Genomic DNA, 57,671 nt, shown 5'->3' with positions numbered 1-57,671 from the left:
CGATTTAATAACGCCTATGTATTTATACCAATTTTGTATCCCACCATATAACAAATAAAATTTATTTTTAGAATCATCTATCCACGTATTTACACCATCAAGGCTATGCTTTTCACCTACGCAGTTAGTATCTTTACTCCATGTAATCGCACAAGTGATAAACTTTTTATTAAAATAGATTCTAAGTTTTTTGATTTCATCACTGCTAGTGTATAGAAAGTCGAAGTTGTTTGTGTTTACGTCATAGTGTGGGATATAAGTCCCATCTACTGAATAAATAATATGCTTAATATTTTTGTGTGTGAGAGCATATTTTAGCACAATACTTCTTTCGGCAAAAAGCGAAGCACCCATCGATAAATTCACCCATTTCCCACCTAAAATATCATTTGCTTGTGAGTTTAGTGTATTTTTTAACATCGAGCTACCAAGTAGTATAGAATCAAAATCATAATGCTTAATAATCCCAGCATCCTGCACTCTCATATCAGTAGAAAAAGTAGTATCACGCAAAATAGGCTTATGAAAAATCTGCAACGCATCATACATAAAAAGCAAAATTGATAAAGCCAAAATCACAAATAACGGCAAAAAAGCCAACACACAAAACAATCTAAACACTTTCACATTAGAATCTAACACATTTCTAAACATAATCTCACAAAACCTTAAAATTTTTATAAAATTATAGAATCTAAATTACAAGAATGTTAAGTATTTTAAATTTTATATTTCTAGAAAGAAATGTTGGATTTTGTCTTTGTCGTTTGTTTTGGTTAGGAGTAGGGTTAGTAAGATTCTAGATTTTGTAGGGTTTAGGTTATTTGTGCTTATGAATTTTGTAGGTTTTTTTAGCCCTAAATTATGATTTATAGAATCTAAATTATCCGTCATGTTGAGCGAATGCGAAACATCTACCTTTTTTGTGTTAGATTCTATAGAATCTACTTTATTTAAAAAAGGGTGGTGGGTGGGCGATAGGTTTATAGAATCTACTTTGGAATCTTTTTGATTTTTAGATTCTGTGAATTTTGCATTATAATCTATTTTAGAATCTTGTAAGTTAGATTCTAAATATTTTAGTGGTTCTTTTGGGATAATTCCATTTAAGACGCGGCTACTTAGGGCTACTATAAATGGTTTTTGTTTTTTATTTATAGATTCTATAGAATCTTCTTTGTGGTTTTTCTTAATAGATTCTATAGAATCTTTGCGTAATTTTTTGCGTGAAAAATTATGATTTTTAGAATCTGCTTTTTTAGAATCTTGCGGATTTTTAGAATCTTTTAGACACAAAAAATCTTTTAAATTAGTAGAATCTTGCATAATCTTAGAATCTTGGCTAATATTAGAATCTAAATCCATTAAAGATTCTAAAATTTCTTTATTTTTAGCACTTATATTTCCAGCCCCACACGCCGCAATCACCACACCAGCCGCGCCTTTTTGCTTTAAAAATGTAGCCAAATCGCCCACATTATCATCAGCATAAGCATACAAAATATGCACCTTTGGCAAACTAGATTCTATAAATTCCAACTTAGATTCTAAAAAAGACAACTTAGAATCTAAAAAATTAGCTAATTCGTTAGTTTCTATTTTCAAAAACTCTAAAAATCCTAACTTAAATTCACTCTCAAATTCACTTAGAATCTTAGCTTTCTTTACAAAATTTTCGCTAAAAAATTTCACACCTCCACTCTCTAAAACGCCCATAACACCGCCATTTACGCTACCAAACGCATTCACATCATTCATATTAATTTTTACCACATTTTTAGGGCTAAAAATCTTGTCATTAAACACGACCAAAACGCCCTTAGAATCTTTGCTAATAGCAACTTTAAACGCCACAGATAAATTGCTTAAAACATCGCTACACACGTCTCCTAGCGTCCTCATAGAGCCTGTGAAAATCACGCTTACACCACACTTACACAGCATAGATTCTAAAAGCAAGTAAATAAAAAAGCTACTTTCTTCTAAAGTATCCGTCCCATGTGTAATTATGATAGAATCTATATTATGAAATTTAGAATTTTTAGTATCTAAACTTTTAGATTCTATAACCTGCAAAATTTCAAAATACAGCCTAAACCACACCTTAAAATTCATCTCAACGCTATCAATATTGCAAATTTGTTTGCTAAAAATATTCACATTTTGCGTGATTTCACGTGGCAAAAGTGAAGTTATAGAATCTATAGCTTTTATACCTGCTTTATAATAAGATTCATAACTTTCCCCTGCGATTGTCCCGCCTGTGGCAAGGATTAAAATATTTTTTTTCATTAGCAAAAATCCACATTTTTTTGCAATAATTCTAGCCAAAAAAGGAGAAAAAATGGCATACACAATCATCGAAGTGGCGCAAAAAACGGGCATTAGTCCGCACACGTTGCGGTTTTGGGCGAAAAAGGGCGTGCTGCCATTTGTGGAACGCGACAAAAACGGCGTGAAATACTTTAGCAACAGCGACATTGAGTGGGTGCGCTGGATTAACTGGTTTCGCAAGACGAATATGAGCGTGGAGGACATTCGCAAGTATGTGAATTTGGCGCTGCGTGGGGATGGGACGGCGCGCGAGCGGATGGCGATGCTAGAGCGGCAGCAAAGGGCGTTGTTAGCAGAGATTGAGGAGCTAAAGGAGGTCGCGAGTAAGCTTGATTACAAGCTTGATTATTACGCAAAAATGATTGAAAATGGGCAAGATGCGATGAACCCAAATAGCAAGGAATATGTAAAGTGCGATAAAGCCTGCGAGGAGACAAACAAGGCAGTAAAAAAGGTTTTAAAGTTATCAAATAGACGAAATATAAATTATGAAAATAATATCAATATTAGTGGGGTGAAATAATTTTTATTGATTTTTTTATAGAACTAGATTCTGTAATATTTCATTTGCATCTTTTGGCAGGGTATTTTCTAGCATTGATGTGCCTAAAATTACGCTATTAAAGTCATAGTTTTCTATTATTCCGCGATTTTGTGAGCGTAAATCATGGAGAAAAGTTTCATCACGCAAAAATGGCTTATGAAAAAGCTGCAATGGGTCGTAAAGATAAAGCCAAGCAAAAAATAAATACATTAAAACAAATGGCAAAAGCCCTAAAAACACAAAATTTTTATAAGTTTTTTGCATACCTTACCTTTAAGATTCTAAGAAATTAAGATTTTAAGTAATTGCAGAATCTAAAATATTTATACCAAAAAATATCTAGATTCTATAACTTTATTTTTTCTTAGGGGCAGTGACTTTTGCCTTGTATTCTGCGTAGGCTTCGCAGTATTCTTTGGCACTCTCATCTTGTTTTAGCACACCTGTGGGGAATTTATCCTTTTTTTCCTCTTCACTTAACGCCTCGTATTTGTGCTTTGGCACTACGCGTGAGCCAAGCCATTTTAGCATATCAGTTGCCTCAATCATCTTATTTTTACGCCCAAGATTCACATGGCAGTTTGAATTTATATCAAACAAACTAAAGCCCTTGTGTTTAAAGCCCTCAATTAGCACTTTTTCAATGCGTTTAGGCTCTAGCACGCTCTCTCGGGCTACAAAACTAGCCCCCGCCGCCATTGCAAGCTCGCAAATATCAAACTGATTATCAAAATTCCCACCGGGTGCAGTAACAGTCCAAAAGCCCTTTGGCGTGGTCGGCGAAGTCTGCGAATTAGTCAAACCATAAATAAAATTATTCACAATAATGTGATTTATATCGATATTGCGACGGCAAGCGTGGATGGTGTGATTGCCCCCGATAGCCGTGCTATCGCCATCGCCACTTACCACAATCACGTGTTTATCAGGGTTTGCGAGTTTTATCCCTGTCGCATAGGCAAGGGTGCGTCCATGAGTAGTATGCACGGTGTTGCAATTCACATACGAACTCATACGCCCACTGCAGCCGATACCGCTAACAAGGCACACATCGTCCATATTCCAGCCAACCGCATCAATCGCGCGAATGATACTTTTCAAAATCACGCCATCACCGCAGCCCCAGCACCATAGCGTAGGCATTTTTTCCACACGCAAATATTCATCATAATTAAAAGCCATTTTTTATCCTTTCTTTCTTCCTTAAGATTCCATGTTATTGAATCTTGCATAAAGTGGCTTAAAAAGCCTTATTATTTTTGGGTTAATTTTAGACTTTTTAAACAAATAAAATTCTACACAAAAAAATCCAAAAACCATATAAGTTTTTAGAATCTAAACTAAAAAATTTCAAAATGATGTAATAATGAAACAGAATAATATTCATCAAGTAATTTATTTTTATAAAAATAGGTCAAAATAGCATTTTTAATATAAAATATCTAGAATCTTATAAAACAAAATTCTAGCAATCTATTTTTAAGGAGCAAGCAATGAAACTAGGCGTAAATATCGACCACATCGCGGTTTTAAGGGAGGCTAGAAAGATAAATGACCCTGACCCACTTGACGCGCTAAGCATTGCAAAACGCGCCGGGGCTGCACAAATCACAATCCATTTACGCGAAGATAGACGCCATATCCATGATAGCGACGTAACGCGAATCATAGAATCTAGCGCTCTGCCTGTCAATATCGAGTGTGCGAACTCCCTAGAAATCCTTGATTTTTTGCTCCCTTTAAAGCCAAGTCGCCTTACACTTGTGCCTGAAAAACGCGAGGAAGTAACCACTGAGGGCGGCTTAAATGTGAGTGAAAAACTGCTCCCTACGCTTGAAAAAATCCTGCAAAACGACATTGATGTGTCGCTATTTATCGATAGCAATAGCGTGGAAAATGCGCTATTTTTGCGTGATAAATTAGGGCTAACTAGCAAGGATTCTAGCTTTGGAATCGAGCTTCACACAGGCAAATTTGCAAATATTTTTTTGATGTTAGAATCTAATTTGGGACGCACACAGCACGCGATAAAAGAGCTAGAGCTGCCGCGAAATAAACTGCGTAAAATGCTTATAGATGAGTTGAATTTGATAGAATCTAGCGCGAATTTGGCGTGCCAAAATGGCTTAGGTGTGTATGCTGGGCATGGGCTAAATTATCAAAATGTAGGGCTTATCGCGAATATAGATTCTATAAGTGAGCTAAATATCGGGCAGAGCATTATTGCGCGCGCGGTATTTGTGGGGTTAGAATCTGCGATAAAAGAAATGGCAAGGTTGATAGTTTAAGCTTAAATTGTTTTTTATAATAGTAATATTCCATTATTTTATAAATGATAAATCGAGTAATTAGTTATTAGGATAACAGAATCTATACCCGCGGCGGCGCACGGTCTCAATCGTGCTAATGCCTAGTGGCTTATCCATTTTTTGACGAATTTGATTTATAGCGACCTCAATCACATTTGGCGTCACAAGCTCTGGCTCCTCCCATATCGCATTTAGTAGCTGGTCTTTTGAGACAATCTGCCCCTTTTGGCGCGCCAAATGCGTTAATACCTCAAAAGGCTTGCCCTTCACATCAAGCATCTCGCCCTTATACACGACCTTTTCCTCATCTGGCAAAATCAGCATATCCTCAATCTCAATCACGCTAGAATCTGAAAGCTTCAACCTCGCCTGAATGCGCGCCAGCAGCACCTGCGGATTGATAGGATAGCTCACATAATCATCCGCACCACTTTGAAACGCGGCAATCTCATGCTCAGCCTCCCTATCACCAAGCACAATCACAGGTACCTTTGGATACTTTTCCTTAAGTATAGTAAGAACATCTATTGCCCCACCATCATCAAGCTCATAGCCCACAAGCACCAAATCATAGCTCCGCACATTTATGTGATAATCGCCATCCTTCATATTGTGCGCAGTATCAATCGTGTAGCTGTTGTTTTTCTCAAGCTCTTTTATCCAGCGCTCTGTGGATTCTTGTTTTTTTTCAATAATCAAAATTCGCATAAAATACTCCGCAAAAAAATCTTTTGTGATTATAGCATATTTAAGCTAAGTTTAAAAGTTAATTAATGTTAGATTAAGGTTAAGAAATACATTAAATATTAACAATAAATTGAATTGATGAATTTATAGAATTTAAACTTATCTAAACAAACTTTTCCCCTCGTAAGTTAGCAGTTTATTTAGGTGGCGAAGTTCTAGCAAGCGGTTGTATTTCGCATTTCGCTCACCGCGCGCTGGCGCACCTGTTTTAATCTCACCTGCATTCACCGCTACGCTTAAATCGGCAATAAAGCTATCCTCGCTCTCCCCGCTCCTGTGGCTAATTATCGTCTTATAATTATTGCGTTGCGCAAGGCGAATCGCCTCTAAGGTCTGGCTAACCGTGCCTATTTGATTTGGCTTAATAAGTATAGCATTTGCAATTTTTTTATCAATGCCATTTTGCAAAATCTTAGCATTTGTGACAAACAAATCATCGCCGACTAACTGAATCTTAGAACCCAAACGTTGCGTTAAAATCGCCCATCCATCCCAGTCATCCTCACTCAAGCCATCCTCGATTGAAACGATAGGATATTTGCTAACTAGATTCTCATAATACTCAACCAAGCCTTTAGAATCTAGCTTTTTACCCTCACCTTTCAAGTTATAAAATCCATTCTCATAAAACTCGCTACTTGCGATGTCAAGGGCTATTGAAATCTCCTCACCGGGCTTATATCCAGCCTTTTCAATCGCCTTTAAAATGTAGGTAATGGGCTCTTCATTATTTTTCAAATTCGGCGCAAAGCCGCCCTCATCGCCCACACCTGTGCTTAAATGATTTTCATTTAGCAGTTTTTTTAGCTCGTGATAGACCTCCACACTCGCACGTAACGCACGTTTAAAGCACTCAAAGCCAAGCGGCATAATCATATATTCTTGAAAATCCACATTGTTATCCGCATGAGAGCCACCATTTATAATGTTTAGCATGGGTGCTGGGAGCGTGGCGGCATTAATTCCGCCAAGATAGCGAAATAGCGGGATATTTAGCGAGTTAGCCGCCGCACGCGCCACCGCCATTGAGACGCCCAAAGTAGCGTTAGCGCCGAGCTTTTCAAAGTTTTCAGTATTATCAATGGTTTTTAGCATATAATCGATGCCAGCCTGCCGATACGCATCCATACCGATAAGCTCGCGCGAAATGACCTCTGTAACATTCGCACACGCCTTTAGCACGCCCTTCCCGCTAAATCTGCTATCATCTTTATCACGCAGCTCTAGTGCCTCCCTTTTGCCTGTGCTAGCCCCACTAGGCACAATCGCACTACCCAACGCACCATTATTCAAACTCACTTTCACGCAAATGCTAGGATTCCCCCTGCTATCAAGCACCTCAAACGCGTCTAATTCTCTAATCGTAGCCATAATTTTCCCTTTTTTGATGTTATAGATTCTATAATTTTAAATGTAAAAAGTGCATTTTAGCTTAAAATTATTAATGTTTTGTTTATGGAAATTGTAACAATATTTTATGTTACAAATATGAACTCATAAAATTTATTTTTAGCAACAAATAAGATTTATAAAATCTAAAATATCACCCTACTCAATCTTGTTTACACGCACACACAATTACAATGCTCAAGTATGATAATAGATTCTATAAAACATGCAATTCGTAGATGTAGTCTTTTGTGTCCATGTTGTAGCGGAGTTCTCGTAGCATTATGTTGCGTTTTCTTGCTTTAAAAAAGCTTTCTAGTTTCTTTAAATCTTTTTCTTGATTATCTTTGCTAAGATAAAAAAAAGCTCCGTTTTTACCGCCTTTATCAACGATTTCTCCCATTTTTGCCAATGAAATGCTTTCACTTTTAGAATCTTTTAGCGATTCTTTTGCTAGTTTTATTTCCTTATTTTCCATTTTTTCTCCTTTATAATCTCTAAAATTAAAATTTTCCTAATTTTTTGTTAAGATTTAGCTTTTTTGGCTTTCAATTTCCTTAATTGCCTGTAGCATCCCTTTGAAAATTAATGTGTTATCAAAAATGCTATTTTCAAAAAATTTCGCGAAAAATTTGCCATCACCGCCGGTAAAATACAGCTTTTTTGTGTTGCTTGTTTGCTTTATCATCAAAAGTATGCTTTTTAAAATGCCAAAGCTAATCGCATCACGCGTATTTTGCGGCGGGCTATACAAATTCACACTAAAATCAGGCGTAACATCAAGGGCGCTACTTATGCTCTTATAAAAGCCTTGAAATGACGCAATGCCGGGCATTATATAGCCGCCAAGGTGCGCGCCAGATTCCATAATATCAATGGTTATCGCACTCCCAGCATCGATAATTATGCCATCATTTAACGCCTTGCACGCGGCGCGTCTATCCACGCCAAGCCCGACATAAGAAGTGTTTAGATTGATATAAGGCTCTAAATTTATGCACTTTTTGTGAGAATCTAGCAGCTTTTTTTCAAAATTTGAATTGACGCTGATGTAGTAAATAGGGATATGTTCTTTTTTTTGTGTAATATCATTTGGATTTTCGCGCCAGATTCGCCCTTGATAATAAAAGTGCAAACACGAATTGCCAATATCGCACAAAATCGCCCCGCCCATCGCTATACCCTTACTTTTTCTTTTTTTCTTCTAATTTCACATCATATTTTTTATTCAAATCTAGCACTTTTTTATTAATATAGATTCTATCATCGACATAAAAAATGCTTGATTTTTTGCTAAAGATTCTTAACATACTCTCCATTCCAAATCTCATTTTGTAACTATTATAAGAAAAGCTATCCAAATCAAGCTCAATCAAGTATCCACCGCTATTTTCATAAGTGTAAAGTTTGTTATTTTTTAAAATCAAGCCATTCAAATTCGCATAAGGCAGCTTCACACTTCGCACTTCGCCAAGCGTCTTATCAAGCTTGTAAATATAGCCATTTAGGCTTAAAACATATACAAATTTCCCATCAAAAAGTAGGTCGCGTAGCTCAATATCTTTGTTGTAGCTCTCACCTTTAATAAGGCTGTAGATTTTCTTTTGCGTTGCCGCGACTAGCTCGTCATTACTAACCTTTAAATAAATAATGTTATTTAGGAATTTATCGGTATTTACGATGATATTTCGCACACTTTTTAACGTATTTAAATCAATGGTGTTAAGGCGTCCATCAAGGGTTGGGAAAATCACTAAAGTGTCCATAAATACAGGGTTTGCGATATTTGAGCTAATGGCATAAACGCCCTCGCCTTTATCGCGGAAAATCTCAGTTTTTGTGCTAATATCATACAAAAAGGCGGTGTTATCCCCTAGCATTCCAGCTAATAGATTGTTTTTAATGCTAGCAGCGACAACGCAGCCATTTGTTGGGATTTCTAGCGTTTTATCTCTTTGTAGCGTTATTTTGTGATTGTTGTTAGAATCTATTGTTTTAGAATCTTTGCTATTATCGGCATTTCTTAGACTAGATTCTATATTTTCAAAATGCGGATTATTAATGGGAATGATTTTCACACCCTTGCACCCATCAGTTAGTATCCACTGCTTAGAATCCGCATAAAGCAGATTCTCATTTTCACTCAAAAGCACTTGCTCTACACTTTCATGTGTAATTATGTAACCATTTTTAAGTTTAGCAGCGATTCGATTTGTGGCAATGATATTTTTATCAATTTTATCATTAAAACTCGCCTTACCATTTAGAATCTGCGGTTTAAAACTTTTTTGTGAATCACAGCCTGTGTTAAACACATTAACTATCAAAAATAATAATAAAAATGTAAAAATATTTAGTATTTTCATAACTTATCCTAGATTAGATTCTATATTTTGCTTTAAAATTTGCTTTGAAAATCGCGGATTTTTAGAATCTATTTTAGATTTTAAAAAATAGCTAGATTCTATAATTTCTTTAGAATCTAAATTATAAATATTGAAACTAGATTCTATATTTTCTTCCGAATTTTGTAACTCTTTAGAATCTTTAGAATCTTGCGTTGAATTTTTAGAATCTTTTATAGAATTTTGCAAATTAGATTCTATAGAATCTAAACCATAATGCTTTAAAAGCGTGGCTAATTCATAAATTTGCTCATTATCATCTCGCTTTGTAATGCTATTTAAAAGTGCGTGGGCTAGGGCAATCTCGCCTTTTTGCAAATGCAAATATGCCGCAAAAAATCGCGCCCTATCTTTTAAAAGTGGCGAAGTAGCAAAGGAGTGAGATTCTAAAATATCCAAACTCTCAGTAAAAACGCCATACTGATAACTCGCAAAATCCGCAATGAGCGGGTCTTTTGATTGCATTAGCGACTTTAAAATCTCTAAATTTTTAGAATCTTTAATCTCCAAAGGCGATAACTTTTGCAAATTTTCAAACATATAAAAATCATAAAGTATAGAATCTTGCTTTTGCAACTCGCCTAAAAGCTGCTCCTTGCGGGATTCTTCAACATCTTTTGCATTAATTTCATTCATTATCTCTACCATTTTTTCTTTATGATGGGAAGCAACAAACGCCGAAATTGAGAAATATGCGATAACGCCGATAATCACAGCCACCGCAACAAATATCCAAATCTTATATTTTTTATAAAAACTCTCCAACGCAAACGCGTTAAATAGCATATTTTGGTCACTTGCAAGTTTGTCCTTTACCTCTTGCAAATTCCGCTCTAGATTATTTTCCACTCTCTGCTCTCTAGCCATTTTTCACCTTATTTTAACCTTAAATTCCACTAATAAAACCTTGCATTTTAGCAAAGAAATATCAATATTTAGATTTATATTGAATGTATAATGTATTTTTTAAAACAAATCTTATATAATTAGTGAGAATATAAATTTTAAGGAAGTAAAATTGAATATTATAGAATCTATTTTAATTGCAGTATGCGTATGTTTAGTTTTTTTAATATTTATAATTCGTAATAAATTTAAACTAAAATTACAAAAATTAGAATTTGAAAATGCTAACAGAATTCAAGAGTTAAATTTACAAAAAGAAAACTTAAACAAAGAGTTAGATTATAAAAAAGAAGAGTTAGAAAAACTAGAACTTAAACTTCTAGAAAGTAATGAAATTAAAAGGAAAGAAAACATGGAAATTCAGGCTAATTTTGATAAAAAACTACAAGAAATTTTAGAACAAAAAGATTATTTAATAAAAGAAATTACAGAATCTAAGGATGCTAAAATAGATTCTATAATCACAGAAAAAGAAAAAAAAGTCACTGAGATTATGCAATATTATAATGAAAAAATTTCACTTTTAGTTAAAGAAAATGAAAATAAGCTCCAAAATGCTCTAAAAGAGCAAGAAATTAAACTAGATTCTATAAATAATCAAAAACAAAGCGAATTAAAAGAATTACTACATACTGAGCGAGAGCGACAAATCGCTTTACTAACACAAAAATTTACTGAATTAAGTAGTAAGATTTTAGATGAAAAATCTAAAAAATTTAACGAAAACCAAGAATATTCACTAAAACCGCTGAAAGAAGAAATTTCACTTTTTAAACAAGAAATCGAAAAAAATACAAAAGATTCTATTGATAAACACGCACGTTTAGAAGAAAACATTAAAAAATTATTAAGTGAAAGCGAAAAAGTTTCTAAAGAAGCTAATAATTTAACAAATGCTTTAAAGGGCGACAATAAAATGCAAGGCGGTTGGGGGGAAATTCTATTAGAAAGACTTTTAGAGCTTAGCGGACTTAAAAAAGGCATTGAATATGAGACGCAAGTAACTATCAAAAATGAGAATACAAATCTACGTCCTGACGTAATTATTACGCTACCTAGTGAGCGAAAGGTAGTTGTAGATTCTAAGGTAAGTTTAAGTGCATACGAGCGGTATGTAAATGGTGGAAACAAAACTGATTTGCACGCACATATAGAAAGTGTAAAGAAGCATATTAAAGGACTTCAAGGTAAGGAATATCAAAAAGTTGTGGGAGAAAATGCTGGGAATAAATTAGATTTTGTGATTATGTTTATGCCTATTGAAGGTGCGTTTAGTGCGATTGTGGGCGATGGGCTTTTTGAGGAGGGTTTTAAAAAAGGGGTGATTTTGGCTACCCCTAGCACTTTACTTGTGATTTTGCGACTTATCGAAAATATTTGGACAAACGAAGCAAAGGATAAAAATATTCTTAAGATTTTAGGTGAATGTGAAAAATTAATAGGGAGTTATGAAAAATTTAAGGGCAATATGAAAAAGATTGACAAGGCTTTGGATAATGCAAAAGATGAATTTAGCAAGGCTCAAAAGGAGCTATTTGGTGGTAATAAATCCATGGGTAATATTTTAGGGAACATTCAAAACTATATGAGTAAATCATCAAATGATGCGATTGATGTAACAAATATAGCAGATGTAAAAACATCTTTATTGATAAAATCTAATGTTGATAATTAATTCTTAAAGTTATTTATAAAGCGGGGGTAATGTATAAAGGGCTGCAAGGCTCGTTAAATGCGTTCTTTTGCAGACTTAAAGGTAGCTTTAAAGATTCTATATGTTGGCTACTTTTTGCGATAAAAATTTGCTTTTCAAGGTTAGAATCTAAATTAGATTCTATAGAATCTTTTAAAAAAAACGACATCGCGCCAAAGGCTTTTATCTCATTATTTGGGCTAAAATAAAAACTATTTGTCGCATGCAACTTTATATCGCGCGTTAGATGGAGCGTTTGCAAAAAAATGTGCGTTAGCTTGATACTACTAAGCGAACCCACGCCACGTGCGTAATAAATGTCCTTAAAATCGCTAAATTGAGCTAGCATTGTAAAATTAGATTCTATAAAATCACTACTTTTAGAATCTAAAAAGCTAGATTCTAAAATATTAGAATTTTTAGAACTAAAATCTTTATAAATTCCGCATTCTATAATTTTTACCTTGCTAGATTCTACAGAATCTGTAAAAATATTTGCAAAAACAAAGGGTAAAATATCGCTAGTTTTCCCATCAATAATAATAAAAAAAACTAATTTGCAGTTATCATAAACGCCAAGCATTACAGGCGAATTTACACTAACTAAAACAATATCGTATTTTTTCATTTTTTTAGAATCTAGATTCTAACCTAAGCGGGATTTGATTACACCAACGATTTTATGGGCGTCGTTCATACTTATGGCAATTGAGCCGCCGTTTTTGTATAGCAAGTCGCCGACTACAAATAGATTTTTTACTTCGCTTTCTCTATTTTCATCCGCTTTTGCAGCGCCGTTAGAATCTATTTCTACGCCGCATTTTCTTAAGAAATCAACAGGGGTTACGCCGCCGATAGCATACACGATTCTATCAAAGCTCTCACTACTTCCGTCACTAAAAGTAACGCAAAGCTTAGAATCTACATCGCTAACAGATTCTATATCAATGCCAAATTTGCCTTTTAAGCCCTTGCTTAAAGCAGATTCTAACTCACGTGCATTTTCCTCATTTATGCGGCTAAACTCCTTGCGGCGATAATTCAGTGTCGTAGGCGTAATCGTGGTAAGATAGACCGCGTATTCCACCGCCGAGTTGCCCCCGCCAACGACTAAGATTTTCTCCCCAGCCACGCAGTCATTCACATTGAAATTCACCTTTTTACGCAGTGAAATCGGGAGCGGATAGCTAGGCTTATTTGGTTTGCCCATTTTACCGATGCCGATAATGGCAAATTTGCATTCAAAAACCTCGTTATTTACGCACCGCACAGAAAAAATCTCGCCCTTTTTGACAATCCTATCAACCTCGTGATTATATAGAATCTCCACGCTATTTTCAGCCAAAAGCCTCTCAAATAACGCCAAAGTATCCTCTTTATTACTATCACCAAATGGGATATTGCCAGCAAGCTCTACCACCTGCCCCTTATAGTCCTTATCCACGCGTTTTCCAGCCTTGTAATACTCTCTAATCATCGCTGAAATCTTATCAGTTTTCTCTAATACCAAAATGTTAGAAATCCCAGCCTTTTTACACTCAATAGCCGCCGCAATGCCACCAGGTCCTGCGCCCACGATAATCACATCATACATTTTTTTCTCCTTTTATAGAATCTTTTTTGGCGTCATTTTTTGCCATCGCATTTAAGTCATCCACGCTATCAAAAAGCACGCCACGCATAAATTTTTCCTTATCATCAAACTGCCCATTTTTTAGCCCCCACAAAAACGCGACAAGTCCCAACGCACCGATACTTAGCGAAGTCCCTAGCATAAGAAACATAACCCAACTGCTCATTTAAATTGTCCTAAATTTATGTTTTAAAATGAGATTTTTAGTCATAATTTTAATATAAATAATTGTGATTTTGTGTAAAGTTTTGAAAAATGTAATTTTTTTGTGCGTTTTTCTTAGAATATGTGAAAATTTTTCACTTTGTTGTAAAAGTATTTTTTTTTGTAGTATAGAATCTTTTGCGTTTAAACTATTTTTAAGGAAGAAAAATGTTGCGTTTTGCTAATAATTTTGGTCGTTTGGATAGTGAGTTTTTAGAATCTAGTTTGCAAGATTCAAAAGATTCTAAGGGGGAAGATTCTAAAAATCATAACTTAGATTCTAAAGAAATTACAGAATCTATAAGTAAAGATTCTAAAGCCTTGTCGCACGACCACAATGAAGATTCTAAAACCCTATCGCCCACCCACCACCCTATTAGTGGAAAAGATTCTAAAAATTTATCGCCTAGCCACGATAAAGATTCTAAGATTAAAGATTCTAAAAAAGATTCTATAGAATCTAAAGAGCAAAATCAAAAGTTAATAGAGCAAAGAAATGCCCTATTTAACGCTATTTTACAAGAAAAAAACACAGGCAAAAGTGGCTATTATGAGCTTCCCTTCACGCAGAGAGCCTTGCAAGATTCTATCAACTATAAAAACGCAAATAAAAAGCTACTAAAAAGTCTCACACATATCGTAATTATCGGTATCGGCGGGAGTTCGCTTGGCACTCGCGCCATTGATACGCTGCTAAATTCGCTAAAAAATCGCAATGAAATCAAGCTAAAATTTTTAGAGCATACAGATTCTATCGCAACCAAAAAAATACTAAAAAATATCAAGCTAAAAAGCACACTTTTTATCGTTATTTCAAAGTCGGGAAGCACGATAGAGACGACATCTTTGCTAAAATTTTGTATCAATAAATTCGCCCTTTTAGACGCAAAAAAACACCTTTTAGTTATCACAGATTCTAACTCGCCCTTGCAAAAATGGGCAAAGGAAAATGGCGTGCAAAATATCGCTATAGAATCTAGTGTAGGCGGGCGTTTCAGCGTCTTAAGCAGCGTTGGAATCTTGCCACTTTCTTTACTAGGATACAAGGTTGAGAAAATCTTGCAAGGGGCGAAAGAATTTTTTGAATCTTTTTTACGTAGAGAGCAGGAGCATATCTTAAGTAAAGCCCTATTTTACGCTAAACATCGTGATAAATATCCTATCAATGTGCTTTTTTCATATTCGAGCGTTTTTAGTGATTTTAATGCGTGGTATATCCAGCTTTGGGGCGAGAGTTTAGGCAAGATTAATGCGGATAATAAACGCGGTGGATTGACGCCCATTAGCCTACTTGGCAGCATTGACCAGCACTCATTTTTACAGCTAATTTTGGAAGGAAAAGCCGATAAAAGCGTAACATTTTTGCGACTAAGTTGTGGTAGCGTTGAATCTTTGAAAATCCCAAATGTGAAATTAAGCGGCTTAGAATCTACAAATTTTGTCAATGGAGTAAGCTTCCTAAAGCTATTAAACTCGCAGTGCAAAGCCACAATGCAGGTCATGGACGAGCAAGACATCCCGCTAGATTCTATAATCTTAGAGCGACTTAACGAACGCACAATCGGCAGCCTTATAATGTATTACGAGCTTCTCACATCAAGTGTGGGAATCCTGCTAAACATCAACACCTACGACCAACCCGCAGTAGAAAAGGGCAAGAAATTGCTAAGTAAAATTCTAGCTTAATTTTTTTTGCCTTACGGCTGTATCACAAAATCCGAGAAGGTTAGTCCGTTTATTGCGCCCTCTGTCAAAATCGCATTTATGCTAGCAGTAGCCGTCATTGCGAGCTTGCAGCGTCCCTGTGAGCCTTGCAAATCATTTGCCAAGAAGCCTGAAATCGTGTCATTTATCACATGTCGCACGATGTCCATTTTTGCCTCTAGCTCCTTTGCCACGCCCTTGTCATTGTAAAGTATGGTCGCCCTAAATTTGCCATAGCCGCCACTTCGCGGGTTGTCAGGGTTTGCAGGTTTTAAGCTTACGATAAACTCTTTTTCAATCGGCAGTGCCTTTTCGCTTTGGGCAAATATCGCATAGCACGCGTTTCCGCCCTCATCAGCGGCTTTACTTAAGGCGTTAAACGCAACAAATAATAATAAATATACAAAAATCTTTCTCATTTTTTCCTCACTTTAGAATCTATTTTAGAATCTTTTTAAGAATTTAATAGCTAAACACTCAAAATCTTTTAGTCCATTACACTAAAGAATCTTAAGGCTGTAACACAAAATCAGGGAAAACAATCGCTGCCACATGCCCATCTGTAAGCACGGAATTTACGCTATTTGTCGCCGCAGATGCGAACTTTTGCCTACCTTGCGCACTTTGTAGCTCACTTGCCGTAAAACTACTCGCCACATCCGTAATCACATTGCGAATAATATCAAGCTTGGCATCCACCTCTTTAACCGTGTGCTTATCGGCAAGTAGCAGGGTCGCCTTAAACTTCACAAAGCCGCCCTCACGCATATTATCGGGGTTTGGCGACTTCAAATTGACGATAAAATCCTTTTCCAAAGGCTGAATTGCCGCTGGATTTTTAAACGCCTCATTTTGCAAAAGGGCTTGCTGTTCTGGGCTAAGATTTGCCACTTGTGGGGCAGCGCCACCGCCGGCATGACCACCACCGCCGCTACTTTCCTCATCGCCGCCCATAAACATAAACACGATGACGGCAATCAAAATGATAACGGCTACCACAACGCCGATGATGATGAAAAGCAACCCTTTGCCCTTTTTCTCTTCCTTATTTTCGCCTTCTTTTTTTTCTTCTTCAGCCATTTTAGCTCCTTTAGCTCTGCATATTTTTGTAATAAACTAGCGATGTTTTGCCAAATTTACTCACTTTATAACACTCAAAATTGCAAATTTTACTAGCAATATCAATTCCACTTTGCATTTCAATGACGATAATTTTAATAGAATCTTGCAAATTTTTACTAAAAGATTCTATAAATGTAATAATTTTGTCATAAATATCACAAAAGCCCTGCCGCACGATAAATGGTGGGTCTAAATAAAGTAGAATCTGGCTTTGTTTTTTAGCAATTTTGCTAGATTCTATAGAATCTGTTTTAGATTCAGTGTGAATTGTTCTCTCAAATTTTCCTTTTTGCGTTTGTTTTTGTAAAGTTTTTTGATTTAAAGTTGAAATTATATCATTTTTTATTTTAGATTCTATATTTTTTGTTTGATTTTTTGTAGTTTCGATATTTGTAATATTTTCACTCAAAGATTCTAAAATATGTAATGATTGAAAAAAATCTAGGTTGTAAGATTCTATAATATTTTCTTTAGAATCTAGTTTTATATTTTGTAAGTTTTTAGCATTTTTATTATGAAATTTGGTGTTTATAGAATCTAGATTCACTAAATTTGTAAGTTTTTTATCTTTGCACTCTTGCAAGTTTTTAATATGTAAAGATTCTATGTTTTGGAATCTTAAATTATTAGGATTTATAGAATCTTTCTTAGAATTTGGCGTATTTTTTTTAGAATCTTTTTTAGAATCTAGCGTATTTTTTTTAGAATCTAACTTAGAATCTAACTTAGAATTTCGCTTAGATTTTTCTTTAGATTTTAAAGATTCTAAATTAGATTCTAAAGGAGATTCTAAATTAGATTCCAAAGTTTCTTTAGATTCTAAAAGAGATTCTAAATTAGATTCCAAAGGCGTAATTTTAGATTCTATATCATTATAATATTTATAAGTTTTTTGATTAAAAATATTAATATTTGAAAGTAGATTTTTATACGCGTTAGAATCTTTTTCAAAAAATATCGCCCTTTTAGCCCCACAGCTTAACGCCTCAAAGCCCATTTGCCCACTCCCAGCAAAACACTCAATAAAAATCACTCCATTGATGCAATCTTGCAAACTATCAAAAAAGCTCTTTTTCACAATGCTTTTTGTCGGTCGCGTCACCCCATTAGATTCTAAATTTAGTCTTAAACCCTTAAACCTCCCCCGAGAAATATTAAAATGGGAAACATTAAAATATGAAGTGTTAAAAGTACATTTATCTCGTATTTTTATCTTACCCTTATTTTTAAATCCGTTACGATACATTTTTTACCTTTTTAATATTTTACTAATTTTAAACAATTATAAGATAGAATATACAATTCTTTAAAAATTTATAGGAATTTTTAGTATGCAAAAGAAGCAATTTATACAGGTTAATACGAAATCAAAGGCTTATAAAGTCTATATTGATTCGGTAAATAGTGAGTTATTGCAAAAATATACACAAAATAAGAAAGTTCTAATTATTAGTAATGAAAGCATATATAAGTTATATAAATCATATATAGAAAATTTAATAGATTCTAAAAATGCTAACTTTTGTATTTTGCCTGATGGCGAGAAATTTAAGAATATGAAAAGCATTGAAAAGATTTTGGATGCCGCATTTCAGGCTAAACTCAATCGAAATAGCCTTATGATTAGCTTTGGGGGTGGCGTAATTAGCGATATGACGGGCTTTGCAAGTGGGATTTATGAGCGCGGGATTGATTTTTTAAGCATTCCTACGAGCCTACTTGCTATGGTGGATGCGAGCGTGGGCGGAAAATGCGGGATAAATAATAAGTATGGGAAAAATTTAGTAGGGCTTTTTCATCAGCCAAGTGCGGTGTTTGTGGATATGTTTTTTTTAAAATCCTTGCCAAAACGTGAGATTTCAGCTGGACTTGCCGAGATTGTTAAGATATTTTCTTGCTTTAATTTTAGTGCGTTAAAAGTTATAGAATCTAAAACTTTGCAAGATTCTAATATTATGAAAAGTCTAATTTTTAATAGCATAAAGTTAAAGGCTTTTGTGGTGGAAAATGATGAAAAAGAAAAAAGCGGACTTCGCGCACTGCTTAATTACGGACATACTTTTGGGCATAGCATTGAGCTAGAGTGTAAATTTCGCACATTTTTGCACGGCGAGGCGGTGGCGATGGGCATTATTATGGCGAATGTTCTAAGTGTGAAACTTGGCATTTTGCACCCAAAAATTGCTGATTTTATAGAATCTAAATTGCGTTCCTGTGGGCTTCCTACGCGATACAAGATTAAAAATGTGGAGCAGTTTTATGAGAGTTTTTTCCTTGATAAAAAGAGCGTGGATTCTAAGCTGCATTTTGTGCTGTTAGAATCTAGTTTTTCGCTAGGTTTAAGTTTAGAATCTATGCTAGAAACCGCTAATTTAGATTCTAAAATTAAGGCAACTTTAAGAAATGATATTGATAAAAAGCTAATTTTTGAGGTTTTGAATGAATTTTGTTAAAACAAAATTAAAGAAAATATTTTATAATAACTTTTTACTAATAAAGTTATAAATTTTATAACTTTAAATTTTTAATAAAAGGAGAAAAAATGCGGAAATATTTTAGAATCTTAGGTGTGATTATTGCGTTGCAAGCGATGTTTTGCGGTGTTTTGTTTGCCTTTAGCAAAAATTTTTCTAATAAAGATTTTAGTTTTATTTTAGAATCTAGCAAGGATTTTACAAGTGGGCAAAATGAGTTTAGTTTTATCGTGCAAAAGGGCGGGAAAAGCGTGGCTGTTGAGAATTTGAAAGTCACATTTTTTATGCCTGAAATGCCTGGGATGCCAAAGATGAGCTCAGATTCTACTTTGAGTGCAAATGGCGATAGTTATAAAGGTAGCGTAAATCTCGCTCACGGCGGCACTTGGCAGGTTAAGGTTAGCTTTAGTTTTGAGGGTAAAAAATATCAGGCAAAAACTAGCATTGATTTTTAACTTTTATAGAATCTAGATTCTAAAAAGCCTAATTTTTAAGCTAAAAAATATCATATTTTATAAGGATAAAGATGGGAAAATCACGCATTATCGCATTAGTGATATTTGTAGTTTGCTTTTTGCTGCTTGCATATAAAAATTTTGAAAATGGCAAAGAATTAGAGGATAGAAGTCACCCTATAAACCGCGCCGCGTGCGAATTTAATGGGAAATGTTAGAATCTAGATTTTATAAAAAGTTATTATTTTTGTAATATAGTTTTGCCAAAAAGTTTTATAATTAGTTGTTTTTTGCTAATATGTATTCTAAAATTGCTATGTCGCCATTCTTTAAAACTCTGCGTTTTTTTCAAATATTCTTGCATATTTTTAGAATCTAAAATGGCTTTCAGCGATGGATTTTTTTTCAATGCTTTAGAATCTAGTTTCAGTGAAGAAACAAAATTTTGCAAATCATTGAAATAATTAGGATATTTATGCAAGTAATTCTCATTCACACGCAAAATATGCGTAGGAATGCTGTATGTGTAAAGCAGATTTTCCCGCGTTAAAAAATCATAAATAAACTTAATCACATTAAACATTTCTTGCGGTCGGTGCGACATTTCACGCGTCAAACTACCCTCACGCAAACGATAAAAATACCGCGCACTTTTTGTAAGAGCAATGCGTTTAGCCAAGATATTCACACACACGCCAAAGCCCACATCCTCGGCAAATCGCACAGGTGGAAAACGCACACTTTTTAGTAAACTTACACTAAATACGCTACGCCACGGGTCAATCTTGCTTGTAAGATTAGAATTTCTCACTTTCCGCACAATTCCTTTCTCTTTATTACGTGTATATGATAATATACTAGAATCATAACTATTATCCTTAAAAACACAAATATTCCTAGTTTTTGCCACTTGAGTATTATGATATTCCAAACTATAAATAAGATTTTCATAATAATCACTCGCAATCACATCATCAGAATCTACAAGCCCAATATACTGCGTATCTTGCGGATTTTCAGCCGAAAAAATAAAATTTAGCCCCGCATTTCTGGCTTCTCCTAAGCCCTTATTACTTTGATTTATAAGCAAAAATCGCTTGTCCCTAGCAGCATATTCACTAGCAATAGCCCTGCTCCTATCGCTACTGCCATCATTTATCATAATTGCCTGAAAATTGCTATAGCTTTGCTTTTGTATAGAATCTAGGCACTCACGCAGATATTTCTCAACATTATAAATGGGGATAATGATACTTAGAGGTTTCATAGTGTTTCTTTGCGTTTTAAAGTAATTTAGATTCCATAAAGATTCTAAAATTATAGAATCTAAAACGCAAATTATAGCAAAATTACAAAATTACACATATTTAAAAAGATTAAAAATCAAATCTTGCTTGAACGAATGCCATAAGTCCATTTCCGCTATCCTGCGTTCTAGTAGCACCCGTTCCATAGTATGATACTTGTGGAGTTAGAGTAAATTTACCAAATTTCATAGGTAGCTGTGCCATTACGCTAAAACTATTAAAAGTTCGATTTAAATCCGAAACACTAGCAAACTGATAACCCACAGCACCTATCAGTGTCCCCAAGCTTCCTAATTTATATCCTGCTTCAGCTAATGCCCCAACGATAACTACGTTGCTACCACTAATAGAAATTTGAGAATTTGCAAAATTATACCCCCCTGTATTTCTATTAATCCTTTGCTCACCATAAGTATTACCATTTACACCCCCATGCACTTGTGCTGAAATATATAATTTTTTATCCATTAAGTGCATTTTATATCCACCCATTAAATGCCCTCCAAATGCCCAGTTTCTAAAACCATTTTCCCCACCTTGTATAATCTTAATAGACCCAGCCACCTTATACTCACTACCACCAATTTTACCACCATAAGAAGCTGCAATACGAGGAATCAACCCATACTTAGCACCACTAACATCATAGCTTAGAGAGTCTTTTATTAGCCCTACTGCTAGATTCCCTAATGTATATTCGATTTGAAATTGTCTATTGCTAGTTCGCATTGAGCCAAAGCCTGTCGCACCATTATCATTATCGAAAATATCGCTACTAAAGCCTTTTGCTAAGCTTTGTGTATCTTTCTTACCTATTAGAATCTTTCCTGCTTTACCAAAGTTATATTGGCCCCAAAGCTGTCTTAAACCCGGAACAGTATTGCCTGAAGCAAAAGTAGGCTCACCAGCCCCAAATTCAACTGCAGCCGATATATTTCCTATTTTAGCTGTTACACCAAGTCTTGAGCTCGTTTGCAATCCCATAATAAAATGTGAATCAAAGCTACCAGCCACACCATTGCCTAAATTCGTCCCTTCTCCCACATACGCACGAATGCTACCATACACATCAATTGAAGTCTTTTTCTCCTCGTCCTTATAGACCTCAATACCTTGCAACTGCGATATTAATAACCCCACTGCCACACTACTTAAAACAACTTTTTTTACGCTTTTCATTACTTTACCTTTAAATTTGATTTGCTACTAAAAGCTTAAGAATTGTAAAAATTGTATGTAAGATTTAGAATCTAGTTTTGTAAATATTTGGTAAAAGATTCTTAGATTCTATAAAATTTTAATAAAATGTAAAAATTTGAAATATTGCCGTTTAAAAGATTCCAAAAATCCATATTTTAAGCTATCTTTAAGATAGGAATATATAGAATCTACACTTTAAATAACCCAAACTTTTAACAAGGATAGATAATGATACGAGCAAAAGAGCCAAAAAAGGATGTGCAGAAAAAGAGCTACCACACCGATAGATTCTATGCGCCGAGTTTGACGCCAAAAGTGCCTATTAGCGAGAGTGCGTATAAAGAAGTGGGCGAGATTTTAGAATCTAAAGTGAAAATCTTGCAATCTTTTGTGGAGATAAATCAGGCGGTTTTCTTTGTTGATGTGAGCGATTTACGCGTGGCGTTGCAGATTTTAAAAGAGCTAGATTATGATATTTTGAGCGAGATGAGTGCGATTGATAATGTGGCGATAAATGGCGAGTTTGAGCTATTTTATCAGCTTACGTCGCATGAGAGTTCGCATAAAAATCGGCGACGTTTGCGTGTGAAAACCCGCGTAAAAGAGGGCGAGGAAGTGCCTAGCGTGTGCGATATTTTAAAGGCGGCGAATTGGAGTGAGCGTGAGTGCTATGATATGTTTGGCATTAAGTTTAGTGGGCATCCGTTTTTAAAACGCATTTTGATGCCAACTGACTGGATAGGCTATCCGCTGTTGAAAAGCTATCCTTTGAAGGGCGATTCGTTTGCTAGCTGGTATGAAGTCGATAAGATTTTTGGGCGTGAGTATCGCGATGTGGTGGGCGCGGAGCAGCGAGATAGTGCGCGTGTGGATAGGGATGATAGCATTAACTTTGCGCGCATTGGCAAGGAAGTGGCAAAGGGCGAGACGCCAAAAGATTCTATAAGTAAAATCACATATCAAGAGGAAAATAAACCGCCTGTGGTTAAGAAATTCCCTACCACTGCGCCAAAAGAGATGGAGAAAAGGATTTAGGTTTCTATATTTTATTGTGTTTTTTTAAGTTTATGGCTAGTTTGATGGCGGAAGGGAAGTTGCCGTGGGCATTTAGTTTTTTTATGTTTTGCGGGAAAGTGTTAAAGGTTGTTGAGCCTAAAGAAATGGCGGTGTAGCTTTTATCCCAAGTGAAATATTTTGTAAAGATTCTATAAATTTTAGGTGAGCCAAAAATAAATATAGAATCTTTTTTGAAAATTTCTAATGTGGCTTTGGAATCTAACTTTTTGATTTCACTTGTGATGTTAGAATCTTTACAATCTAACTTTTTTATTTCACTTATAATGTTGGAATCTATGGAATCTATTCTGTTAATTTTATTTGCAATGTTAGAATCTTTAAAGTCTATAATTTCTTGCGTGGTTTTAGAATCTTGCATTATAGAATCTTTATAATCTAGATTCTGTAATTTTTTAGAATCTAAGTTATTAATTTCATAAGTTTTTATAGAATCTAGATTGCGTAAAATATTGTTTTGTTGTGAGTTATTTTTAGAATCTATATTATTGCGTTGTTTAGATTCTATATTATTAATATTATAATTTTTTATACAATTTTCTTTCAAAAAATCTATCTTTTTAGATTCTATAATTTCTTTAATTAATTGAGTGTTTTCTACGCTTTTATACACGATTAATTCGCTTATTTTACAATATGGTTTTAGAATCTTGCTTATATCACTAATAGATTCTAAAGCTTTAATATATAGAATATTTTTATCTTTAATATTACAAATATTAGAATTTATAGAATCTAATAAAGCGTAAGCTAAATCATTCCCACTAGCTCCTTTAATATTTGGGCAAAAAGCGACTTTGCCACCGCTTTCACGCCAAAGATTAGCACTAGATTCTCCTACCAAAATCGCCTTTTTTTCTAATAAAAATTTAGCATATTTAGATTCTAATATCACTTTTATCGCACTTTTAGAAGTTAGAATTATAAAGTCAATAGATTCTAAAAAATCTAACTTTATATCAAACTCTACTTGTGAAATTAATAATAAATCAAGCAATAAAATTCCATTAGAATCTAAACAAACTTCGCTGCCACTTGACTTTAAAACATAAATCATAACTTAACCTTTGCAAATAAAATTATAACAACTTTAAGATAGAATCTACTTGCAAATTTAGATTCTAACGCTAGATTTATAGAATCTAAAAACGCCCAGCCACCCCTTAAATGCGAAAAAAGGAGACAAAATGAAAGAAAAAATCCTAACAAAACTAAAAGAAATAATCTACCCAAATTTTGAAAAAGACATCGTTAGCTTTGGCTTTGTAAGCAGTATCGAACTATTAGAAAATTCAAAAGATTCTAACCAAAAAGCTATAATAAAGCTAACTATTCCAACAAATGACGACGCAACAACGCAACAAATAAAAGAGCAAATCTACACCAAACTAAACGATATAAATATAGAATCTATCGTGCAAATCACTACACCTGAAAGCCGCAAAGAGCAAAGCACGCAAAAGCCAAATAATTTATTGCCTACAACAAAGCATTTTGTGATGGTGAGTAGCGGTAAGGGTGGCGTTGGCAAGACTACGACAAGTGTGAATCTGGCGATTTCTTTGGCTAAAAGTGGCTTGAAAGTTGGGCTACTTGACTGCGATATTTATGGTCCAAATATCCCGCGAATGCTTGGCGTGGCTGATTTGCAGCCAAAGGTTACCCCTGATGGGAAAAAGCTAGTGCCGCTTGAGATTTTTGGTGTGAAAATGATAAGTATGGGCGTTTTGTATGAGCGTGAAGCAAGTCTAGTGTGGCGTGGTCCTGTGGTTATGCGTGCGATTATGCAGCTTTTGCAGGATGTGTTTTGGGGGGCGCTTGATGTGATGGTGATTGATATGCCGCCTGGCACGGGTGATGCACAGCTAACGATTGCGCAAAGTGTGCCTGTGGGCGCTGGGATAAATGTGACGACACCGCAAAATGTCGCCCTTGATGATGGGATGCGAGCCCTTGATATGTTTGAGAAATGCGCTATCCCAATTTTTGGCATTATTGAGAATATGAGTGGCTTTCGATGTCCTAAATGTAGCGAAACCTACGATATTTTCGGTGCTTCAAGTGGGGGCGCTACGCAAAATTTGGCAGAGCATTTTAAGACGCAGGTTGTGGCAAAAATCCCGCTTGAGCCAGAGATAATTTTGGCAAGTGACAGCGGCAAGCCCATTAGCTACTTTCACCCAGATAATAACGCAAGTAAGATTTATATGGACATCGCACGCCGCCTTATCACTTTTTTAGAATCTAATAAGGCGGATAATAGCTCAATCCAGCCGATAAGATAAAATATCAAAAAAAGTTATTTCTTGGCTTTTTCATCTATCAAATCCCCTATCATAATGTCGTAATATTGATAGTATTGGCGGCTTTTTTTGCTAGCAAAAAGGTAGGTTAGAGAGCCGCCGCCCTCAAATTTTGCACGAGTGTAAAAGGGTGCTTGAAAGCTCTCGCTATTTAGCGGCGTAAATGGATATTTTTTAAGCATAGCCATATTTCCGCAGCTAAAAATCGCTAAGTTTTTGCTACCTACAATAAAAACAAGCCCTGCGGCATACTCACTACACGCCGCAATCAATCGTTTATCCGTTGGGTCGTGCTTGCCCTGCGAGTTTAAAAAGCCCATAAGCAAATCAGGGTTTATAAAATCAATGATTTTGCCGTATTTATCGATTATGTGGCGATAAGTCGCTTCATTTGGAGCAATGACAAACGCCTTATTATTGAAATTTCTAAAGCTAACTTTATCGCCCACTTCAGCCTTTAGACGCGGTGTTGGCAGGTAGGGCTGGCTAAGTTGCGTTAGTTTTGAGAATTTACCCACCGCCTTAGTGCCATCTACTTCCACAATTTCCATATTGCCAACTAGGGCTTGATAGACTTCCAAATCACGCATAACAATGCCACTTTCGCCCTTCACAAGACTAAGATTTGAAAAAGTCGCTAAAATCTCGCCCTTTTCATCGCTAATAGATTCTATTTGCGTGCTTTCAGGCTGGCTTAAGGTGCGGATAAACTCGATGCTATCATCAAATTTTTCATCATTTGCACTTAAAAACACGCACACACACACAAAAATCAATATTTTTTTAAGCATATTTTTCCTTATTTTTATCTAAACTTGAAATTATAACTTATTCTATTAAATATAAGTTAATTGCAAAAAAGTGCTACTTTATGCAAAAAATATATAAAAATTGCAAAAATATGAATTTTTAAACGATTTAGATTCTATAAAAATGATATTATTTATAGAAAATTTATGGAGTTTTTTATGGATTTTTTTAGGAATATAGAATCTAGATTCTATAAGGTTGTTTTTTTATTTTTTATACTTTTATGCACGATTATTTATGCTGATAATAAAGCTAATGTGAGTAAAAACTACACAAATGAGCAGAAGTTAGAGCGGTTGAATGTGCAGATTCGTAACACTGATTCTATATGGTTGAAGCGATATGACAATTTTAGGAATTATCACTTGATTACAAATGAGATTAGTGAGCTTGAAAAAAAGAGCTTAGAATCTACTTTAAGTCCGCAAGATAGCCATCGCCTTGAGACATTAAAAAAACAACAAACCCTGCTAGAGCAGTATCGCAACAAGCCTTTTGGCGAGCTGCTTGAAAAGCCGACTTTAGAATCTCCGCCCACTATTACAAATCCTTTTGGCATTTTTTCGGCGTTTTCGTATATGAAGCATATCTCGGCGGTGCGAGATTCTATGCAGCATAATAAACGCGATTTAGAACAGCTTATCGCTATGTTTGAGAAAAAATATGAGTTATTAAATGAGATAATTGATGAGGTTGAAAGGGGCGTTGATTCTGGGGATTTAGATTCTAAAATCACTGAATCTGCGTTACAAAATGTAACACGAGATTCCATAAACACAGCCAAAAATATAGAATCCACCACGAAAGATTCTATAAATCAAAACAAAAACATAGAATCTAAACCCAAACAAGATTCCAAACCCACCGAACCACAAAATAAAAAAGAAAAACTCCGCATTTATAATGAAAATCTTGATATTACCCGCGACATTTGGCTTGAGTTAGAATCTGCTAGAAATATCTATGATACGACCATTGATATGTTTGACAAGGACGCTGATGAGATACGTGCTAACCTTGAGCTTGGCATTAAAAATCAGCTGCTGAAACTCGGCTACATCGGCATTGGCATTCTTATTAGCATCGTTATAGCATTCATTTTTAAAATGCTTGCCAAACGCTACATCGCAAACCACGACCGCGCCTACACCACTAGCAAGGTTATCAATTTTTTTAATATCACGGTGATTTTTCTTATCCTACTTTTCGCGTATATTGATAATGCGACTTATGCGGTGGCGATGGTGGGTTTTGCGTCTGCGGGGCTTGCGATTGCGATGAAGGATATGTTTATGAGCACTTTGGGCTGGCTTGTGATTGTGATAGGCGGCAGCATTCATGTCGGCGACCGCATTAGAATAAAAAAAGAAAATGAAGTATTTATCGGCGATGTGCTTGATATTTCAATGCTTAGAATCACGATTTATGATGATATAACACAGACTAGTTATCGCGAAAATCATCGCGCAGGCAGGCTAATTTTTATCCCAAATAATTATGTTTTTACTAACCTTATTTCGAACTATACTTATGGAGATTTGAGTAATATATGGGATAGTGTTGAGATTTGTATAACTTTTGATTCTAACATTACTAAGGCAAAAAATATCGCTCTGCAAGTCGCGCAAATCCACGCCAAAAAATACACCGATGGCACAAAGGAGCAAATGCAAAAAATGCGCGATAGATTCCAACTCGTGCAAAGTGCGCTAAATGTCGAGCCGCGCGTGTTTAATTTTGTAAAACAAAATGGTATGGAAATATCGGTGTGGTTTCAAAACTACGCGTATGCGACTTTGAGCCTGAAAAGTAAAATCGCGCAAGAAATCGTGGAAAAATACCTAGTAGAAAGCGATATAAAAATCGCATATCCTATCACGCGAATCGTGTATCAGGGCAAGGATGGCTTGGGGGAAATAAATATGAACGTTTTAAATAATGTAGATTTTAAAAAAATATAGTGTTTGTTATATAAAATAATAATAATTTAACTTTTATAAAAAATACTTCCATGTTTGTGTTTAAAGGTTTTAAAGCTAGATTTTGAGGCGTTTTCTAGTATAACTTTTGCTTTTGCATAAGTCGTAATTATAGAATTTTTAGCCATAATTTTATACAATTTTTGAAAGTAAGATAGATTCCAAAGTTCGCCATTATATTCTTTTGAAAAGGCATCTTGAAACACAATATTAAAGAAATTAGGCTCAAAAGATACTATAAAATCTAGGGCATTTCCATGCAAAAAATATAGAATCTTCTCATTTTCTTTATAAATTCTATTTTTTATAAGTTCATTAATTACTATATTAGAATTTTTGATATTTTTATAGTTAAAATCTAGCAAATTTGGTAATATCATATCAATTTCAGGTGAGTAAATTTCCACATTTTTAAAATGCTGCAAGGCAAGCAAGGCATTAAATCCCAAGCCAAAACAAATATCTAAGATTCTAATTTTTGAATTATTAAATTCAGTATATTTTTTAGCTAAAGTTTCAATTTTCATAATATTAGATTCTATATCATCACTTTTATTAGAATCTAAAAAAGTATTAATATTGGTAATCTCATCTATAAAGACATTATAATTTATAGAATCTAAACTATCAAAATATTTCAAAAATACTAATGCTGGTAAAATATGCTTTATCATACTCTCACTATAAGCCCCAAGACTTTTGCAATGATAGCTTTGCTTATATTTCTCATTATACGCGCTAAGGCTTAAATCCGCTCCTTGCACAATATGCAACTTTTTATTGATACTATCATTTAGCAAACTTTCATTCATATTTAAATTACCTTTTAGAATCTAGCCTAGGATGTCGCGTTTGCCCTTGCTGTTTGGAGCGGAGAGAAAGCCCTCTTTTTCAAGTTGCTCGATGATATTTGCGGCTTTATTAAAGCCTATGCCAAGTTGGCGTTGAATGTAGCTAATGGATGTTTTTTGGTCGCGCATAATCACTTGCTTTGCCTGTGCTATCAAGTCGCCACCGCTACCTCCGCTGCTAGATTCTATATCGACTGCCACGCTATCCTCCTCGATAAATCGGCTGTCATAATTTGGCTCACGTTGCTGCTTAATAAAATTCACAATATCCTCAATCTCGCCCTCGCTAACCCACGGCGAATGCACTCGCGAAATGCCCTGCGGCGAGACAAAAAGCCCATCGCCATTGCCCAAAAGCCGCTCTGCCCCACTTGTGTCAATCACGACCTTAGAATCCACCATATTTCCCACGCGATAGCTAAGGCGCGCGGGCAGGTTCGCCTTTAGCGTGCCTGTGACGACATTCGTGCTGCTGCGTTGCGTAGCGATGATTAGGTGCATCCCAGCGGCGCGTCCCATTTGCGCGATTTGCGTTATCGCACCCTCCGCTTCCTTGCCACCTGTCGCCATTAGCTCGGCTAGTTCGTCAATTATTATCACAAAATAGGGCATTTTTTGGCTTGCGTCTATCATTTTTTCGTTATAAGTGAGAATAGTTTTTGTTTTCTGCTCTTTTAAAAGTTCATATCGTTTATACATTTCCTCAACTGCGACGTGCAGGGCTTTTATCGCAGCTGTGGGCGAATTTATAATAGGCGTGATAAGGTGCGGCAAGTCCTCATAAGGCGCAAACTCGACCTTTTTTGGGTCAATCATTATAAGCTGGAGATTTTCAGGGCTATTGCGATAAAGCAGCGACAAAATAAGCGTATTCACACCGACACTTTTCCCGCTGCCTGTGGTCCCGGCAACTAATAAATGTGGTAGCTTGGCTAGATTTTCAATCACAGGGCTACCCATAATATCCTTGCCAAGCACGATAGATAGGGCATTCTCGCTCTCTTTAAAGGCACTAGATTCTAAAATATCACGCAAGTAAATTGTTTGGGCTTCATTATTTGGAATCTCAATACCGATTACATCCTTGCCAGGAATTGGGGCTTGAATGCGGATATTACGCGCTTTTAGCGACATCGCTAAATCATCTTGTAAGCCTAGCACCTTATTGACCTTGACATCGGCTTCAGGGCGAAACTCAAAAGTGGTCACCACAGGACCTAAAAACACGCCGACAATGTCGCCGCGGATTTTGAAAACTCGCATTTTGGCAAGTAGATTTTCAATCTTAGAATCAATCTCGCTATCATCGATACTGCTTTGATTTTTAGGCTCTTGAAGTAGCGTAATGGGTGGCAAGATGTAAGGCTCATTTATTATGGAATCTGTAATTTTTTGGGGTTCTTTGGGTTTTATGTTTATTGTGTTTATTGTGGTTGTTTTGTTTAATGTTTCTAGTGGTTCTTGGGGTTTTATTGTTATTTGGCTTTCTTGCGGATTTATCGTTGTTGTGGTTTCTTGGGGTTTGATTCTAATTTGTGGTGTGTTTTCGTGGTTAGTATCTTTTATTTTTATAATGGTGGAATCTTGCGTTGTAGATTCTATATTTTGGGGTTGTGTGTTTTGATTTATAGAATCTTTTAGGCTTAAAGTTATAGAATCTGTAATATTTTCTTTATTAGATTCTATATTATTAGTGCTGTTTTGCGTTTTAACTTGCGTTGGTTGCGGTGTTTGCGTTTTGTTTATAGAATCTAGATTTGGAAAAGTTGGATAAGTTTTAAAAGTTATAGAATCTGTAATATTTTTAGATTCTAAGTTATTAAAAATAGGCATTGTTGGAATTTCATTTGGGAGATAAAAGCTAGGTTGTGTTGGTTGTGGATTTGTAGAATCTGTTTTTTTAGAATCTTGTATGATTTGAGTTTGCTTTGTTGATATGGAATCTTGCGTTGCGTGCGTGGTTTGAGTAGTTTGCGATGGTGTAGAATCTTGGTTTATTTGCGTGGATTGTGTGGGCTTTATTTGTATAGAATCTTGCGTGGTTTGCATAGTTTGTGAATCTTTAGAATCTAAATTTATAGAATCTGTTTTTATGGAATCTGTTTTTATGCAATCTTGCAAATTCGTTTCATTTTCTATCTTTTGCCAAATATTAATATCTTTAGAATCTTCTTTAGATTCTATATTTTCTAACTTTATATTGTTATTAAAACTAGATTCTATAACTTTTTGCTTAGAATCTAAATTATTAGAATCTTCGCTTAAAATATTAGGAATTTCAATAATTTCAATATTATTAGAATCTTTAAAAGTTTCAAAATTACTAACTTTTTTAGATTCTATATTGTCAATATTATTGAGTGGCATAATGATAATTTCTTGCTCAATCTCTTCAAATTGCGGCGTTATAGAATCTAGTTGCGGTTTTATAGAATCTAGTTGCGGCTTAGTAATCTCTTGTATCAAAACCTCGCTTGGCGCGGCATTTTCCACAATATTTATAGGACAAGAATTAGCTACATCGCTAGGGCTTTGCGTAAAATTTTCTTGCGACGCTTGCAAATTAGAATTAGATTCTATATTTTCTAACTTTTCTTGTAAAATACTATCATTATTTGGAGTTTCTTTTATAGAATCTACTTTATCATTTTCTCTAGTAAAATCCATATTCATAACTTTATAGCTTGATTCAAGTGGCATATTGCTTAATTTTATTTTTTTATTTTCAATAATTTTTGCTCTATTTTCACTAGATTCTATATTAGATTCTATATTATAAATATTAGAATTTTCTTTATTGTTTTGCTCTATATTTTCAAAGTTTTCACGTACCACAGGCTTTATAAATTCCGTGCTGTTTTCTCTTAATTCAGCAATAAAATCTTTTTTCTCACTCACCTTACTTCCATCTTTTGTTTTAAGAGTGATTTTTAAGCCATCATTGCTTTCTAAATTGTTAGTTAAAATAGAACTTTCTTCTTTTTTAATTAGATTTATTTGATTATTCACTTCTTTTTGTAGATTTTCCATATTATTAGATTCTAAAGTTTCATTTTTACTAACTTTTTTAATAGTAATATTACTACTATGCTCATTATTTGTCTTTGGAGTATCCTGCCTTAACCACTCCTCTTTTATCGCCAAGCTTTTAGGGCTAACAAAAGATTCTAACACATTATGATTTTTAGAATCTTTTAGCTTAATAGTTACATTTTCTTTAGTTTCGCTAAACGCAAAGTTATCATCACTACTTAGCTTTATATGTGTATTTGCCTTTTGAAATCTTTGTAAAACATCCTCATTTTCGCTCTCATTTTTGGGCGAAATATGCCTAAAATTATCATTTAAATAGCTAATTTTTGTAATATCAATATGTGAATTTTGGCTAGAACTTTTTACACTATTAGTTTTAAGTTTTATAAGGCTAGATTCTAAAGCATTATTAATTGTAGAATCTAAAGTAGCATTTTTATCCAAATTTTCTAACTTATTAGAATCTTGCAAATTAGATTCTAACTCGCTAGAATTTTTAGGCTCAAAAGTTTCATTATTTATAACTTTAGATTCTATATTTACATCCGCATTCAAATTAGAAGACAAATCAGTCTCAAACGCCGTATTTTCCGCCCCTTTTGGCATTTTAGCAAAGCTATCAAGTGGCGGCTCGACAAGTTCGCACTCAAAGGTATATTTGCTCTTTGGCATCGTTACAATCTCGCTATACTGCAGGTTTAGCATTTTTTTATTCGCGCGCTGCAAGTAGTCCATATTAAAATCCACATAAATATCTTTTAGCTTTTTACCAGCTTCTTTTAGAAAAGTGCCTAAAGAATTTTTAAACATTTTATTTGTGCCTCCTAAATATTGCAAAATATATAACATTTCCTTTTGAGAAATTAGAAAAAGTGAAACTATTACGCCCAAAAATGCCAAAGCAAAAACGCCATAAATTTTTATAAATGGCTCTAACAAATCGCATATAAAAGTTCCAAAAAAGCCAACTTTAAAAAGCAAAGCCTGAAAAATAAGTAATGAAATAAATAACAAAATATACCCAAAAGTTAGCCTAACTTTTCTAAAACTATAGCTTGTATCATCATAGAATCTATACACCACAATTAGCAAAAGCGGCAGGTAAATATACGCTAAATAGCCAAAAAGCCCTACATTGAAATTCGCAAATTCACTACCGAAACTGCCTATTTTAAAGAATCTATTGCTAAGATTTTCACCGCCAAGTGCCGCAGCATTCAGCCTTTCAGGACTTACATAGCCAAAAATCGTGGCAATCCACAAAAATAAAATCACCGCACTCAAAAATACAAAAAAATACGCCTTTTTTATGTGAAATCCTTTTCAAATCTTGTGTAAATATAGAATCTAAACGCCCGCAAATTTAAAAAAATCTTAAAAAATGTTTCTTTTTTGCTAAAATTATAACAAAAATTTACGATTATTAAATGTTTTTAGCTTTTTTTAAGTATCATTAGCTTTTTACTTTTGTTAAAATCTTGTTTAGAATCTTAAATCGCAAAAAGATTCTAAGTCGCAAAAAAGATTCTAAAACGCAAAAAAGTAAGGGAATTTAGGAGAAAATTATGCACGGAAAAATAACGCGATATACCGCTACGACAGGCTCTGGCGTCATTATGAACGCTTCAAAAAAGATTTTTGAGCTGAAAAAAGAGAGTTGGCATGATGGGCGAAATCGCCCCGCTGTTGGTATGTATGTCGAGTTTAGGACGAATGATAGCGGCGTTTTGGTGACTGATGCACACGCGTCAAAGTATCAGGATTTCCCGCCGGATGCGTTAATTCGCGAGATTGACTTTTGGAAAAGTAACACTGATGAGGAGCTTAAAAACAAAGAAATTGAGCTGCGGCAAAAGGAGATTCAAAAGGTTTTCGCCCAGACGAATTATTTGAAGTTGCAAAGCATTGAGATTACGCGTAGCGTGCAGGATTGTATTAAGGAGTATTTTGCCCTAGAATTGCGGAGCGTGGATTTCCTTAAGGAAGTCGATGTAGCCGCGATTTCGCCGCTTATAAATTATGGAATCTGTAAGCGATTTTTAAGCAAAGCCTTAGACCACCTTATTTTTAGCGATAGGAAATTGACGATTGATATGTTTGCGGAGTTTCAATCCCGACTTGGCGCGTTAGAGTATTCGCACAATTTTTTCTCCAAAAATGAGGTAAATCCAGAGCGCGTGTATGAGGAGATTTTCCTTGAGTATCAGTTTAATTACAAGGGGGCGGTGCGCGCGGCAAATGGGATAAAAGAGCGTGTTTTGCAGCTGCAAAATAAAATCCGCGTTAGCAGTCACGAGCTAAAAGTGCTAAGAACGCGACTTGATGCAAAAAGGGGCGATGAGGGGGAGCTGAAAGAGAAAATCGCGCGCATAAGGGCAAACACGGATAAGGCGCACGAAGAGGTGCAAACACTGCAAAAGGCGTTAGAAAATTTAGAGAATCTTTGCAAGACTTTCGCGGAAAAAAACTTGAAAATCTTTGAAGCCGTTTTCCGCAAAACGATGAATACACTGCGTGAAAAGACCGAAGAGGCGCTAAATGTGACCGCTACACAGCTTGATAATCAAATATGGGAAATGGGTATGAAGTCCGTGTCCATCCGCAATGTTTTTTTTAAACACAACATAAATGAGCCATATTGTATGATGACTTTTTTGGGGCAGACGGTTAAAAAGCTTGATAAAAATAAGATTTCTGCTAGCAATGAGCAAGCGATGTATAAATATTATATGAATCATCAAGTGAAATATGTCAAAAAATTCCTAATTTTAACTAATCAGCTAAAGGTTGAAATCACGGTCAAAATCGATATTATGAGTCGCAGTAAGAATAATAATGTGGTGATTGCAAAACGCGATTCGCAGTTTTTCGTGGCGGTTAATAAAGAAAAGTTTGAAGAGATTTACATCGACCCAACTAACCTAGATAGAAACGCCCTGCAACGCCTACTAAATGACACAAAAGAGTCAAAATACAACAAAGACCCAAAAATCATCATAATCCCAAAAGACCAAATCGCAAATATGAAAGAGTAGGATTTTGTCTTAAGGAATTTTATCTTATAAAAGGAGCGGAGATGAGACATCATAGAGTGTTAAGTGGCGAATCTTATGAAGCGCAAGAAATTCGTAAAAATCCAAAAAAAGATTATTTTCTGCGAGATACTAATGCGTGGGTTAGCGCTCACGTGGATGTCATCACAGGCAAGGTGCTGTATTCTTATGATGGTATGACTTTTAAGATATGCAGTTTTGATGATTTTTTCTACAAAATGAATGCGGTGCATGTGGAATAGATAGAAATATCGATTTTTTTAAATATTTTAGTGATATTAAGCGAAATGTGCGAATATCATTCTTAAATTCCACAAACACAAAAGGACAAAGATGAAAACATACAACATAGCCGTGCTAAAGGGCGATGGGATAGGCGTAGAGGTCACAGAGCAGAGTTTAAAAGTGCTAGATTCTATAAGCAAAAAATATGATTTGAAAATACAAACGCAGGAATTTTTAGTCGGCGGAATTGCCATTGACAAAGTGGGAAACTCCCTGCCAGATGAGACAATAAAAGGCTGCAAAAGTGCGGATGCCGTGCTATTTGGTGCTATCGGTGGTCCTAAGTGGGAGAATTTGGAAAATGATAGCCCTGAAAAAGGTTTGCTGCGATTGCGTGAGAGCTTGCAAGTGTATGCGAATGTCCGCCCTGCCTTTGTTTTTGACGCTTTGATTGATGCGAGTAGCCTTAAAAGTGAAGTGATAAAAGGCGTGGATTTGGTGGTCGTGCGGGAGCTAATTAGTGGGATTTATTTTGGTAAGCCGCGTGGCATTGAGGTGCGAAATGGCGAACGTGTGGGCTTTAACACGATGGTTTATACCGAGAGTGAAATCCGCCGCATAGCCCACTACGCCTTTAAACTCGCGCAAAATCGCCGCAAAAGTGTCTGCGTGGTCGATAAGGCAAATGTGCTAGAAGTTAGCCGTCTGTGGCGTGAGGTTGTTAGCGAGGTGGCGCGGCAATACGCCGATGTTTCGCTATCCTATCAGTATGTCGATAACGCCAGCATGCAGCTTATCCGCAATCCAAAGGGCTTTGATGTGATACTTACAAATAACCTGTTTGGCGATATTTTGAGCGATGAGGCTAGCCAGCTAACAGGCTCTATCGGGCTTTTGCCTAGTGCTAGTGTGGGCGAAAAGTTCGCGCTATATGAGCCAATTCATGGCAGTGCACCTGATATTGCAGGGCAGAATTTGGCGAATCCTATGGCAAGTATCTTAAGCGTGGCGATGATGTTTGAGATTAGTTTTAAGGAATTTGAGATTGCCCTTGATATTCGTAAATGTATAGAATCTATTTTGAATGAGGGCGTGAGAAGTCGCGATATAGCGAGTTTTGGTGCAAAAGAGATTCTAGGATGTAGGGAAATCGGCGACCTTGTGGCGGATAGAATCCTGAAAGGATAGATTCTAAAAGTTATGAAATATATAATAAAAGTATAAGGAAAATTATGGAATCTACAATATATCTAGCCGGCGGATGCTTTTGGGGCGTGCAGGGCTATTTTGACAATCTTAAGGGTGTTTTTCAAACTTGCGTGGGTTATGCAAATTCGATTGTGTCAAATCCTACTTATGAGCAGGTTTGCAGTGGAGAAACGCAGGCTAGTGAGTGTTTAGAAGTGATTTTTGATGATGAAATTATTCCGCTTTTTGTAGAATCTAAGGGTGAAATTAAAAGCTTTGCGGACATGCAAGATAGTATTTTGTTAAGATTTCTTAGCATTATTGACCCTTTTTCTATAAATCGGCAGGGCAATGACATCGGCACGCAATATCGCAGTGGCATTTATACAATAGATTCTAATTCTCTTAAACAAGCACAAAATTTTATAAAAACGATTAATAAATTATATGGAAAGCAAGTCGCCATCGAAGTTTCACCCTTGCAAAATTTCTACAAAGCCGAAAACTATCACCAAAAATACTTACAAAAAAATCCAAATGGATATTGTCACATCGACATTTCAAAAGCTAAAAAACCTTTATTGGATTTTTTTTAACATAAAAAACTTGCAAATTATCAGTTACTTAAAAATTATAGAGCCAAGGCGCAGGCAGTTGCTACCATTTTTAAGGGCGATTTCATAATCGCTACTCATTCCCATTGATAGCGTTAGAGTGTTAGAATCTATTTTATCTGTCATATTAAGCGTTTGTGAAATATCTATGCTTTTAGAATCTAAATTAGTTTCTGGCGTGTTGTTTTTAGAATCTTTAGATTCTATCTTGCTAATTTCATCAAAAAGCTGATTAGTAATATTGAAACTTTTATCGATTAAAGTTACATTATTTGTATTTGCACCCATACACATAAGTCCATTTAATAGAATATTTGGGCAAGTCTCTTTTATTTGTAAATAAGATTCTATAACTTTGCTAACTTCAAAGCCTTGCTTAGAATCTTCATTTGCGGAATTAACTTGTAGTAGGGCTTTTATTTTTTTATTTTGCTTTATAAGCCGCTTTTGCAAAGCATTTGCAAGATTAATTGAATGCAAAGAATGCAAAAGCTCGATGTTAAGATTCAGTAAAGAATTGATTTTATTTTCTTGCAAATGCCCGATAAAATGCCACTTTATTTTTTTTAATTTCTCTTTAGATTCTATAAAATCTTTAGAATCTTTGTCATGTTGAGCCTTTGGCGAAACATCTACATTATTAGAATCTAAACTTAAACTATCCTTAAAATTTTTTTTATTTTCAAATTTATCCCCTAACTTTTCCCCACTAAAAGTTTCATATTTCCTAACTAAATCTTGCACTTTATTCTCGCCAAACTCAAATTGTCCCGCTAAAAAAGCGTCAAAAATTTCACTAACATTACTATATTTACTAACCGCGACTAACCTTATATTTTGCTTAAGATTATATTTTTCTTTGCAAATAGTTATAGATTCTAGAACTTTTCTAAGATTATCTTTTATCATAAAAATCCTTAAAATTTTTGTATTATAATATTAAAAAAGTTTTAAAATATGGAATCTAATATGAAAAAAATTACAAAATCTAAGGGCAAAAAAAACGTGGAATCTAAAAAAGATTCTAACAAAAACGCTAAAATAAAAAAAATAAACCCCGTATTTATCATAGCCGAGCTAAGTGGCAATCACAACAATGACTTAAATATCGCTTTGAAAAGTGTGGAAGCGGTCGCAAAAAGTGGCGCTGATGCGATAAAATTTCAAACCTACACGCCAGAATGCCTTACGCTAAATTGCAAAAATGAGTATTTTAGAATTAAGGATGGGCTGTGGAAAAATGCGTATTTATGGGACTTGTATGATGGCGCTCAAATGCCTTGGGAGTGGCATGAGAGGCTTTTTTTGCTTGCAAAATCTTTGAATCTAGTTGCGTTTAGTAGCCCTTTTAGCGTGCGTGGAGTCGAGTTTTTGGAGAAATTTGACTGCCCTATTTATAAAATCGCAAGCTTTGAAGTTATGCACACACCGCTACTTCGCGCCATTGCGGCGACTAGGAAGCCTGTGATTATTTCACTTGGCGTGGCTACTTTGGACGAAATAGATTTTGCATTAGAAATATTGCGTGATAGCCCGAGTATTACGCTACTTTACTGCATTTCGCAATATCCAGCCAAAATTAAAGATGCCCATCTTTCAAATATAATTAAAATCAAAAAAAGTTATCAAAAATATAACATTAAAGTTGGCATTAGCGACCACACACTAGGGCTTTCAGTGCCGATATTTGCGAGTATTTGCGGGGCTAGTGTGATTGAGAAGCACTTTATTTTGGATAAAAATTTGGGTGGTGTAGATTCTGCATTTAGTTTAGATTCTAATGAGCTTAATATGATGGTAAAAAGCGTGCGTGAAGTGTGTGAGCTAGCTAGTGATTTTGAAACTATTAGCTTTAAAAGTAATGAAAATAGTAATGTTATAGAATCTAGAATTAATTTTAAAAAAAATACAAGTGAAATTATAGAATCTAAAATTATAGAATCTAAGTCACAAAAAAAAGATTCTAATATGATAGAATCTAAAAACATTATAGAATCTAAAAAACCAAAAAAAGGTCGCGAGTTTGCGCGCTCTCTTTTTATCTCAAAAGATGTAAAAAAAGGCGAAATTCTAACCTTAGAAAACATAGCCGTAGTCCGCCCCAGCAATGGTTTAAGCCCTTTGCTTTTAGATTCTATACTAGGTTTAAAATTCGCTCAAAACTTAAAAGCAGGCACACCATTAAAAAAAGAGCATTTTGGGTGAACAATAAACTTTTATCTTAAAATTTGTAATATCTTACAAATTCAAATACTGCATAATAACTTCTGTGTTGCTACCTTTTTGCGTAAAAATAAGCACATAGCGAGAAATTCCACCACTATAAATAATCCAAAATCTATCATTTGCCCTCTCATTCACAATATATTCCTGCTTTTTGGTATCAAAATTTTGAAAAATATAGTGTAAGGTATTTTGTTTTCCATTTATATTAAAAGTCTCGCTAGAAGTTTTCTGTGGCATATTTTCACTTAGCAAAAACTGCGAGAAATTCGCCCTAATAATGTGATAGCTCTGCGTTATATTCGCATTTTTAATAAAAATCTTTTTGCTACCACTATTATTATTGCAAGTAAATGGCAAATCACCTACTTTTTGTCCGTGAAATCGCCCATTTTGCAAAGGACCAAAAACAAGGCTTCTATCAGGTGGAAAGCTACAAAAATCAATAAATTCTAACCCGCTTTTAGAATCTAAATTTATCTTTGTGGTGTCATAAGTTTGTGCGAATGCCTCTGTAAAAAAGCTCTCTCTTTTACTAATCATATCTGCGTATTTAGCGTAATTTTCCGCACTTACAACGCCCAAAAAAGTAAGTAAAATCAAAAGATATTTAAGCATATTTGTCCTTTAAATGTTTATAAAATTCTAGATTCTATAATTTCAATCATACCTTTTCCAAAAGGTTCTATCAAATAAATCAGCGTCATTCAAAAGGGCTTCAAAAGGGCGAAAGCGATATTTATAGCCCATTGATTTATGATTTTTTATCCAGTAGCCTGGGTAGAAATATTTTAAGCCTAGTTTCCTTGATAAATTTAGCAATAATAGAATATTTAGTGTGCCTAAGCTATATTTTTCATAACTATGGTCGTAAAAAAAATAATTCGCACTAAGGCTATCTTGCACGATGTCAAAGTAACTCACGCCGATTAAGCCGCCATCGCGATACATACACATCTCATAGCCAAAGACCTCGCTGCCTGCCACAAAGGAATTTGTATAGCGCGCAATGTCGATATTATTGACACTCCAGCCCTTTTTATCCGTCATTTTATTGTGATATTTCACATACAAACTAACCCTTGCTTCATTTGTCAAAGGACGGCGAATCTGCGTAAAAGTCTCAACATTTTTTTTTAAAACCTGCCGCATATTTTTGCTAATCTCAAACTCTTGCACAAGCTGACGAATCGTTACGCAATCCCTGCAGCTAGGGCATCGCGGCACAAAATAATACTCGCCAAAACGCCGATAGCCACGCTCAAGTAGCCCAGCATAAAAGTAGGGCGTGCAATCTTTTATGCCTAAATAGCGAAATTGACTTGCGCGATTTTCATAATATGAGCAAGGATGAACTTCACTTAAGAAATCAAAAAATTCCATTTTTTATAACCTATCGTTTAAAAAAGTTCAATTTATTATAAGTTTTTATAGCGACAAGATAGAAAATGGGCATATTGAATAAATTTAGCGATAATTTGATGATTAAATCCGCCAAAAACATCATAAAAACATCGTGGTAAGGCAGCACCAGCACGAATGCGACATGGAAAAATATGAATGTATCGACAAATTGACAAATGCCGCTATTTACGCCATTTCGAAGCCACCAAAGTCGCGGATATTTTTGTTTCAGCTTAAAAAATACAATCACATCAAGGAACTGAGAAGTAAAAAACGCACACACGGAAGCTACGGCAATATAAGGATTTGGCGCGATAATAATGGAAGGAAGGAAAGCAAGCAAAAGCCCGATACGCAGGGCTTTCAAAACATCTTTACGATTAAATTTCTCACTCAAAATATCCATTAGCAAAAACGAAATAGGATAGCTAATCGCGCCATAAGTAATGTGGCTGTAAATGTCCATCGCAAGGTAGGTTAGCGTGTTACTCGCCTGGCTTAAATCAACTTGTGCGTCAAAGATTCTAAAGCCGACTAGATAATTTGACGCGATAATGATAAAGGCGAACGCAAAAGCAGAGATATATAGCGTCTTATCCGTCATTGTTTTTTCTTTTTTGGGTGTTTGGGTTTGTGTGTTATTTTCTTGCGTATTTTCTTGTATTTGCATATTTTGTCCTTTAAAATATTATAGATTCTGTAATTTTTTTAGAATCTAAATTATGAAATTTTGTATTTTATAGAATCTAACTTTCAATTTATCTAACTTTCTCATCGCGATTTCACCTTATCTAGCTCTGATAATTTTAGCGTAAATTCCACTTCGCTCTTTGTAATGCGTAGCTCCTTTGCAATCGCATCAGTGGTGTAGCCATTTTGGAATAATTCTAGAATCTGCTTTTCATTTCGCTGCTGTGAAGGCGTATTAAAATGCCCCAAACTACGCAAACGCTCCTCTAAAACTAGAATCTTATCCTCAAAATATTCCCTATCGCTTTGCAGTCCATGTTGCAACGAAATTATATCCGCCTTAGCCTCTTCAATCCCACGCAGCAGCTCTCTATCTTGCTTTACACCGCTATCTTTGGGCTTTTTATCATTATCGGTAATCCACTTTTGAATCTTGTAAATCTCCTTATTCACATCCTCGATACTATGCTCTAGCTGGGCGATTTTGCGCGCTGTATCCTTCTCTTTCATACTCATATAAAGTAGGATAATGATAATGATTAGTATAAAAAGCCCCGCGACAATCACGCTCATCATTTCATAGCTGATATTTAGCATATTTAACATCGTATCATTCATATTTTTCCTTATAATTTTTGTTGCTTTCGTGCTTTTAGCATTTCGCGTTCGACTCCTACGATAAATGCGTCATAGTCTTTTAAGTCGCGTTCGCCTATTTTGCTTATTTCTAGCACATTTTCTTCCCTTGCGATGCAAAAAAGTGGGATACATCTAACAGGGAAAATGGGCAAGTTTAATCGTGCATAATATGCGGCTTCTTTTTTTAATTTTATATTAGATTCTATATTTTCTAATTTTTTAGAATCTAAATTAGGATTTTGCAAACTAGATTCTATAGAATCTTCATGCGATATATTAGAATCTTGCGACTTAGATTCTATAGAATCTAATTTTTTAGAATCTCCTAAAATAATTATCCCATGCCCTAGCCTACTTGTGTGCGTTTTATATTTCAAAGGGATATATTTATCCGCATTATCGCCACTTATTAGATTCTCAATATGCTCTAACTTTTTAAAGATATGCACGAGCATTTCACCGATTATCACATTACTCGCGCCACACTTGCACTCGCCACTTTTTGCATGCAAGGAATGCAGCCACTTTTCAATGGAATTATTATGCAGCTGCGTTAGCTCATTATACTCCTGCAGGGCTTTAAGCTGAATGCTGTCATCTAATTCCTGAAATTCTATTTCTAATATAGAATCTACTAAGCGAGTTTCAAAATCCATAACTAATACCTTAAAATACTATCAAAAATTATAAATGCTAAAAATACAAAACCCAAATATCCATTCGTAGTAAAAAATGCCCTAGGAATATTTTTAAAATCACGTGAGACCAAATAATGCTCATAAACTAGCATTCCTGCGGACACGATAAGCCCTATAATAGCAAGATTATGCGTTGGCGAAAATCTCAAAAATAACGCCCAAAAAAACACCGCAAAAATATGAAAAATACGCGAAATATGCAGCGAATTTTCCACGCCAAAACGCACAGGAATGGAATATAAATTATGCTCCTTGTCATAATTAATATCCTGCAGCGAGTAAAGAATATCAAATCCAGCCACCCAAAAAAGCACGCCTATACTAAGAAAAATGCACCATAAATGTAGCGTGCCGCTCACCGCAATATCGCCCGCAATAGGGGTTAGTCCAAGCGAGACGCCTAAAACCACGTGTGCAAGGTAAGAAAAGCGTTTCATAAAGCTATAAACGCCTAGAATCACAAGGAAAGGCACACTTAAATAAAACGCCAAATCATTGATAAAATAGCTCGTAAGCACGAACGCAGCGGCATTTATCACGCAAAAGGCGGTAAGAGTGGGGGGCGAGACGCGTCCATCGACACTTGGGCGATTTTTTGTCCGCTCATTATCAGAATCGATGTCCCTGTCACACAGGCGATTAAAGCCCATAGCAAAATTTCGCGCAGTAATTAGCGAAATAGCACACAAAATAAGCGTTTTAAACCCAAAAAACGCGGTATTATTAACCTGCACAGATGACACAATCATGGCAATCAAAATGAAACTCGCGCTAAATATCGTGTGATTAAACATCACCAACTCGCTAAAAACTTTCATTTTTTGCTTAAAAGATTCTAAATTTAATGTGAAACTCGCCATAAAAACGCCCTATTTTTAACCCTTTTAATGTTAAACTAACCTTAATAACGCCTGAAAACGCCCTAAATTCTGCCCTAGATTCTATAAAATAAAACTGCAAATAAAAAAGGTATTTTGAAACCTTAACTATAACTTAAATTTGCTTAAAAATCAAGTGTTTTGTAATTTTACTTACATAAATTACAGAATCTAAAGGAACCAACTATAATGTACTATTTTTGTAGTTAAATGAAATACACATAATTTTTGGTAAAATTTGCACAAAACTAAGAGGTAGATAATGATTTTAAACGCCATAATGCTTGCATTTCGCCAGATTTCTAGGAATTATTTAAGGGCATTTTTGACAATGCTTGGCATAATTATCGGGGTAGGCTCTGTGATAATCATGCTTGCTTTAGGCAATGGCACGACACAAAAGGTGCGCGCGCAAATCGCAAGTCTAGGCAGCAATCTAGTGATGGTTTTCCCCGCGCGTGGCTTTAATACAGGCGGTGGCTCGATGAGTAAAAAATTCACACAACAAGAGGTCGAAACGCTTCGCCAACGCCTACAATACGCCCAAAAAATCGCGCCTGTGGCAAGTTCGAGCGCTACCGTGCAGTATAGCGGCGCAAATACGCAGACGACAATTAATGGCGTGACAAATGATTTTTTTAGCGTTGGTGGCTGGGAAATGGCGTTGGGTAGGGAGTTTGCAAGTGATGAGGCAAGTAAAAATGTTTGCATTTTGGGGCAATCTGTGCGTTCAGCTTTGTTTAAAAATGAGAATCCACTTGGAGCAAAAATAAGAGTTGGCAAGTCGATGTGTGAGGTGATAGGTGTGCTAAAGCCCAAAGGACAGGGCGGTGGCGGCAATGACCAAGATGATATGGTGGTAATGCCATTTAAGACTTTTTTAAGAGATATTTCAGGAACTACTAGCATTTTTAATATTAATCGTGTGATGATTTCGCTCAAAGATGGCGTAGATTCTAGCGTGGCAGTGGCTAAAATTAAGGAGATTTTGCGTGATTATCGCAATATAAAGCCCGGGCAGAGCGATACTTTCGACATCATGGACACCAAAGAAATCGAGGAGCGGCTTACTTCCACGACTAAGATTCTAACGATTTTCCTTAGTGCTACAGCGGGCGTGAGTCTCGTGGTGGGCGGCATTGGCATTATGAATATTATGCTTGTTTCAGTCACTGAAAGGACGCGAGAAATCGGCACGCGGCTAGCCATTGGCGCGTTAGAGAGCGATGTGCTGCTGCAGTTTTTGATAGAATCTGTCGTGGTGAGTGCGATTGGCGGCATTATTGGCATCGTGCTGGCGTTTTTTATCTCGCTTATTGCGGCGCATTATATGGATATTCCTTTCGTTTTTGATGTGTGGGTGGCACTTGGGGCGTTTGGCTTTTCGGCTATTGTGGGCGTGATTTTTGGGTATTTGCCCGCAAGGCGTGCTTCACGTCTTGACCCTATCGAGGCGTTGAGATATGAGTAAAATATTACTATTTAAAATTGTTAATTATCAAATACATCATAATATGTTTTTAATCTTTTAAAATATTTTAAGTAAAATTTTGTTTTAAAATATTAATGACAAGGCAAAAAAATGACTTATAATACAAAAAATCTAGTTCTTATTTTCTTGTTTTTTTACTTTTTAGAATCTAAATTGAATGCTGATGAAATGATAAAATTTAATGAAAATCCAAAGAATTATAGAGAAATAAAAAAAAATAGTATTGAATATAACATACAAGAAAATGTGAATTTGTGGGAACAAGAAAATGCAAAAGTTGATATTTTAAGAGCTGAAAATAATAACATTTCAAAAAATAATTCGCAATCTAGTCTAGATTTTATAAAAAAAGATTCTAAAAATAGTAATATTGTAGAAAAAAATCCAGAAAACATGGAATCTAAACCACAAATCACTCAGCAAAATTCTGTGCAATCTAGTGATACTAAAGATATATTGGAAGAAAGTATACAGAAAAACAAACAAGTGGAATCACATAAAGATTCACAAGAAAACAGAGGATTTATAGAATCTAAATTACAAGAGCAATATCCGTATACTAAAGATTCTAAAAATATGGAATCTAAGAGCCAAAACACACAGGATTTAAGGACAGATTCTAAAATTATACCAAAAGAGTTAAGTAGCAAAGAGCAAAAAAGAATAGAAAAAGAGCAACTTAATGCTTTAAAAAAACAAGAAAAACTAATAAAAAAAGCCGAGAAGAATAAAGCACATATCACAAGTGGGAAAAATATACAAGAAGTAAGATTGAAACGAGATTTTGGCATTTTAGGTAGCACGATAAGTTTGGGAATAAATTACGAAATGCTAGGCTTAAAAGTTGCTTGGCTAGCTCAAAATACTGCTACGCCACCACAGACACAAACTTTTTCAACAAATATAAATTTACAAAACATAGGACTTACTTGGGGCTACCAGTTTGTAGGTCGTAACATTCATCTTTTGACTGATACGCGACTAAATCTTAGTTATAATCTTATCAAAAGTGACCAAGACATCCTAATATCCGCTGACCAGCTCTTTGGCTATTATTTTCCTTTTAATTCATTTAGTGGTGTTGCTTTGAAAGCTGGAGCCACTTTGGGCTTTAGTTTTGATAGCAAAAAAATTACTGAGATAATTGAAAATAAGGCATTTGGTCCAACTACCAGTCGTGATATTTTAACTTTTTTTGGAGTTGGTAGTAAGGTGGGTTTAGAGATAAATCTTACACGTTTTAGCCTTGGAACATATTTTATGTATTATCATTTTTATATGGCAACCTTTGAGAATCTAAGTGATAATTTTATTCCGTTTAACTCCAACGCAAATGCAAAAAGTGGTGGATATGGCTTTCAGGCAATACTAGTTTATAGATTCAAGAAAGTAAACAATCTTTTACATGAAATACACAAATAATGTAATATTTTTCAAATATTTTACAAATTCAAACAAAGATTCTATAATTACAAATTTTAAAAGGATAAGTCAAATGGAAAAGCAAGAAATTTCTCCGCAGGTGCAAGAGTTAGTAAATGAAGCAATGAGCGAGATAAATCGCGGCTGTGTCGAGTTTATCGGGGCGGAATACATACAATCTCTTGTGACTAGATTCTACACAAATGGCAAAACTTTTATAGTAAAAGCGGGCTTTGACCCAACCGCGCCTGACTTGCACTTAGGGCATTCGGTTTTGCTTAGAAAACTAGCGACTTTTCAAAAATATGGCGGGGTTATAAAGTTTTTAATCGGCGATTTTACCGCGACAATCGGCGACCCATCAGGCAAGAGCCAAACGCGAAAAGCCCTTACATTTGAAGAAGTTGAGAAAAATGCGGAAACTTACAAAGAGCAGGTTTTTAAGATTCTAGACCCTAAAAACACCGATATTTGCTTTAATAAAGAGTGGCTTGGCAAGCTAAATAGCGTGGATATGCTGCGGCTTACTAGCTTTTACTCCGTTGCGCGGATGATGGAGCGAGATGATTTTACGAAACGTTTCAAGGAAAATTCGCCCATTTCCATTGTGGAATTTATGTATCCGCTGCTGCAGGGCTATGATTCTGTCGCGCTTAATTGCGATATTGAGCTAGGGGGCAATGACCAGAAGTTTAATCTGCTAGTTGGTCGCGCACTGCAGCGGAGCTATGAGTGTGGCAAGGAGCAAAGTGTGATGACTATGCCGCTTTTAGAAGGGCTAGATGGCGTAAATAAAATGAGTAAGAGCCTGAATAACTATATCGGTTTGACTGATAACGCGAATGATATGTATGGCAAAGTCTTAAGCATTGATGATAGCCTTATGTGGCGGTATTTTGAGCTAATCTCAAGCAAGAGTTTAAAAGAGATAGAATCTATGCGGCGTGATGTGGAAAGCGGGGCGTTGCATCCAAAAAAGGCAAAGGAGATTTTGGCTTTGGATATTGTGAGTAGTCTGCACGATTTAAACGCCGCACACGCCGCACAGGAGCATTTTAATAATGTCTTTAGCAAAAAAGAGATTCCAAATGATATTCCAACTTTTCATTTTGAGCTTGGTGAGTGGATTTGCAAGGCGTTGTTAGAATCTAAACTCACGCCATCGACTTCACAGGCAAGGCGTGATATAAAAGCGGGCGCGCTAAGCATTAATAATGAGAAAATCTTAGATGAAAATTATAAATTTAGCCAAAAAGGCGAGTATATTATAAAGCTAGGCAAAAGGAAATTTGCTAGGATAATTATTTGATTCTATGGAATCTTAGAATCTAGGCTTAATAAGATTCTATTAGATTCTAAAAGAATTTATAGAATCTAAAAATATAGAATCTAAAAACATAAGATTCTATGAAATTATCAAATTTAGAATCTAGATTTTAAATATTTGGTATCTTTCTTAGTTTGTCTGTGTGGAATTTATGTTGTATAACGCGCTAGATTCTATAAAAATGCGTTCGTTTAGATTGATTTGGGCGGTGTGTTTTTGCAATGTATCTTTTGAATCTATCATTTGTGTTAAAAAGTCGCTGCTCTCTTTCAAGCGAATTTCTTGTATTTTTAGATTAGATTCTATATTTTCTTTTATATTGTTGCTTAAAGATTGCATATTTTGCTGCAAAATATTTTGGCATTCTTTTATAGAATCTATTAGGACAAAAGTTACAAAATCTTGCATTTTTTTACCTTTAAATTCTCCTTTTCCTAATTTTAGAATCTTTAAACATTCATTATTGCTAATACTAATTTGACTTATAATATTTTTTTTCACAATGCCATTCATTTGCAATTTTACTAAGTCAATATTTTGTTGCAAACTATTGCTAGATTCTATAAAGCTTTCAAACACTTGCACATTTGCGGTGTATATCGCGACTAATTCGTTTTCTAAATCTTGCGTTTGACTTAGGGTTTTATTGACTATGATATTTAATAGGGCATTTGTGATTGTGACTTGCTCTATATCCTCTGTATTTAGTGAATCTAGCTCGCTAATATGATTTGCGACTACCTTTATATCTTGCGATGTGTCTTTAAATAAATCTTTGAAATTTTTAAGGATTTCTATAATTAAAGGTCCATATTTTTTTATTGCGTCTAGTATTTTTGGGGCATATTTTGCGGCTATTTTGCCTATTTCGATAAATATTTTTGGTAATGTCATGTTATTCCTTTTTTTTAGAATCTAGATTCTATTTTCCTAGTTGCCCACCCACCACCCTTTTTTTTAGAGTGGATAGAATCTAGATTCTATACTTTATTTATTTCCATTAAATAATGGGCTTTTTTAAACACATCAGTTGCGATGTCTAGCTGCTTTTTAAACTTTTCTAAATTATCTAAACCTAGCATATTTTCTAGCTCATTATTTGCCTTTTGCAATTCTTTTACTTTTTCGCCTATATCGATATTGAATCTTTCTTTGATACTTGCGGTATTGCTTTGAAATGAATAGGTAACATTGCTTTGCAATTTTAAAATATTTTCTTTTGAGACTTTGTAGAAATATTTTAAAATCGCTTCTTTTTTGGCTTCGCCTGCTTGCATTTTTAGGATATTTTCGCATTCAGGATTGCTTAGACTTAGCTTTTGGACTATATCGCTTTTAACCCTGCCATTAATTGTATCTGGGATAGAATCTGCTATGCTTTGCAAGTAGCTAATTTGCGAAGTGTAATGCGGCGAATGCTTTTTTATAGAATCTAGCAAGTCACAAAAAGCCTTTTGACAATCAGCAGCCATTTCAGATTCTATCTTTTCGGCTTTATGGATATTTACATTTACTAAGTCATCTAGTAATTTTTGATGTTCTAATCTACTATCCATATTATCAGGGTCATATTCTTTGTTTTTTATTACTTCAGCAGTCTTTTTTTCGTCTTTGCCAAAGATAAAATTTATAACAGCATCTCCTGCTTTTTCTAATGTATTCCCCACTTTGTCCATAGTCGTAATAACTTTATCACCAACATAATAAACCACGTCACCTACTTTCTCTACCGCTTTATCCCACAAATCACTAAAAAATCCCATCTTTTCTCCTTTATCTTAGAATCTAAACTCTCAAACTACACCATTTTCTCATCTTTTGCAATGCGCTCTATTAGCTCATCTATCGCCTTGCTTAAAGCCTCTAGTGTTTTATGGCTTGCCTTTTCAAATTCATCTAGGCTAGATTCTATACTTTGCTTATCTTTTTGTAGCTCATTTATATTAGCCTTTCTTTCATCTATGCTTTTTTTCACATCCTCTACATCTTTTTTAGAATCTATGTAGGTTTGCATATCAACCTTTAAGTTTTCCAAAAAAAAGGCATTTATATTATTTAATATCTGCTTGTATCTATTTTTAGCCTGTCTTATAATATCTTGCTCGACATTATTTAATATATCATTATCAATGCGTTTAAATATAGAATCTACATTGCTAAACTCTAGCAAATTTTTCATATTAGATTCTATATCCTTACTATCAAATAAGTTGCTGCAAGTTTTGCTTAATGTTTGTATATCCAAGCCATCGCTTTTTTTATTATCTGGCGTTTGGGCTAAGCCACCTTTTTTATACAATTCACAAGATAAAGCAATCCTAGCTGCCACGCACATTATATTTCTTTGGGCTAACTCTTGCGTATAAGATTTATATTGTGCTACATTAGAATCTAGCACACCTTTTTGATTGCTAAGTGTTAGATATTCTGTCCATTTTGGCTTTATCACTTTTTCCCAATCAACCTTTGGATTGTCTAATCTATCGTATTTTGTTCCTATAACAAAGACTTTTTCAGGTCCATTTTGCTTTTGTTGATATTTATTTTCCTGCGTAGAATCTTCGTTATATAGATTTTCAAATACTTTATTGATAGTGGTTATATCATCACTTTTCATACTCTCTGTTGTTACTACACACACTAACACGGCATTAGCATTACTTATATAATGAGCTGTAACTTCAGAGCGATATGGTATAGGGTCGCTTAGTCCCGGAGTATCCACAAATACGATATTTTCTTTATACGGAAAATCTTTTAGTGTGATTTCTACTTCTTTTACAAAATAATTTATAGGCGATTGTGAGCTAATGTATTTATCTAATTCTTTCGTGTCTAACATTTCATTTATAGCACTTTTGCCCACATATTCATTTTTTATAGAATCTGCGCCCTTTTTAGTATATTCATTTTTAGTTGCATCGCTAATATTATTCCAAATATTTGTCCATTCATTAGCACTATAAAAGCTAATTTTCATATTATCACTTTCACCATATTTAAACTTTGTTAGCACCGCAGTTTCAGGGTTTAAATCCATACTTGCATAATGATTTTTTAGCATTGCATTTACTAATGTGCTTTTCCCAGCCTTTATCGTGCCAACAAAGGCTATTTGAAAGCTATTATCACGATTTAAATAATCATTAATTTCTCTTATATGTTCCTTAGTCTTATCATTTTGATATTTATTTTGAAAAGATTCTAAGATTTTTTTGATTTTGGCAATATTTGTAAATTCGCTCTCTAGCTCACTTAAAGGCGCTTTAACCTTAACATTTTTTATAGAATCTGCAATATCTCTTATCCATCGCTTATTTTTATCTGTCCTTTCATCTACTAGCTTTTGTGTAATCTCATCATAGCTAAAACCCTTTTGAATGCAATAGCCACATTTCACGCACCACGCAACATATTCATTATTTTTATAGCCACAAGATTCACAAGTATAAGTCTTTTGCTTTTCTAAATCGTTAAAAAACTTTTGTGTATTAGAATCTAAATCACGCACATTTTTAAATATCTCACTAAATAATCCCATTTTTTCTCCTTTTGCCACTTCTGTTTTAATCTAGACTCTAAGGATACAAAAAAAAAAAAAAGCTTATCAATAGATTCTATAAAATTTCTTATATTTTTTGAAACAAGGTTACTTTTTGTAATCTTTTTAGGAAAGATTCTAAGATTTATTGAAATTCATAAAATTTTATTACTATTAAAAATATTAAGTTATTTGTTAGTAAAAAGGAATGTTTAGTGAATCTAGATTCTATGTTAAATCTTGGTATTGAAGCGATAAATGCCGGTGGCAACGCGATTTTAAAGACGCAAAATAATATGCAAATCTGGGAAAAAGAAAATAAAACGCCCCTTACAAACGCCGATATAGCCGCAAATGAGGCTATTTGTGCGATTTTAAGCAAAAGCAAGATTCCCATTTGTAGCGAGGAGCAGCCTTTGAGTTATGATATTCGCAAAAATTTAGAATCTTTTTGGCTAATTGACCCGCTAGATGGCACAAAAAGCTTTATTGAGGGGAGTGAAAATTACTGCATTTTGATTGCCCTAATTTACGCTGCGCGCCCTATTTTGTCGCTTATTTTAAAGCCAAAAACAAATGAGATTTACTATGCACACATTGAGAGTAAAATCTATAAAAATCACGCGGAATTTAGTCCGTTGCGTTGCCATGAAAATATCACGCTAGTTAGCAAACATCACGGAAGCACGCTAGATACGCAGTTTATCAATGATAATCATCTCCAAAGCCTTAAGGTTGGCTCAGCGCTCAAATTTATCGCACTCTTAGAAGGCAGGGCAAATATTTATCATCGGTTTGAAAGTCTTAATTCATGGGACATCGCCGCTGGTGATTTTTTGATAAATCATAGCACATTTCATGATTTAGATTCTAAAATCACGCAGGGTTTTATGAGCGATTTAAATGGCAACTTGCTTCTTTATAACAATGAAAAATTCCGCTGTCCGTATTTTCTTGCTGTAAACGATAAAGAAATGCTAAAGACTTTAAAGATTCCAAAGATTTAAAAACATGTTAGATTCTAAACGTAGATTCTAAAAATAGAATCTAAACCTACCCATTCAAAATCTTTTGAATTTCAACCCTTGAGCCAAAGTAGCAGGGCGTTGTGGCGTGGATATGCGGCGTATTAATATTTAAGATTCTCTCATTTTCATTGATTGCCCCGCCTCCGGCATGTTCAAAAATTAAGGCAAATGGAAAGACCTCAAAAAGCTGTCGCAATTTCCCTTGCGGACTATCACTTGTAGCCGGATAGCTAAAAATGCCCCCGCCCTTACATAGAATCTGGTGCAAATCTGCGACCATCCCACCGCTATAACGCAGCCGATAGCCATCCGCGAAAAAAGATTCTATCAACGCCTTGTGCTTTTTACTCCAAAACTTCTGCGTGCCGCCTGGCGCGTTTATTTTCCCGCTATCTTTCAGGCGAATTTCCTGCACGAAATCCCACGCATGTGTTACATAATTATACACAAAATGCAAACTTTTATGATTTACACCAGCGACCATTTCAAGACGCGGACCATATAGAAAATACGCAGACGCAATTAAATTGCTCCCACTAAAATCATTCAAATAGATTCCAAAAATGCTACCAATTGTAAGATTGCTATCCACAAGGCTTGAGCCATCTAGCGGGTCATACGCCACAAGCAAATCGCTAATATTATAATCCACATCACTTTGAAAATCAATCTTAGAATCTGCTTTAGAATCTGCCTTAGATTCAGCACGAGAATCTTTAGAATCTTCTCTCAAAGCCTTGCCATAATCGCGACTTTCTCGCCCTAAATAAGTCGCCTTTTCTTGCTCCTCACTTGCATATCCTTTCACATTTAGCTCCCCCAAAATATCCGCGAAAAGCCTGTCTGCTAGCACATCAACCTTTAGCTGATTATCCCCACTTGCATTAGAATCTTTTGTGTATTCCACATCGCGTTTCTGCAGTAAGTTCGCCACTTGCACAGCGCCCTTTTGCAATTCTTTTAAGATTTTATTTACCGACATTTTTAACCCTTTATTTAAAAATATTTAAGATTTTTTCGATATATTTAAAGCTAAATTTTAAAGGAAAAAAATGAAAAATTTGTTAATTATTGTAATATTTTTAAGCCTTTTAGATTCTATAAAAGCTCTAGATTCTATAACTATCGCAGATTCTAAAACTATCAAAAACGCAACTAAAACTAATAAAAATATCAAAAATATAGAATCTAAATCTAAATCTAATGATACTTTGAGTGACGATTTATTAATGCTAAATGCCGCTGATTTAAGCCTTAAGGGCGAGTATGAAAGCGCTATTGAAATCTATGAAAATTTGTATAAAAAAACAAAAGAGCCGCACTTTCTAAAGCAAATCGCCATTGCCTACGCCCAAAGTAATAACTTAGAATCTGCCCTGAATTACGCTAAAAAATACCAAGATTTAAGCAAGGAAAAGGACGATGTTGAGACAAATTTGATTGTGGCAGAGAGCCTTATTAGAAAGGGTGAGTTTGAAGCGGCTAGCAAGATTTTAGAGCGTGTGAATAAGGCTGGTGCGACCCTGCAGACGCGATATATCCTTGCTAATCTTTACTTGCAACTAAACAAATTTGACCTTGCCCTAATAGAGCTAATCGCCATTTACGATGATGATAATATCTATGCTACGCCGCTAAAAATGGAGGTGCTAAATCAAATTATTACCATTTATTTTGTGCAAAATAGGGAAGCTGACGCGTTTAAATACATTAATGATTTTGTGGCAAATGAGCCAAGTTTAGAGATTGAGAAATTTATCCCACTTTATGTGAAATATAATCGTTTGAGCGATTTAAAAACTGCGTTAAGGACGAGATTTGAGGCTAGTCCTAATATTGAGAATCTGCGTATTTTAGTGGCGACTTTGCTTGAACTCAAAGAGAGCAATTTAGCGGTGCAGATTCTAAAGACAAGCGATTTGGGCGAAGATTCTACAATTTTATTAATGCATGTTTTTGCAAATATGAATGATTTTAAAGAAGCCAAAATCTTAGCCGATAAACTTTATAAAGATACGCAAGATGTCGAATATTTGGGACTTTCAGCGGTGTATAATTTTGAGCTAATGCAGGATAAAAGTAAGGAAAATTTAAGCCACACAATCGATACTTTAAAATATGTAATCACGCAAAAAACGCAGAAATTAAAGGCGGAAAATAAAAACTTAAGCGAGGCTGAAGCCTTTTATTACAACTTTTTAGGCTACTTGCTAATTGATTATGACATTGACGCAAAGGCTGGGCTAGATTATGTTAGTAAGGCTTTGGCGGTATCTCCGCACTCAATTGAGTATCTTGATAGCCTTGCGTGGGGCTTTTATAAGATAAAAGACTGCCAAAAGGCAAAGGAGACAATAGAACTTATCCCACAGCAGCAAATTGAGCGCACTGAGGAGATTTTGAAACATTATGAGAAAATCAATACCTGTAAAGGATAAATTATTGTTCAAACTAAATTTTATAATTTATGCTTTCTTAACCACAAGAGTCCAATCCACATGATTAAATTGTAAAGAGTTCATTAAAATATGCCCTTTTTCCTTTATAAATAAGGCACTTTTTTCTACATTTTCGTGTGCCCCTTTTTCAAACAAAAAAATTCCAACTTCGCCACTTTCCAAGTCGTTATTAATAAGTTCGCCCATTCTATCGTAAAAGTCGCTTTTTAAAGGTCGTAAATCAAATCGTTTCATATTATTCCTTTTTTTTATAATTTGTGTAGATTCTATGTTTATTTTGCTAAAAATACGATAAATTGCAAGAAAACTCGTTGATTTATTACAAAAAATGTTACAAAAAGTGACTAGATTCTATTATAATTACACAAAGGATAAAATATGAAAAAAGTATCAATCTACACAGATGGCTCAAGCTTAGTAAATCCCGGAGCAAGCGGCTGGTGTGCCTTACTAGAATACAAACGCAAAAATGGCGAGTGCGAATACACGCAAATAAGCGGTGGCGAACCATACAACACAAATGGACGAATGGAGCTAAAAGCCGTAGTAGAGGGCATTAAACTACTAAAAGAGCCCTGCGAAGTCACAATCATAACTGACTCAAAATATGTCGCAGATTCCATAGAAATATACCTGCCAAACTGGATAAAAAAGGGCTTTAAAGATGTCAAACACACAGATTTATGGGGCGAATATGTCTATCTAACCAAAAATCACAAAGTCAAAAGTCTGTGGGTAAAAGCTCACAATGGACATCCGCAAAATGAGCATTGTGATGAAGTAGCTAGGGCAAATGCTAGTAAGTTTGACGATTTACTAATATAAAATCTAATTTATAGAGTAGAAATTTTACAACCATTACCATTTTTTATTAAAAATAATAAAAAAGTCTTGACTATTAACTAATAAAATATTAAGATTCTATAAAGCGTAATTTATGAGTTATAAAATGTTAAAGTTTATATTTTATGAATCTTATAAGTTATGAATTTTAGAATTTTTTAGAATCTAGATTCTATCCACTTTTAAAGTGTGACAACTCAAGGGCGACTAAGCAAATAAGTTTATAAAGCCAAAGTTACAGAATCTAGATTCTATAAATTCTTTAAAAGTGCTTGGCTGTTAGGATAAATTTAGGATAAATACTATAAATCATAGAATCTAGATTCTATAATTTACGTTTAAGAAAAGCAAAGCTAGGATTACGGAATCTAGATTCTAAAAATGCCCAAACGCCGACACAATAACAATTTAAAGGAAGAAAAATGAGTGATTTTTATACTATCCCGCAAAGTGTTTTGAAAGATGGATATGCGTGGTTTAAGGAAAATTTTGATGCGTATTTGGATAAAAAGCTAGATGATTTGACTTTTAAGACTATTCGCGTTAGCTTTGGAATCTACGAGCAAAGAGCCCCAAACACTTATATGGTGCGCATTAAGACTAATGGCGGTGTGATTTCGCCACAGCAACTATTAGTGCTTAGCGACCTTGCAAGAGATTACGCCGACCCTAAAATCCACGTGACCACTCGTGGCGGCGTTCAATTACACTACGCAAAGTTAGAAGACCTAGCCGATATAGTGCAGAAACTCCACAAAATAGGGCTTACAGGACGCGGCAGCGGGGGTAATACCGTGCGAAATATCGTAGGTGACCCGCTTTCTGGCATTGCAAAAGATGATGTTTTTGACATTTTAGCCCACTGCAACGAGCTAACCACGCGTATGCTAGATATGAAAGATAGCTATAACTTGCCTAGAAAATACAAAATCGCCTTTAGCAGTAGTGCGGCTGATAGGGCGCACGCCACTATCACAGATGTAGGCTATATCGCTAAAATCAATGAAAAGGGGCAACGCGGCTTTAGCGTATGGATAGCCGGCGGTATGGGCGCGCAAAGTAGGCTTGGCTTTAAGCTTTATGATTTTTTACCTGAAAATGAGATATTTTTGGTATCTCAAGCCATAAAACAAGTCTTTGATAGGACAGGAAATCGCAAGAATAAACACGCCGCGCGACTGCGTTTTGTCGCTAAAAAACTTGGTGAAGAAGAGTTAGCAAAACTAATTAAAGAAGAGATAGAATCTTTTCGCAAGACAAAAGGCTGGGAAGTAAAAATTAACCCAAATGAGCTAGTTTTACCAAAAATTAAGGCTGAAAAATTAAAGCCAAAAAGTAAGGCGCAAAAGCTTTGGATAGATAGATTTGTGCGAGAGCAAAAGCAAAGCGGATATTACTACATTAAGATTCCACTGCAACTTGGCGATATTCCGCATGAAGCGGCTAGGGCTTTGGCACAGAAGCTAATCGA

General features: G+C 35.0%; 57 protein-coding genes and 2 pseudogenes (2 of these 59 cut by a window edge). 22 read left to right on the top strand and 37 right to left on the bottom strand.

Annotated features, from left to right (window positions below; all coding sequences use genetic code 11):
• From LS64_RS01915 to LS64_RS13030, 3 genes and pseudogenes are all read right to left on the bottom strand, one after another.
• Positions 1-654: the 5' portion of a hypothetical protein gene (locus tag LS64_RS01915; protein ID WP_118949260.1), read on the bottom strand. 150 nt of this gene lie to the left of the window's left edge; only the first 654 of its 804 coding nucleotides appear in the window; it begins with the start codon at positions 652-654; its stop codon lies beyond the left edge, outside the window.
• Positions 655-726: 72 nt separating this feature from the next.
• Positions 727-837, bottom strand: a pseudogene (gene ansB / locus LS64_RS13035) (L-asparaginase 2); the annotation flags it as partial.
• Positions 838-1,686: 849 nt separating this feature from the next.
• Positions 1,687-2,292: pseudogene (locus LS64_RS13030) on the bottom strand (asparaginase); the annotation flags it as partial.
• A 52-nt stretch (positions 2,293-2,344) separates the two neighbouring features.
• Here LS64_RS13030 and LS64_RS01905 point away from each other — a divergent pair.
• Positions 2,345-2,857 carry a MerR family transcriptional regulator gene (locus tag LS64_RS01905; RefSeq protein WP_064773700.1) on the top strand — a complete coding sequence of 171 codons (513 nt, stop codon included), beginning with the start codon at positions 2,345-2,347 and terminating at the stop codon, positions 2,855-2,857.
• Positions 2,858-2,872: 15 nt separating this feature from the next.
• Here the strand turns inward: LS64_RS01905 and LS64_RS01900 are convergent, their stop codons facing one another.
• The 3 genes from LS64_RS01900 to LS64_RS13525 form a co-directional block, all read right to left on the bottom strand.
• On the bottom strand, positions 2,873-3,142 hold the full coding sequence (locus tag LS64_RS01900) for a hypothetical protein (protein ID WP_034570967.1): 270 nt from the start codon (positions 3,140-3,142) through the stop codon (positions 2,873-2,875).
• Positions 3,143-3,232: 90 nt separating this feature from the next.
• Positions 3,233-4,021 (bottom strand): 2-oxoglutarate ferredoxin oxidoreductase subunit beta, encoded by a 789-nt coding sequence (locus tag LS64_RS01895; RefSeq protein ID WP_238699461.1) that lies wholly within the window; start codon positions 4,019-4,021, stop codon positions 3,233-3,235.
• Positions 3,982-4,110, bottom strand: coding sequence for a hypothetical protein (locus LS64_RS13525; protein WP_275051253.1), 129 nt, complete (start codon positions 4,108-4,110; stop codon positions 3,982-3,984). Before LS64_RS13525 ends, LS64_RS01895 begins: the two co-directional genes overlap by 40 nt.
• Before the next feature lie 261 nt (positions 4,111-4,371).
• Here LS64_RS13525 and LS64_RS01890 point away from each other — a divergent pair, with 261 nt between their 5' ends.
• The gene (locus LS64_RS01890) at positions 4,372-5,166 is read left to right on the top strand and encodes a pyridoxine 5'-phosphate synthase (RefSeq protein ID WP_034570973.1); all 795 of its coding nucleotides are present in this window, start codon (positions 4,372-4,374) and stop codon (positions 5,164-5,166) included.
• A 60-nt stretch (positions 5,167-5,226) separates the two neighbouring features.
• Here LS64_RS01890 and hsrA read toward each other — a convergent pair whose 3' ends face one another.
• From hsrA to LS64_RS01860, 6 genes are all read right to left on the bottom strand, one after another.
• Positions 5,227-5,895, bottom strand: a complete 669-nt coding sequence (hsrA, locus tag LS64_RS01885) for a homeostatic response regulator transcription factor HsrA (RefSeq protein ID WP_034570976.1) — start codon at positions 5,893-5,895, stop codon at positions 5,227-5,229.
• A 138-nt stretch (positions 5,896-6,033) separates the two neighbouring features.
• Positions 6,034-7,305 (bottom strand): phosphopyruvate hydratase, encoded by a 1,272-nt coding sequence (eno, locus tag LS64_RS01880; protein ID WP_034570979.1) that lies wholly within the window; start codon positions 7,303-7,305, stop codon positions 6,034-6,036.
• A gap of 235 nt (positions 7,306-7,540) precedes the next feature.
• Positions 7,541-7,801, bottom strand: a complete 261-nt coding sequence (locus LS64_RS01875) for an HP0268 family nuclease (protein WP_034570982.1) — start codon at positions 7,799-7,801, stop codon at positions 7,541-7,543.
• A gap of 54 nt (positions 7,802-7,855) precedes the next feature.
• A complete protein-coding gene (locus LS64_RS01870) occupies positions 7,856-8,497 on the bottom strand; it encodes a type III pantothenate kinase (RefSeq protein WP_034570985.1) in 642 nt (213 codons plus the stop codon).
• A 10-nt stretch (positions 8,498-8,507) separates the two neighbouring features.
• Positions 8,508-9,689, bottom strand: coding sequence for a hypothetical protein (locus LS64_RS01865; RefSeq protein WP_052062389.1), 1,182 nt, complete (start codon positions 9,687-9,689; stop codon positions 8,508-8,510).
• Positions 9,690-9,692: 3 nt separating this feature from the next.
• Complete coding sequence (locus LS64_RS01860; protein WP_052062390.1) at positions 9,693-10,595, bottom strand: hypothetical protein; 903 nt, start codon at positions 10,593-10,595, stop codon at positions 9,693-9,695.
• A 391-nt stretch (positions 10,596-10,986) separates the two neighbouring features.
• Here LS64_RS01860 and LS64_RS01855 point away from each other — a divergent pair, with 391 nt between their 5' ends.
• On the top strand, positions 10,987-12,309 hold the full coding sequence (locus LS64_RS01855; protein WP_138127230.1) for a DNA recombination protein RmuC: 1,323 nt from the start codon (positions 10,987-10,989) through the stop codon (positions 12,307-12,309).
• A 13-nt stretch (positions 12,310-12,322) separates the two neighbouring features.
• Here the strand turns inward: LS64_RS01855 and LS64_RS01850 are convergent, their stop codons facing one another.
• The 3 genes from LS64_RS01850 to ccoS are packed head-to-tail and all read right to left on the bottom strand — an operon-like array spanning position 12,323 to position 14,126.
• Entirely contained in the window at positions 12,323-12,955 is a 633-nt protein-coding gene (locus LS64_RS01850) for a hypothetical protein (protein WP_034570988.1), read from the bottom strand.
• A gap of 18 nt (positions 12,956-12,973) precedes the next feature.
• Positions 12,974-13,921 (bottom strand): NAD(P)-binding domain-containing protein, encoded by a 948-nt coding sequence (locus LS64_RS01845; RefSeq protein WP_118949258.1) that lies wholly within the window; start codon positions 13,919-13,921, stop codon positions 12,974-12,976.
• Positions 13,914-14,126 (bottom strand): cbb3-type cytochrome oxidase assembly protein CcoS, encoded by a 213-nt coding sequence (ccoS, locus tag LS64_RS01840; protein ID WP_034573732.1) that lies wholly within the window; start codon positions 14,124-14,126, stop codon positions 13,914-13,916. The genes LS64_RS01845 and ccoS overlap by 8 nt, the downstream gene beginning before the upstream one ends.
• 206 nt (positions 14,127-14,332) lie before the next feature.
• On the opposite strand from ccoS, the gene LS64_RS01835 reads away from it, so the two are divergent.
• Positions 14,333-15,850 (top strand): glucose-6-phosphate isomerase, encoded by a 1,518-nt coding sequence (locus LS64_RS01835; protein WP_081948397.1) that lies wholly within the window; start codon positions 14,333-14,335, stop codon positions 15,848-15,850.
• 11 nt (positions 15,851-15,861) lie between these two features.
• Here the strand turns inward: LS64_RS01835 and LS64_RS01830 are convergent, their stop codons facing one another.
• The 3 genes from LS64_RS01830 to LS64_RS12290 form a co-directional block, all read right to left on the bottom strand.
• Positions 15,862-16,287 (bottom strand): flagellar basal body-associated FliL family protein, encoded by a 426-nt coding sequence (locus LS64_RS01830; protein WP_034573730.1) that lies wholly within the window; start codon positions 16,285-16,287, stop codon positions 15,862-15,864.
• A gap of 91 nt (positions 16,288-16,378) precedes the next feature.
• The gene (locus LS64_RS01825) at positions 16,379-16,948 is read right to left on the bottom strand and encodes a flagellar basal body-associated FliL family protein (RefSeq protein ID WP_034573727.1); all 570 of its coding nucleotides are present in this window, start codon (positions 16,946-16,948) and stop codon (positions 16,379-16,381) included.
• 10 nt (positions 16,949-16,958) lie between these two features.
• Entirely contained in the window at positions 16,959-18,236 is a 1,278-nt protein-coding gene (locus tag LS64_RS12290; protein ID WP_052062701.1) for an RsmD family RNA methyltransferase, read from the bottom strand.
• Between the two features lie 85 nt (positions 18,237-18,321).
• Between LS64_RS12290 and aroB the strand changes: the two genes are divergently transcribed.
• The 3 genes from aroB (at position 18,322) to LS64_RS12285 (ending at position 20,137) form a co-directional block, all read left to right on the top strand.
• Complete coding sequence (gene aroB, locus LS64_RS01815) at positions 18,322-19,443, top strand: 3-dehydroquinate synthase (RefSeq protein WP_034573724.1); 1,122 nt, start codon at positions 18,322-18,324, stop codon at positions 19,441-19,443.
• An 89-nt stretch (positions 19,444-19,532) separates the two neighbouring features.
• The gene (locus LS64_RS01810) at positions 19,533-19,919 is read left to right on the top strand and encodes a FixH family protein (protein WP_052062700.1); all 387 of its coding nucleotides are present in this window, start codon (positions 19,533-19,535) and stop codon (positions 19,917-19,919) included.
• Between the two features lie 71 nt (positions 19,920-19,990).
• Positions 19,991-20,137, top strand: a complete 147-nt coding sequence (locus LS64_RS12285; RefSeq protein ID WP_160659331.1) for a hypothetical protein — start codon at positions 19,991-19,993, stop codon at positions 20,135-20,137.
• 23 nt (positions 20,138-20,160) lie between these two features.
• On the opposite strand, the gene LS64_RS01805 is transcribed toward LS64_RS12285, so the two are convergent.
• Complete coding sequence (locus tag LS64_RS01805) at positions 20,161-21,186, bottom strand: glycosyltransferase family 2 protein (RefSeq protein ID WP_034573720.1); 1,026 nt, start codon at positions 21,184-21,186, stop codon at positions 20,161-20,163.
• 109 nt (positions 21,187-21,295) lie between these two features.
• A complete protein-coding gene (locus tag LS64_RS01800) occupies positions 21,296-22,405 on the bottom strand; it encodes a hypothetical protein (protein ID WP_034573717.1) in 1,110 nt (369 codons plus the stop codon).
• A 249-nt stretch (positions 22,406-22,654) separates the two neighbouring features.
• On the opposite strand from LS64_RS01800, the gene LS64_RS01795 reads away from it, so the two are divergent.
• Positions 22,655-23,461, top strand: coding sequence for an NADH-quinone oxidoreductase subunit C (locus LS64_RS01795; protein ID WP_034573715.1), 807 nt, complete (start codon positions 22,655-22,657; stop codon positions 23,459-23,461).
• Between the two features lie 4 nt (positions 23,462-23,465).
• Here the strand turns inward: LS64_RS01795 and LS64_RS01790 are convergent, their stop codons facing one another.
• Positions 23,466-24,557: a uroporphyrinogen-III synthase gene (locus LS64_RS01790; protein WP_034573713.1), complete on the bottom strand. Its 1,092-nt coding sequence runs from the start codon at positions 24,555-24,557 to the stop codon at positions 23,466-23,468.
• Positions 24,558-24,687: 130 nt separating this feature from the next.
• Between LS64_RS01790 and LS64_RS01785 the strand changes: the two genes are divergently transcribed.
• A complete protein-coding gene (locus LS64_RS01785; RefSeq protein WP_118949257.1) occupies positions 24,688-25,785 on the top strand; it encodes an Mrp/NBP35 family ATP-binding protein in 1,098 nt (365 codons plus the stop codon).
• Positions 25,786-25,799: 14 nt separating this feature from the next.
• Here LS64_RS01785 and LS64_RS01780 read toward each other — a convergent pair whose 3' ends face one another.
• Positions 25,800-26,594 (bottom strand): plasminogen-binding N-terminal domain-containing protein, encoded by a 795-nt coding sequence (locus tag LS64_RS01780; protein ID WP_052062476.1) that lies wholly within the window; start codon positions 26,592-26,594, stop codon positions 25,800-25,802.
• A gap of 177 nt (positions 26,595-26,771) precedes the next feature.
• Here LS64_RS01780 and LS64_RS13025 point away from each other — a divergent pair, with 177 nt between their 5' ends.
• Positions 26,772-28,574 (top strand): mechanosensitive ion channel domain-containing protein, encoded by a 1,803-nt coding sequence (locus tag LS64_RS13025; protein ID WP_052062475.1) that lies wholly within the window; start codon positions 26,772-26,774, stop codon positions 28,572-28,574.
• Positions 28,575-28,600: 26 nt separating this feature from the next.
• Here LS64_RS13025 and LS64_RS01770 read toward each other — a convergent pair whose 3' ends face one another.
• Positions 28,601-29,404: an MnmC family methyltransferase gene (locus LS64_RS01770; RefSeq protein ID WP_052062474.1), complete on the bottom strand. Its 804-nt coding sequence runs from the start codon at positions 29,402-29,404 to the stop codon at positions 28,601-28,603.
• Between the two features lie 21 nt (positions 29,405-29,425).
• Positions 29,426-33,751, bottom strand: a complete 4,326-nt coding sequence (locus LS64_RS01765; protein ID WP_238699460.1) for a DNA translocase FtsK 4TM domain-containing protein — start codon at positions 33,749-33,751, stop codon at positions 29,426-29,428.
• A 290-nt stretch (positions 33,752-34,041) separates the two neighbouring features.
• Between LS64_RS01765 and LS64_RS01760 the strand changes: the two genes are divergently transcribed.
• From LS64_RS01760 to msrA, 4 genes are all read left to right on the top strand, one after another.
• Positions 34,042-35,511, top strand: a complete 1,470-nt coding sequence (locus tag LS64_RS01760; protein ID WP_118949256.1) for a hypothetical protein — start codon at positions 34,042-34,044, stop codon at positions 35,509-35,511.
• Positions 35,512-35,552: 41 nt separating this feature from the next.
• Positions 35,553-35,771: a hypothetical protein gene (locus LS64_RS01755; RefSeq protein ID WP_034572622.1), complete on the top strand. Its 219-nt coding sequence runs from the start codon at positions 35,553-35,555 to the stop codon at positions 35,769-35,771.
• Positions 35,772-35,862: 91 nt separating this feature from the next.
• The gene (gene leuB, locus LS64_RS01750) at positions 35,863-36,942 is read left to right on the top strand and encodes a 3-isopropylmalate dehydrogenase (RefSeq protein WP_034572619.1); all 1,080 of its coding nucleotides are present in this window, start codon (positions 35,863-35,865) and stop codon (positions 36,940-36,942) included.
• A gap of 44 nt (positions 36,943-36,986) precedes the next feature.
• The gene (gene msrA, locus LS64_RS01745; RefSeq protein WP_034572617.1) at positions 36,987-37,538 is read left to right on the top strand and encodes a peptide-methionine (S)-S-oxide reductase MsrA; all 552 of its coding nucleotides are present in this window, start codon (positions 36,987-36,989) and stop codon (positions 37,536-37,538) included.
• A 24-nt stretch (positions 37,539-37,562) separates the two neighbouring features.
• On the opposite strand, the gene LS64_RS01740 is transcribed toward msrA, so the two are convergent.
• Positions 37,563-38,465 carry a YggS family pyridoxal phosphate enzyme gene (locus LS64_RS01740; RefSeq protein WP_034572613.1) on the bottom strand — a complete coding sequence of 301 codons (903 nt, stop codon included), beginning with the start codon at positions 38,463-38,465 and terminating at the stop codon, positions 37,563-37,565.
• Positions 38,466-38,525: 60 nt separating this feature from the next.
• Between LS64_RS01740 and pseI the strand changes: the two genes are divergently transcribed.
• Complete coding sequence (gene pseI, locus LS64_RS01735) at positions 38,526-39,761, top strand: pseudaminic acid synthase (RefSeq protein ID WP_081948348.1); 1,236 nt, start codon at positions 38,526-38,528, stop codon at positions 39,759-39,761.
• Positions 39,762-39,794: 33 nt separating this feature from the next.
• Here the strand turns inward: pseI and LS64_RS01730 are convergent, their stop codons facing one another.
• The 7 genes from LS64_RS01730 to LS64_RS13520 form a co-directional block, all read right to left on the bottom strand.
• Positions 39,795-40,397, bottom strand: coding sequence for a hypothetical protein (locus LS64_RS01730; RefSeq protein ID WP_034572610.1), 603 nt, complete (start codon positions 40,395-40,397; stop codon positions 39,795-39,797).
• A gap of 42 nt (positions 40,398-40,439) precedes the next feature.
• Complete coding sequence (locus LS64_RS01725; protein WP_034572607.1) at positions 40,440-41,162, bottom strand: arginyltransferase; 723 nt, start codon at positions 41,160-41,162, stop codon at positions 40,440-40,442.
• 10 nt (positions 41,163-41,172) lie between these two features.
• Positions 41,173-41,853, bottom strand: a complete 681-nt coding sequence (locus LS64_RS01720) for a queuosine precursor transporter (protein ID WP_237416251.1) — start codon at positions 41,851-41,853, stop codon at positions 41,173-41,175.
• Between the two features lie 101 nt (positions 41,854-41,954).
• Complete coding sequence (locus tag LS64_RS01715) at positions 41,955-42,491, bottom strand: helix-turn-helix transcriptional regulator (RefSeq protein WP_034571443.1); 537 nt, start codon at positions 42,489-42,491, stop codon at positions 41,955-41,957.
• Positions 42,492-42,499: 8 nt separating this feature from the next.
• A complete protein-coding gene (locus tag LS64_RS01710; protein WP_034571441.1) occupies positions 42,500-43,168 on the bottom strand; it encodes a hypothetical protein in 669 nt (222 codons plus the stop codon).
• Positions 43,169-43,170: 2 nt separating this feature from the next.
• Complete coding sequence (gene mqnP, locus LS64_RS01705; protein ID WP_052062445.1) at positions 43,171-44,070, bottom strand: menaquinone biosynthesis prenyltransferase MqnP; 900 nt, start codon at positions 44,068-44,070, stop codon at positions 43,171-43,173.
• Positions 44,036-44,170, bottom strand: coding sequence for a hypothetical protein (locus LS64_RS13520; RefSeq protein WP_272916608.1), 135 nt, complete (start codon positions 44,168-44,170; stop codon positions 44,036-44,038). Before LS64_RS13520 ends, mqnP begins: the two co-directional genes overlap by 35 nt.
• Positions 44,171-44,350: 180 nt before the next feature.
• Here LS64_RS13520 and LS64_RS01700 point away from each other — a divergent pair, with 180 nt between their 5' ends.
• The 3 genes from LS64_RS01700 to tyrS all read left to right on the top strand — a co-directional run bounded on the left by LS64_RS01700 (position 44,351) and on the right by tyrS (position 48,311).
• Complete coding sequence (locus LS64_RS01700) at positions 44,351-45,559, top strand: ABC transporter permease (RefSeq protein WP_034571440.1); 1,209 nt, start codon at positions 44,351-44,353, stop codon at positions 45,557-45,559.
• A gap of 111 nt (positions 45,560-45,670) precedes the next feature.
• On the top strand, positions 45,671-47,002 hold the full coding sequence (locus tag LS64_RS01695) for a hypothetical protein (RefSeq protein ID WP_034571438.1): 1,332 nt from the start codon (positions 45,671-45,673) through the stop codon (positions 47,000-47,002).
• Between the two features lie 73 nt (positions 47,003-47,075).
• Entirely contained in the window at positions 47,076-48,311 is a 1,236-nt protein-coding gene (gene tyrS / locus LS64_RS01690) for a tyrosine--tRNA ligase (RefSeq protein WP_118949459.1), read from the top strand.
• A 147-nt stretch (positions 48,312-48,458) separates the two neighbouring features.
• On the opposite strand, the gene LS64_RS01685 is transcribed toward tyrS, so the two are convergent.
• From LS64_RS01685 to LS64_RS01675, 3 genes are all read right to left on the bottom strand, one after another.
• Positions 48,459-49,223, bottom strand: coding sequence for a hypothetical protein (locus tag LS64_RS01685; protein ID WP_034572255.1), 765 nt, complete (start codon positions 49,221-49,223; stop codon positions 48,459-48,461).
• An 86-nt stretch (positions 49,224-49,309) separates the two neighbouring features.
• Complete coding sequence (locus LS64_RS01680) at positions 49,310-50,092, bottom strand: hypothetical protein (RefSeq protein ID WP_034572252.1); 783 nt, start codon at positions 50,090-50,092, stop codon at positions 49,310-49,312.
• Between the two features lie 35 nt (positions 50,093-50,127).
• The gene (locus LS64_RS01675) at positions 50,128-51,870 is read right to left on the bottom strand and encodes a dynamin family protein (RefSeq protein ID WP_034572249.1); all 1,743 of its coding nucleotides are present in this window, start codon (positions 51,868-51,870) and stop codon (positions 50,128-50,130) included.
• A gap of 215 nt (positions 51,871-52,085) precedes the next feature.
• On the opposite strand from LS64_RS01675, the gene LS64_RS01670 reads away from it, so the two are divergent.
• Complete coding sequence (locus LS64_RS01670; RefSeq protein WP_081948332.1) at positions 52,086-52,877, top strand: 3'(2'),5'-bisphosphate nucleotidase CysQ family protein; 792 nt, start codon at positions 52,086-52,088, stop codon at positions 52,875-52,877.
• A gap of 46 nt (positions 52,878-52,923) precedes the next feature.
• Here LS64_RS01670 and LS64_RS01665 read toward each other — a convergent pair whose 3' ends face one another.
• Positions 52,924-53,880, bottom strand: coding sequence for a class 1 fructose-bisphosphatase (locus LS64_RS01665; protein ID WP_034572247.1), 957 nt, complete (start codon positions 53,878-53,880; stop codon positions 52,924-52,926).
• 70 nt (positions 53,881-53,950) lie between these two features.
• On the opposite strand from LS64_RS01665, the gene LS64_RS01660 reads away from it, so the two are divergent.
• Positions 53,951-55,336 carry a tetratricopeptide repeat protein gene (locus LS64_RS01660; RefSeq protein ID WP_034572245.1) on the top strand — a complete coding sequence of 462 codons (1,386 nt, stop codon included), beginning with the start codon at positions 53,951-53,953 and terminating at the stop codon, positions 55,334-55,336.
• A 27-nt stretch (positions 55,337-55,363) separates the two neighbouring features.
• On the opposite strand, the gene LS64_RS01655 is transcribed toward LS64_RS01660, so the two are convergent.
• Positions 55,364-55,591: an NADH-ubiquinone oxidoreductase subunit E family protein gene (locus LS64_RS01655; RefSeq protein WP_034572243.1), complete on the bottom strand. Its 228-nt coding sequence runs from the start codon at positions 55,589-55,591 to the stop codon at positions 55,364-55,366.
• Positions 55,592-55,735: 144 nt separating this feature from the next.
• On the opposite strand from LS64_RS01655, the gene LS64_RS01650 reads away from it, so the two are divergent.
• Complete coding sequence (locus tag LS64_RS01650; RefSeq protein ID WP_034572241.1) at positions 55,736-56,182, top strand: ribonuclease H family protein; 447 nt, start codon at positions 55,736-55,738, stop codon at positions 56,180-56,182.
• Between the two features lie 440 nt (positions 56,183-56,622).
• A protein-coding gene (locus tag LS64_RS01645; RefSeq protein WP_118949255.1) for a sulfurtransferase TusA family protein crosses the window boundary here: on the top strand, positions 56,623-57,671 show its beginning. It continues 1,396 nt past the right edge of the window; 1,049 of the gene's 2,445 nt are visible here — the first part of the coding sequence; it begins with the start codon at positions 56,623-56,625; the stop codon falls past the right edge of the window.

Source organism: Helicobacter saguini (genome assembly GCF_000762875.2).
GTDB lineage: Bacteria > Campylobacterota > Campylobacteria > Campylobacterales > Helicobacteraceae > Helicobacter_A > Helicobacter_A saguini.
This window is presented reverse-complemented; position numbering and strand designations above follow the sequence as displayed.

Excerpts from the sequence above, each read along its gene's own strand:
- LS64_RS01905 (WP_064773700.1), top strand. The coding sequence starts at position 2,345 with ATGGCATACACAATCATCGAAGTGGCGCAAAAAACGGGCATTAGTCCG.
- LS64_RS01900 (WP_034570967.1), bottom strand. The coding sequence starts at position 3,142 with ATGCAAAAAACTTATAAAAATTTTGTGTTTTTAGGGCTTTTGCCATTT.
- LS64_RS01895 (WP_238699461.1), bottom strand. The coding sequence starts at position 4,021 with ATGCCTACGCTATGGTGCTGGGGCTGCGGTGATGGCGTGATTTTGAAA.
- LS64_RS13525 (WP_275051253.1), bottom strand. The coding sequence starts at position 4,110 with ATGCAAGATTCAATAACATGGAATCTTAAGGAAGAAAGAAAGGATAAA.
- LS64_RS01890 (WP_034570973.1), top strand. The coding sequence starts at position 4,372 with ATGAAACTAGGCGTAAATATCGACCACATCGCGGTTTTAAGGGAGGCT.
- hsrA (WP_034570976.1), bottom strand. The coding sequence starts at position 5,895 with ATGCGAATTTTGATTATTGAAAAAAAACAAGAATCCACAGAGCGCTGG.
- eno (WP_034570979.1), bottom strand. The coding sequence starts at position 7,305 with ATGGCTACGATTAGAGAATTAGACGCGTTTGAGGTGCTTGATAGCAGG.
- LS64_RS01875 (WP_034570982.1), bottom strand. The coding sequence starts at position 7,801 with ATGGAAAATAAGGAAATAAAACTAGCAAAAGAATCGCTAAAAGATTCT.
- LS64_RS01870 (WP_034570985.1), bottom strand. The coding sequence starts at position 8,497 with ATGGGCGGGGCGATTTTGTGCGATATTGGCAATTCGTGTTTGCACTTT.
- LS64_RS01865 (WP_052062389.1), bottom strand. The coding sequence starts at position 9,689 with ATGAAAATACTAAATATTTTTACATTTTTATTATTATTTTTGATAGTT.
- LS64_RS01860 (WP_052062390.1), bottom strand. The coding sequence starts at position 10,595 with ATGGCTAGAGAGCAGAGAGTGGAAAATAATCTAGAGCGGAATTTGCAA.
- LS64_RS01855 (WP_138127230.1), top strand. The coding sequence starts at position 10,987 with ATGGAAATTCAGGCTAATTTTGATAAAAAACTACAAGAAATTTTAGAA.
- LS64_RS01850 (WP_034570988.1), bottom strand. The coding sequence starts at position 12,955 with ATGAAAAAATACGATATTGTTTTAGTTAGTGTAAATTCGCCTGTAATG.
- LS64_RS01845 (WP_118949258.1), bottom strand. The coding sequence starts at position 13,921 with ATGTATGATGTGATTATCGTGGGCGCAGGACCTGGTGGCATTGCGGCG.
- ccoS (WP_034573732.1), bottom strand. The coding sequence starts at position 14,126 with ATGAGCAGTTGGGTTATGTTTCTTATGCTAGGGACTTCGCTAAGTATC.
- LS64_RS01835 (WP_081948397.1), top strand. The coding sequence starts at position 14,333 with ATGTTGCGTTTTGCTAATAATTTTGGTCGTTTGGATAGTGAGTTTTTA.
- LS64_RS01830 (WP_034573730.1), bottom strand. The coding sequence starts at position 16,287 with ATGAGAAAGATTTTTGTATATTTATTATTATTTGTTGCGTTTAACGCC.
- LS64_RS01825 (WP_034573727.1), bottom strand. The coding sequence starts at position 16,948 with ATGGCTGAAGAAGAAAAAAAAGAAGGCGAAAATAAGGAAGAGAAAAAG.
- LS64_RS12290 (WP_052062701.1), bottom strand. The coding sequence starts at position 18,236 with ATGTATCGTAACGGATTTAAAAATAAGGGTAAGATAAAAATACGAGAT.
- aroB (WP_034573724.1), top strand. The coding sequence starts at position 18,322 with ATGCAAAAGAAGCAATTTATACAGGTTAATACGAAATCAAAGGCTTAT.
- LS64_RS01810 (WP_052062700.1), top strand. The coding sequence starts at position 19,533 with ATGCGGAAATATTTTAGAATCTTAGGTGTGATTATTGCGTTGCAAGCG.
- LS64_RS12285 (WP_160659331.1), top strand. The coding sequence starts at position 19,991 with ATGGGAAAATCACGCATTATCGCATTAGTGATATTTGTAGTTTGCTTT.
- LS64_RS01805 (WP_034573720.1), bottom strand. The coding sequence starts at position 21,186 with ATGAAACCTCTAAGTATCATTATCCCCATTTATAATGTTGAGAAATAT.
- LS64_RS01800 (WP_034573717.1), bottom strand. The coding sequence starts at position 22,405 with ATGAAAAGCGTAAAAAAAGTTGTTTTAAGTAGTGTGGCAGTGGGGTTA.
- LS64_RS01795 (WP_034573715.1), top strand. The coding sequence starts at position 22,655 with ATGATACGAGCAAAAGAGCCAAAAAAGGATGTGCAGAAAAAGAGCTAC.
- LS64_RS01790 (WP_034573713.1), bottom strand. The coding sequence starts at position 24,557 with ATGATTTATGTTTTAAAGTCAAGTGGCAGCGAAGTTTGTTTAGATTCT.
- LS64_RS01785 (WP_118949257.1), top strand. The coding sequence starts at position 24,688 with ATGAAAGAAAAAATCCTAACAAAACTAAAAGAAATAATCTACCCAAAT.
- LS64_RS01780 (WP_052062476.1), bottom strand. The coding sequence starts at position 26,594 with ATGCTTAAAAAAATATTGATTTTTGTGTGTGTGTGCGTGTTTTTAAGT.
- LS64_RS13025 (WP_052062475.1), top strand. The coding sequence starts at position 26,772 with ATGGATTTTTTTAGGAATATAGAATCTAGATTCTATAAGGTTGTTTTT.
- LS64_RS01770 (WP_052062474.1), bottom strand. The coding sequence starts at position 29,404 with ATGAATGAAAGTTTGCTAAATGATAGTATCAATAAAAAGTTGCATATT.
- LS64_RS01760 (WP_118949256.1), top strand. The coding sequence starts at position 34,042 with ATGCACGGAAAAATAACGCGATATACCGCTACGACAGGCTCTGGCGTC.
- LS64_RS01755 (WP_034572622.1), top strand. The coding sequence starts at position 35,553 with ATGAGACATCATAGAGTGTTAAGTGGCGAATCTTATGAAGCGCAAGAA.
- leuB (WP_034572619.1), top strand. The coding sequence starts at position 35,863 with ATGAAAACATACAACATAGCCGTGCTAAAGGGCGATGGGATAGGCGTA.
- msrA (WP_034572617.1), top strand. The coding sequence starts at position 36,987 with ATGGAATCTACAATATATCTAGCCGGCGGATGCTTTTGGGGCGTGCAG.
- LS64_RS01740 (WP_034572613.1), bottom strand. The coding sequence starts at position 38,465 with ATGATAAAAGATAATCTTAGAAAAGTTCTAGAATCTATAACTATTTGC.
- pseI (WP_081948348.1), top strand. The coding sequence starts at position 38,526 with ATGAAAAAAATTACAAAATCTAAGGGCAAAAAAAACGTGGAATCTAAA.
- LS64_RS01730 (WP_034572610.1), bottom strand. The coding sequence starts at position 40,397 with ATGCTTAAATATCTTTTGATTTTACTTACTTTTTTGGGCGTTGTAAGT.
- LS64_RS01725 (WP_034572607.1), bottom strand. The coding sequence starts at position 41,162 with ATGGAATTTTTTGATTTCTTAAGTGAAGTTCATCCTTGCTCATATTAT.
- LS64_RS01720 (WP_237416251.1), bottom strand. The coding sequence starts at position 41,853 with ATGCAAATACAAGAAAATACGCAAGAAAATAACACACAAACCCAAACA.
- LS64_RS01715 (WP_034571443.1), bottom strand. The coding sequence starts at position 42,491 with ATGAATGATACGATGTTAAATATGCTAAATATCAGCTATGAAATGATG.
- LS64_RS01710 (WP_034571441.1), bottom strand. The coding sequence starts at position 43,168 with ATGGATTTTGAAACTCGCTTAGTAGATTCTATATTAGAAATAGAATTT.
- mqnP (WP_052062445.1), bottom strand. The coding sequence starts at position 44,070 with ATGGCGAGTTTCACATTAAATTTAGAATCTTTTAAGCAAAAAATGAAA.
- LS64_RS01700 (WP_034571440.1), top strand. The coding sequence starts at position 44,351 with ATGATTTTAAACGCCATAATGCTTGCATTTCGCCAGATTTCTAGGAAT.
- LS64_RS01695 (WP_034571438.1), top strand. The coding sequence starts at position 45,671 with ATGACTTATAATACAAAAAATCTAGTTCTTATTTTCTTGTTTTTTTAC.
- tyrS (WP_118949459.1), top strand. The coding sequence starts at position 47,076 with ATGGAAAAGCAAGAAATTTCTCCGCAGGTGCAAGAGTTAGTAAATGAA.
- LS64_RS01685 (WP_034572255.1), bottom strand. The coding sequence starts at position 49,223 with ATGACATTACCAAAAATATTTATCGAAATAGGCAAAATAGCCGCAAAA.
- LS64_RS01680 (WP_034572252.1), bottom strand. The coding sequence starts at position 50,092 with ATGGGATTTTTTAGTGATTTGTGGGATAAAGCGGTAGAGAAAGTAGGT.
- LS64_RS01675 (WP_034572249.1), bottom strand. The coding sequence starts at position 51,870 with ATGGGATTATTTAGTGAGATATTTAAAAATGTGCGTGATTTAGATTCT.
- LS64_RS01665 (WP_034572247.1), bottom strand. The coding sequence starts at position 53,880 with ATGTCGGTAAATAAAATCTTAAAAGAATTGCAAAAGGGCGCTGTGCAA.
- LS64_RS01660 (WP_034572245.1), top strand. The coding sequence starts at position 53,951 with ATGAAAAATTTGTTAATTATTGTAATATTTTTAAGCCTTTTAGATTCT.
- LS64_RS01655 (WP_034572243.1), bottom strand. The coding sequence starts at position 55,591 with ATGAAACGATTTGATTTACGACCTTTAAAAAGCGACTTTTACGATAGA.
- LS64_RS01650 (WP_034572241.1), top strand. The coding sequence starts at position 55,736 with ATGAAAAAAGTATCAATCTACACAGATGGCTCAAGCTTAGTAAATCCC.